Annotated in this window: 41 protein-coding genes and 5 pseudogenes (1 of these 46 running past the window's edge); 28 read left to right on the plus strand and 18 right to left on the minus strand. The window is 55.9% G+C overall.

Going from position 1 to position 57,671, the window contains the following annotated elements; genetic code table 11:
• A partial coding sequence (locus JJQ51_RS00005) for a hypothetical protein (protein ID WP_269244057.1) occupies positions 1–241 on the plus strand: 241 nt, incomplete at its 5' end.
• A gap of 35 nt (positions 242–276) precedes the next feature.
• Here JJQ51_RS00005 and bamA read toward each other — a convergent pair.
• Positions 277–2,607, minus strand: a complete 2,331-nt coding sequence (gene bamA, locus JJQ51_RS00010; protein ID WP_269244058.1) for an outer membrane protein assembly factor BamA — start codon at positions 2,605–2,607, stop codon at positions 277–279.
• Positions 2,608–3,163: 556 nt separating this feature from the next.
• On the opposite strand from bamA, the gene JJQ51_RS00015 reads away from it, so the two are divergent.
• Both JJQ51_RS00015 and JJQ51_RS00020 read left to right on the plus strand, forming a co-directional pair.
• A complete protein-coding gene (locus JJQ51_RS00015) occupies positions 3,164–5,356 on the plus strand; it encodes a TonB-dependent hemoglobin/transferrin/lactoferrin family receptor (RefSeq protein WP_269244059.1) in 2,193 nt (730 codons plus the stop codon).
• Positions 5,357–6,109: 753 nt separating this feature from the next.
• Entirely contained in the window at positions 6,110–7,333 is a 1,224-nt protein-coding gene (locus tag JJQ51_RS00020) for a patatin-like phospholipase family protein (protein ID WP_269244060.1), read from the plus strand.
• A gap of 873 nt (positions 7,334–8,206) precedes the next feature.
• Here the strand turns inward: JJQ51_RS00020 and JJQ51_RS00025 are convergent.
• Positions 8,207–9,295, minus strand: coding sequence for a porin (locus tag JJQ51_RS00025; RefSeq protein WP_269244061.1), 1,089 nt, complete (start codon positions 9,293–9,295; stop codon positions 8,207–8,209).
• Between the two features lie 1,330 nt (positions 9,296–10,625).
• Here JJQ51_RS00025 and JJQ51_RS32870 point away from each other — a divergent pair.
• Positions 10,626–10,742, plus strand: a complete 117-nt coding sequence (locus JJQ51_RS32870; RefSeq protein WP_442967279.1) for a BA14K family protein — start codon at positions 10,626–10,628, stop codon at positions 10,740–10,742.
• Positions 10,743–11,066: 324 nt separating this feature from the next.
• Here JJQ51_RS32870 and JJQ51_RS00030 read toward each other — a convergent pair whose 3' ends face one another.
• From JJQ51_RS00030 to JJQ51_RS00040, 3 genes are read right to left on the minus strand one after another with little or no spacing between them, the layout of a single operon-like run.
• A complete protein-coding gene (locus JJQ51_RS00030) occupies positions 11,067–12,494 on the minus strand; it encodes an efflux transporter outer membrane subunit (protein ID WP_331275818.1) in 1,428 nt (475 codons plus the stop codon).
• 29 nt (positions 12,495–12,523) lie between these two features.
• The gene (locus tag JJQ51_RS00035) at positions 12,524–13,738 is read right to left on the minus strand and encodes a HAMP domain-containing sensor histidine kinase (protein WP_269244062.1); all 1,215 of its coding nucleotides are present in this window, start codon (positions 13,736–13,738) and stop codon (positions 12,524–12,526) included.
• A gap of 38 nt (positions 13,739–13,776) precedes the next feature.
• Positions 13,777–14,472 carry a response regulator transcription factor gene (locus JJQ51_RS00040; RefSeq protein ID WP_269244063.1) on the minus strand — a complete coding sequence of 232 codons (696 nt, stop codon included), beginning with the start codon at positions 14,470–14,472 and terminating at the stop codon, positions 13,777–13,779.
• Between the two features lie 234 nt (positions 14,473–14,706).
• On the opposite strand from JJQ51_RS00040, the gene JJQ51_RS00045 reads away from it, so the two are divergent.
• From JJQ51_RS00045 to JJQ51_RS00055, 3 genes are all read left to right on the plus strand, one after another.
• Complete coding sequence (locus JJQ51_RS00045; protein ID WP_269244064.1) at positions 14,707–15,843, plus strand: efflux RND transporter periplasmic adaptor subunit; 1,137 nt, start codon at positions 14,707–14,709, stop codon at positions 15,841–15,843.
• A complete protein-coding gene (locus tag JJQ51_RS00050) occupies positions 15,840–18,965 on the plus strand; it encodes an efflux RND transporter permease subunit (protein WP_269244065.1) in 3,126 nt (1,041 codons plus the stop codon). The genes JJQ51_RS00045 and JJQ51_RS00050 overlap by 4 nt, the downstream gene beginning before the upstream one ends.
• 432 nt (positions 18,966–19,397) lie before the next feature.
• On the plus strand, positions 19,398–19,712 hold the full coding sequence (locus tag JJQ51_RS00055) for an ArsR/SmtB family transcription factor (RefSeq protein WP_269244066.1): 315 nt from the start codon (positions 19,398–19,400) through the stop codon (positions 19,710–19,712).
• Positions 19,713–19,866: 154 nt separating this feature from the next.
• On the opposite strand, the gene JJQ51_RS00060 is transcribed toward JJQ51_RS00055, so the two are convergent.
• From JJQ51_RS00060 to JJQ51_RS00070, 3 genes are read right to left on the minus strand one after another with little or no spacing between them, the layout of a single operon-like run.
• Complete coding sequence (locus JJQ51_RS00060; protein ID WP_269244067.1) at positions 19,867–21,402, minus strand: efflux transporter outer membrane subunit; 1,536 nt, start codon at positions 21,400–21,402, stop codon at positions 19,867–19,869.
• Between the two features lie 10 nt (positions 21,403–21,412).
• Entirely contained in the window at positions 21,413–24,562 is a 3,150-nt protein-coding gene (locus tag JJQ51_RS00065) for an efflux RND transporter permease subunit (protein WP_269244068.1), read from the minus strand.
• 9 nt (positions 24,563–24,571) lie between these two features.
• On the minus strand, positions 24,572–25,807 hold the full coding sequence (locus tag JJQ51_RS00070) for an efflux RND transporter periplasmic adaptor subunit (RefSeq protein ID WP_269244343.1): 1,236 nt from the start codon (positions 25,805–25,807) through the stop codon (positions 24,572–24,574).
• A 169-nt stretch (positions 25,808–25,976) separates the two neighbouring features.
• On the opposite strand from JJQ51_RS00070, the gene JJQ51_RS00075 reads away from it, so the two are divergent.
• The 3 genes from JJQ51_RS00075 (at position 25,977) to JJQ51_RS00085 (ending at position 28,720) form a co-directional block, all read left to right on the plus strand.
• Positions 25,977–26,672 carry a TetR/AcrR family transcriptional regulator gene (locus tag JJQ51_RS00075; RefSeq protein ID WP_269244344.1) on the plus strand — a complete coding sequence of 232 codons (696 nt, stop codon included), beginning with the start codon at positions 25,977–25,979 and terminating at the stop codon, positions 26,670–26,672.
• 86 nt (positions 26,673–26,758) lie between these two features.
• The gene (locus JJQ51_RS00080; RefSeq protein ID WP_269244069.1) at positions 26,759–27,466 is read left to right on the plus strand and encodes a TetR/AcrR family transcriptional regulator; all 708 of its coding nucleotides are present in this window, start codon (positions 26,759–26,761) and stop codon (positions 27,464–27,466) included.
• A 345-nt stretch (positions 27,467–27,811) separates the two neighbouring features.
• Positions 27,812–28,720 carry a proline dehydrogenase family protein gene (locus JJQ51_RS00085; protein ID WP_269244070.1) on the plus strand — a complete coding sequence of 303 codons (909 nt, stop codon included), beginning with the start codon at positions 27,812–27,814 and terminating at the stop codon, positions 28,718–28,720.
• A gap of 267 nt (positions 28,721–28,987) precedes the next feature.
• Here JJQ51_RS00085 and JJQ51_RS00090 read toward each other — a convergent pair.
• Together JJQ51_RS00090 and JJQ51_RS00095 are read right to left on the minus strand one after the other, a co-directional pair.
• Positions 28,988–29,622, minus strand: a pseudogene (locus JJQ51_RS00090) (NAD(P)-binding domain-containing protein).
• A 9-nt stretch (positions 29,623–29,631) separates the two neighbouring features.
• Positions 29,632–29,724: pseudogene (locus tag JJQ51_RS00095) on the minus strand (GntR family transcriptional regulator); the annotation flags it as partial.
• Between the two features lie 163 nt (positions 29,725–29,887).
• Between JJQ51_RS00095 and JJQ51_RS00100 the strand changes: the two are divergent.
• A pseudogene (locus JJQ51_RS00100) lies at positions 29,888–30,197 on the plus strand (ATP-binding protein); the annotation flags it as partial.
• Here the strand turns inward: JJQ51_RS00100 and JJQ51_RS00105 are convergent.
• Positions 30,198–30,620, minus strand: a pseudogene (locus JJQ51_RS00105) (IS110 family transposase); the annotation flags it as partial.
• Positions 30,621–30,713: 93 nt separating this feature from the next.
• Here JJQ51_RS00105 and JJQ51_RS00110 point away from each other — a divergent pair.
• The 5 genes from JJQ51_RS00110 (at position 30,714) to JJQ51_RS00130 (ending at position 36,085) form a co-directional block, all read left to right on the plus strand.
• On the plus strand, positions 30,714–31,091 hold the full coding sequence (locus JJQ51_RS00110; RefSeq protein ID WP_269244345.1) for an integrase core domain-containing protein: 378 nt from the start codon (positions 30,714–30,716) through the stop codon (positions 31,089–31,091).
• A gap of 470 nt (positions 31,092–31,561) precedes the next feature.
• Positions 31,562–32,479, plus strand: a complete 918-nt coding sequence (locus tag JJQ51_RS00115) for an N-acetylneuraminate lyase (RefSeq protein ID WP_269244071.1) — start codon at positions 31,562–31,564, stop codon at positions 32,477–32,479.
• 67 nt (positions 32,480–32,546) lie between these two features.
• Complete coding sequence (locus JJQ51_RS00120; protein WP_269244072.1) at positions 32,547–33,404, plus strand: class II fructose-bisphosphate aldolase; 858 nt, start codon at positions 32,547–32,549, stop codon at positions 33,402–33,404.
• 14 nt (positions 33,405–33,418) lie between these two features.
• Positions 33,419–34,570, plus strand: a complete 1,152-nt coding sequence (locus JJQ51_RS00125; protein WP_269244073.1) for a mandelate racemase/muconate lactonizing enzyme family protein — start codon at positions 33,419–33,421, stop codon at positions 34,568–34,570.
• Positions 34,571–34,630: 60 nt separating this feature from the next.
• A complete protein-coding gene (locus JJQ51_RS00130; protein WP_269244074.1) occupies positions 34,631–36,085 on the plus strand; it encodes an aldehyde dehydrogenase family protein in 1,455 nt (484 codons plus the stop codon).
• A gap of 345 nt (positions 36,086–36,430) precedes the next feature.
• Here JJQ51_RS00130 and JJQ51_RS00135 read toward each other — a convergent pair whose 3' ends face one another.
• Positions 36,431–37,498, minus strand: a complete 1,068-nt coding sequence (locus JJQ51_RS00135; protein ID WP_269244075.1) for a LacI family DNA-binding transcriptional regulator — start codon at positions 37,496–37,498, stop codon at positions 36,431–36,433.
• 348 nt (positions 37,499–37,846) lie between these two features.
• On the opposite strand from JJQ51_RS00135, the gene JJQ51_RS00140 reads away from it, so the two are divergent.
• The 11 genes from JJQ51_RS00140 to JJQ51_RS00190 all read left to right on the plus strand — a co-directional run bounded on the left by JJQ51_RS00140 (position 37,847) and on the right by JJQ51_RS00190 (position 49,645).
• The gene (locus JJQ51_RS00140; RefSeq protein ID WP_269244076.1) at positions 37,847–39,109 is read left to right on the plus strand and encodes an ABC transporter substrate-binding protein; all 1,263 of its coding nucleotides are present in this window, start codon (positions 37,847–37,849) and stop codon (positions 39,107–39,109) included.
• Positions 39,110–39,187: 78 nt separating this feature from the next.
• Entirely contained in the window at positions 39,188–40,036 is an 849-nt protein-coding gene (locus tag JJQ51_RS00145; RefSeq protein WP_269244077.1) for an SDR family NAD(P)-dependent oxidoreductase, read from the plus strand.
• Positions 40,036–40,977, plus strand: coding sequence for a carbohydrate ABC transporter permease (locus JJQ51_RS00150; RefSeq protein WP_331275819.1), 942 nt, complete (start codon positions 40,036–40,038; stop codon positions 40,975–40,977). The genes JJQ51_RS00145 and JJQ51_RS00150 overlap by 1 nt, the downstream gene beginning before the upstream one ends.
• Positions 40,974–41,885, plus strand: coding sequence for a carbohydrate ABC transporter permease (locus JJQ51_RS00155; RefSeq protein WP_269244078.1), 912 nt, complete (start codon positions 40,974–40,976; stop codon positions 41,883–41,885). Before JJQ51_RS00150 ends, JJQ51_RS00155 begins: the two co-directional genes overlap by 4 nt.
• A gap of 3 nt (positions 41,886–41,888) precedes the next feature.
• On the plus strand, positions 41,889–42,974 hold the full coding sequence (locus JJQ51_RS00160) for an ABC transporter ATP-binding protein (RefSeq protein ID WP_269244079.1): 1,086 nt from the start codon (positions 41,889–41,891) through the stop codon (positions 42,972–42,974).
• Positions 42,975–43,038: 64 nt separating this feature from the next.
• Positions 43,039–43,851: an SDR family NAD(P)-dependent oxidoreductase gene (locus tag JJQ51_RS00165; protein ID WP_269244080.1), complete on the plus strand. Its 813-nt coding sequence runs from the start codon at positions 43,039–43,041 to the stop codon at positions 43,849–43,851.
• A gap of 11 nt (positions 43,852–43,862) precedes the next feature.
• Positions 43,863–44,906, plus strand: coding sequence for an NAD(P)-dependent alcohol dehydrogenase (locus tag JJQ51_RS00170; protein ID WP_269244081.1), 1,044 nt, complete (start codon positions 43,863–43,865; stop codon positions 44,904–44,906).
• A 54-nt stretch (positions 44,907–44,960) separates the two neighbouring features.
• Positions 44,961–45,914 (plus strand): carbohydrate kinase family protein, encoded by a 954-nt coding sequence (locus tag JJQ51_RS00175; protein WP_269244082.1) that lies wholly within the window; start codon positions 44,961–44,963, stop codon positions 45,912–45,914.
• A gap of 4 nt (positions 45,915–45,918) precedes the next feature.
• The gene (locus tag JJQ51_RS00180) at positions 45,919–47,439 is read left to right on the plus strand and encodes an FGGY-family carbohydrate kinase (protein WP_269244083.1); all 1,521 of its coding nucleotides are present in this window, start codon (positions 45,919–45,921) and stop codon (positions 47,437–47,439) included.
• 159 nt (positions 47,440–47,598) lie between these two features.
• The gene (locus tag JJQ51_RS00185; protein ID WP_269244084.1) at positions 47,599–49,218 is read left to right on the plus strand and encodes a GMC family oxidoreductase; all 1,620 of its coding nucleotides are present in this window, start codon (positions 47,599–47,601) and stop codon (positions 49,216–49,218) included.
• Positions 49,193–49,645 carry a hypothetical protein gene (locus JJQ51_RS00190; protein WP_269244085.1) on the plus strand — a complete coding sequence of 151 codons (453 nt, stop codon included), beginning with the start codon at positions 49,193–49,195 and terminating at the stop codon, positions 49,643–49,645. The genes JJQ51_RS00185 and JJQ51_RS00190 overlap by 26 nt, the downstream gene beginning before the upstream one ends.
• Positions 49,646–49,690: 45 nt before the next feature.
• Here the strand turns inward: JJQ51_RS00190 and JJQ51_RS00195 are convergent.
• Positions 49,691–49,931, minus strand: a pseudogene (locus JJQ51_RS00195) (IS66 family transposase); the annotation flags it as partial.
• Between the two features lie 96 nt (positions 49,932–50,027).
• Positions 50,028–51,197 (minus strand): fumarylacetoacetate hydrolase family protein, encoded by a 1,170-nt coding sequence (locus JJQ51_RS00200; RefSeq protein WP_269244086.1) that lies wholly within the window; start codon positions 51,195–51,197, stop codon positions 50,028–50,030.
• Positions 51,198–51,332: 135 nt separating this feature from the next.
• Between JJQ51_RS00200 and JJQ51_RS00205 the strand changes: the two genes are divergently transcribed.
• Positions 51,333–52,868, plus strand: coding sequence for a UxaA family hydrolase (locus tag JJQ51_RS00205; RefSeq protein WP_269244087.1), 1,536 nt, complete (start codon positions 51,333–51,335; stop codon positions 52,866–52,868).
• 244 nt (positions 52,869–53,112) lie between these two features.
• On the opposite strand, the gene JJQ51_RS00210 is transcribed toward JJQ51_RS00205, so the two are convergent.
• The 4 genes from JJQ51_RS00210 to JJQ51_RS00225 form a co-directional block, all read right to left on the minus strand.
• Positions 53,113–54,621, minus strand: a complete 1,509-nt coding sequence (locus JJQ51_RS00210) for an FGGY-family carbohydrate kinase (protein ID WP_331275820.1) — start codon at positions 54,619–54,621, stop codon at positions 53,113–53,115.
• 166 nt (positions 54,622–54,787) lie between these two features.
• Positions 54,788–55,972, minus strand: a complete 1,185-nt coding sequence (locus JJQ51_RS00215) for a Gfo/Idh/MocA family protein (protein ID WP_269244088.1) — start codon at positions 55,970–55,972, stop codon at positions 54,788–54,790.
• 53 nt (positions 55,973–56,025) lie between these two features.
• Entirely contained in the window at positions 56,026–56,877 is an 852-nt protein-coding gene (locus JJQ51_RS00220) for a sugar phosphate isomerase/epimerase family protein (RefSeq protein ID WP_269244089.1), read from the minus strand.
• Positions 56,878–56,976: 99 nt separating this feature from the next.
• On the minus strand, positions 56,977–57,671 hold the 3' portion of the coding sequence (locus JJQ51_RS00225) for a sugar-binding protein (RefSeq protein WP_269244090.1). It continues 310 nt past the right edge of the window; 695 of the gene's 1,005 nt are visible here — the last part of the coding sequence; the start codon falls outside the window, past its right edge — the gene reads right to left on this strand; its stop codon occupies positions 56,977–56,979.

Raw genomic sequence — 57,671 nt, forward strand, 5'->3', positions numbered from 1 at the left:
TGGCATTATTATTATTGGCCTGGGCGTAAGCGACGACCGGACTCAAAATATATGCACACGCGGCCGTGCCCGTAACGAGGGCAGCCACATACTTTCTGATACTCTTGCGGTTGCCTGCCGCCACTTAATCGTCCTCCTGATGAAGCAGGATCAGCGATGCTCTGAAAAGCAAGGTGATAACAAAAGGCGCCGCGTCGCGTACCAAGCCGCTCCATTATCGGCGTTCGATGTTGCCGAATAAGAAGCGCTGCGCCGGCCGCGTACGGCTTAACCATGTTAAAATTGCGTCCCGATACCGAAGCGGAAGTTCTCCACCTTGTCGTAATCCTGCTTGAGGAATGGTACCGCATAGCTGACATTGATCACCCCGAAGGGCGACGCCCAGGTCAGGCCGACGCCGGCGGAGGCTCGAAGCGCAGAGCCATCCTTGAGAACATCTCCGTAGAGATTGGCCGAATTGCCATAAAGTGTACCAGCATCCACAAAGACGGAGCTGCGCAGTCCGATATCTTGGGGAACACCGGGTGTTGGCATGCTTGCCTCCGCTGACGCGGTGAAGTATTTTGTCCCGCCGAGCGCATCTCCATCGGAGGTTCTTGGACCTATGCCCGAATTCTGAAAGCCTCTGATCTCGCTTCCTCCGAGCGTGAACTGGTCGAAGATGTTGAGGTCCTGACCTGTCGTCGAGACCATATAGCCGGCGCCAAGTGTAAACGAACCGATAATATCCTGAGCATCTGAAAGAGTGTGATAATAACGCGCCTTGCCGCTGATTTTATAGAAGTTAGAATCGCCCCCGAGGCCCGCGAGTTCGTTCGTGAGTTTTGCGATGACGCCATCACGCGGCAAATTCTGATCATCGAGGGTATTATAGGTAAAGGTCTGTGAAACAGTCGACTGGATCCATGGACCATTGTTGATGAGGTTTCTATAGGGCGCTGAGAGGTTATCCTCCCAATCATCTTCTCCCGTATAGGTTATCTGCTTGAGGTTATAGCGAAAGGTCGTCGCCAGGGATTCCGTAATCGGGGCGGTGACGCGCAGCGAGATACCTTCTTCGCCATAGTCGTAATAGTCGCTACTGCTGCTATTCTTGCTTTTGAATATGTCGAACCCTGCCGCTAGGCGGTAGCCAAGAAAATAAGGTTCCGTGAACGAAAGATTGTAGGTTTGGCTCCCGCTCGTACCCGCGCCGGCAGCGATCTTGATATATTGGCCACGGCCGAGAAAGTTCTTCTCTTCCACAGACGCCTCAAGGAGAAGACCACCATCGTTGCCAACGGCATAACCTCCGCCAATTCCGAACGAGCCAGTCGGCTGATCTTCGACATCAACAACGACAATGACCCGATCGGGCGCGCTGCCAGGACTTGTCGCAATTTTCACCGAGCTGAAGTAGCCAAGCGCGTCGAGTCGACGTTTGGCGCGCGTTAGCGTTGCTTCATTAAAGGCGTCGCCCTCATTGAGATCGAATTCACGCCGAATGACATAGTCTCTCGTTCGCGAGTTACCGCGGATATCGATGCGTTCCACATAGGCGCGCTTTCCCTGATCGACCAGATATTCAACCGCCACCGATCGGTCCTCCGGGTTGCGATTGCCGCGAGGTGTCACCTGCACGAAGGGATAACCAGCTTCTTCGACGCGTTTTGAAATAGCGTCGAGCGATTTTTGGATATTCTGGGCATTATAGGTGTCGCCTTTACGCGTAAGGACGAGGCCTTCCAGTTCGCCGGCCTTAATACCCTCTACCGTCGATGTCAGAGAAACATCGCCGTACTTATATTTTACGCCTTCGTCGACGATGAAATTCACCGCATAGCTATTGCTTGTGCTGTCGAATGTCGCGTCACTCGAAACGATTCGAAAGTCGACGAAGCCGTGGTCGTAATAGAATTTGCGCAGCGCGTCTTCGTCGGCAGCTTTCTTTGCATCGCTATAGAGATCCTTTCGTGTCAGGAATGACAATAAACCAGACTTCTTGGTACTGATAACGGCTGCAAGGCGCCCACTGCTGAAAGCATGATTTCCGGAAAATTCAATCTTGCTTATCTTCGTTCTATTTCCTTCATTGACGACGAAGGCAAGATTTACTCTGTTCTTTGATACGTTGAAAACTTTTGTTGTCACCTCGACATCGTTTCGACCGATGGAAACATAGGCATCCTTAATGGAGCGTATATCCGCCTGAACCTGAACCTCGTTGTAAGGGCCAGCAACATGTGATGAGATAATCCCGGAAAGCTTGTCGTCCTTTATCTTCTTGTTTCCATTAAATACAATTGCATTTATCAGCAGATTTTCCTTGACCGATATGACGAGCGTTTGGCCGCTGACTGAAATCTTTACGTCGGAAAAATAGCCTGTTGCATACAGTTGCTTGGTCGATTTATCGATATCCGTGTCTGTGAATGCTTTTCTGGCTGATATTGTTATATTATCGGTTATCGCGGTGGATCCAACACGCTCGGCGCCTATCACGCGTATGCTGTTGACGACCGCGGCATGAACCGGCGTGGTCATGAGAGCAACGGAGGCTGAAAGCGTGAGGATTGTAGTGAGTGACTTTGGGACGGCGGCTTTTGATTGCGGAGATTTCGAACTCATCAACACCTTTACCTTGGGCTCGTAAATAAAGCCTAATACGTTGGCTTCGAAAAATGCCGGCCCACGGCATGGGTCTTAGACGATCATCTTTGATTACCGATGTCTGGATGTTGCTAGCTCGTGATAGTTATGTGGATTCTTGTTTCCAAAAAAAGCATGTAGCTAAGAGCACGGTTTCATACGCCAGTCGGCGTTCCGACGGATGCGCTGCGTAACCGCCCGGATGCGCAGCCGAACGCAATCTCGCCTAAACGGAATCCGTGGGAGTGGCAAAGGCGATGTCTTCGAGCATCTTCCTCATCCTCATTGACGAAATCTCCTACGAGCAGCGCTGCATCTTATCCAGGGATAGCCCAATAAGCAGCGGTCTGGTCTTGCAGACGCGCTCGGTATTCTATTCGTTATATATCTTGACTATCAAAATCATGTTTTATAAGTGAGGTAATTGAGACGTTTGTGGGGACGGCTTTGCTGAAACATTTGCACCTAGCCAGCCCCTTGGAAGCTTGCGCACCAACCAGCCAGCCCGGTGACCTCATTTAAAAGGAAGAGGCTAATGATGTCCTGGCGGTTCCGCTTGGCTCTTTTCGCATGCACGGCTTTGGGTGTTCTTAATTCCAATGCATTAGCTTTAGCGCAACAAGCCGAAGCTACGACGGTAACAAGCTCTACCGATAAGACCGAAGACGATGACAGCACACAGCTGCAGAAGATCGTTATCAAAGGCAATCGAATACAACGGGGATCAATATCCGATTCGCCGCTCGTCAGCCGCACTCCGGCTGCCACCCTGCTGAAAAAGCAGGTTGAAGATCTCAAGGACTTTGGCAACACGATCGATTCCGGTATCACCTACGACAATGCTTCCAAGAGCGTGAATATTCGCGGCCTGGAGGACGATCGCGTCCTGACGCTCATGGATGGCATTCCGGTCCCATATTTTTTCGATAGCATCTATAGCTATGGCGGCGGGGCCGATACGTATGATTTCACCTCCTTGTCGTCGGTTGACGTGCTGAAGAGTGCCGATTCCAGCCGGGCGGGATCAGGAGCGCTTGGCGGGGCATTGTTGCTGCACTCGCTTGAACCTGAAGACCTTATCGAGCCAGGTGAGACATATGGAGGAATGGTCAAGCTCGGATTTGACGGTTCCGATCACTCGATCAGCGCCTCAGGTGCTATCGCCGCCAACGTCGACCACACCTCTATCCTGTTTCAATCCTCCTATAAATATGGGCATGAAACGGAAACAAATGGAGAGGTGGGAGGCACCGGGAGCAGCAGAACAATAGCCGATCCCAAGGATTACAATCAGCGAAATTTGTTATTCAAGGTCCGGCAAGAGCTGGAGGGCGGAAATACGATCGGCTTAACGGCAGAGCATTATGGTTACAACTCCACCAAGAACTATTTATCTTATTCCGGATACGGCACGACATATAGCAGCTACGACTACAAGCTGGACAAGTCGCGAGATCGTCTATCCATCGACTACAAATATGAAGCCGATTCTGACCGCGACTGGATCAATAGCGGCTTTGCAACGCTTTATTGGCAACGCAGCAGCCGCACCGAAGGGACGCAAGGCTACCGGTTGACGTCGCCCAAGGGCGAGTATGACCGATTAATGCATAGCGACGAGAAGGACTACGGCTATACGACCTGGGCAAATTCGAACTTTGACACGGGGGCGCTCCATCACAAGCTGACATTCGGCAGCGATTTCCAGCTCGCCCAAAGCAGTTACTATCTTTCGGGTGTGGATTCCTGCTCGACGGATTATGTTTCGTCCTGCAGCTATTATCACACCAACGAGAGCTACGCGCCCGACGTCAACTCCTACAAATTCGGCGCCTATGTAGAGGATAAGATTACCCTCGGCGACAGCCCATTTTCCTTTACTCCCGGCCTCCGATTCGACTGGTATAAGCAGGATCCCCAAGAAACCGCCAGTTACTCAGGTGACATGCCGGACGGCCAGTCCGGCAATCACCTGTCACCCAAATTGAGAGCCGCTTGGCAAGCAACGCCTGATACGGAGGTCTATCTACAGTTCGTCACTGCCTATAAGTCGCCGAATGCTTATCAGCTTTATGTGGACTACGACAATTCACCGCTTTATCGTTACATTGGTAACCCGGATCTGAAACCCGAGACCAGCTGGGGTTTTGAGGGCGGCGTCAATTTCGGCGACGAGGATTTCGGCGCTCATCTCAATGCTTTCAGCACGCGTTACAAGAACTTCATTGACACGACCCTTGTATCAACCTCTGGTTATTCTTACGGCAGCTATGAATTCGTCAACGTTGACAACGTTCGCATCTCAGGCATTTCTCTTTCCGGACAGAAGAAATTCGATAGCGGCATAAACCTGCATGGCTCCGTCTCGTATGCGCGCGGTACCAATCTCGATACCGACGAGCTTCTGTCCTCCGTCCCTCCGGTAAAAGCAATCGTCGGTGTTGGTTATGAGAAAGACAGCTGGGGAACTGATTTGACCCTCGTGGCGGCGGGAGCCGTTTCGCAGAAGTCGAGCGCCTCTTCAAAGCCTGGCGGCTATGCTATCCTCAATCTGACTGGATGGTGGCAGCCCGCCGAGCTGAAAGGCATGACGGTTCAGGCCGGCATATATAATCTCCTGAACAAGACCTATTACGACGCGCTTGAGGTCAAGGATGTCACCAATCTCACGGAGTTGTATTCGGAATCCGGCCGTTACATAAAGATCGCTGTCTCCCAGAAATTCTGACGGCCCTTTTCCTTCGGCGGCGCGGGCCTGTGTCGGGCCGCCCTGCTGGGGCTAGCCGCTCAGTTTGACAGATCGATTGATTGCGATCAGAAGGACGTCAGGTGTCTCGCTTCCATGTCATGGCTGCAAGCCGGTGAATTGCCGCCAAACTCGCTCCAACGATAAAGAGCCAGCGCAAGCGCTTGATGAGCGCCTCCACAGGCGACCCACTCCGGCATATATCGTGTCGGCTGCCGCGCCAGTATCCGCATGATCCGGCCGAACCCGATTTTACCTATCTTAACGCAAACTTAGCATCGCTTTACATTCTGAAAACATATTGTCGGTGGGATAACCGGGTTATCTCAAGGTCCAGAATTTTATGAAAGCTCTTGCGAAGAAACTTAGCCGAAGCGATGTGAAAACACGCTTCTTGTGGTTGCCTCAATCTGTCGACGCGCGCCGGATACTCCCGGCTCTGGACGAGCTTGCCGCAAATCCCCGGATTGAGATCGAGCTTCTTGACGAGAACGGCAAGCCCTGGCGGTTCCGATATGGTGCCTATACCAGGACAGTTATCGGAGAGATAACGCACAGGTTCTACCTGCGAGATCAGGGAGGATTTCTCTTTTCGAAACGGGCGAGGGTGGGAAGTTACCTGGAATTGCGGCTGGATGCCGGCGGAAGGCTGCGCGTGAGCTACTCCAGGGTGTTGTCATTTGCGTGCCAAGACAGAGGGCCCTGGCGTTTGGACATAGGCGACGTCCTCCAGCAATGACGCTTGTTTGCCTGCGGTCCCTGGCAATGCACCGATCAGTCCTGTCTCGTTTCAGCGAGCGCTTCAAAGCCGTTATCGCTCGCGCTGTCCGCAACGGGACCTGTCTCTCGCTGGCGCTGATGGTCGGACTTGTCGGCTGCGTCGCGGACAGGCCGACCTATAGTGAGAGGCAGGCCTTAGACGCGCAGATCCCCGGTTTTGAGAGCGTCAGGCTCCGACTCGACGGCGGTTTGGCCTCGTTCGTCAAGTCAGGTTTCGCAGCAACCTCCGCGCGGGCTCCGGTGATGCTGTCCATATCTGGCGGCGGTGCTGGAGGCGCCTTTAGCGTCGGTGCGTTGGAGGGCTGGACGACTACGGGGACACGGCCCTCCTTTGATGTCGTTACCGGTGTGAGCACCGGTGCTTTCATTGCACCTTTCGCATTCCTTGGACCCAAGTACGACGCATTGCTCCGTCATCTATACACGAGCGGCGAGGCCGAAAATCTCGCCAAGGCGAAATTTCTTCCCGTCGGCCTGCTCGGACAGAGCCTGCTTGAGCAACGTCCCGTGCGCTCGATGATAGAGCGTTATATTACACCCGGATTGATGCAGGAGATCGCGGTCGAACACAAAAAGGGACGACGGCTATTTGTCCTCACGACAAACCTCGACACCCAGCAAGCGATACTCTGGAATATGGGAGCGATCGCCTCAAAAGGTACACCTGAAGCACTCTCTTTGTTTCGCGATGTTCTCCTTGCATCTGCGAGCATACCTGGCGTTTTTCCGGCAGTAAAAATCGCCTCGAAAAGTGGGGCTAGATCAATTGAAGAATTGCATTCAGATGGAGCAAGCTCTTCGCAATTCCTAACCGTGCCGGAGGCCGCGTTCGTATCCAAGCTGACGGCGCCAGTCGATATACATCGATCCAGAATTTATGTGTTGGTGAACAACACGCTGATCCCTGAGTTTGCGATGACGAGGGACAAAACTCTCCCGGTGATCGCGCGCGCCTACAGCATCCTGGTCAAGTCTCAAACGAAGAATGGTCTTTATGCCGCCTATGAATTTGCAAGGCTGCACAGAATAGAATTTCATGTGGCGGCAATTGATAGACCTGTTCCGTACAAGGCAACGGATCCGTTTAACACGGAGTATATGCGCACGGTCTATCGCATAGGCTATCAAAACGCCGTTTCGGGTCGCCTCTGGAAGGATGTGCCCGATTTCAACGAATGAGCCGCGCCGAGGCCATTGTCGCAATGCTCGCCCGGAGAAGCATGATAACGGACTGAGGTGGAGTTTCTGCCGAGAGTCGGCGCAATTATCGGAGACGGCGGGACAACGTGACGGCCTATCCATGCCGATACGATAGTGTCTTTGAAGGCGAAGGACGCGTTTGCCGCGTCGTCGCTACCGTTTTCCATGCAGCTGCGCTGGAGCAGGCGGTGGAAGCACAAATTTCCCGGCAAGGTGCGTATGCCGGGCGGTGCTGGACAATGCCACCTGCGGATATCGATGGCAGGCCACTGCGAGACCTGCGGCGTGCCAGGTTTGGGCCGACAGCACAGGTTCGACGTTCGAGCCTAATCTCTCAAATATACATCGCAACGGCGGAATGCTGAGTGAGAGAAATGCTCAATCGCATGAACCCGGCTTGTCGACTGTTTGCCACGAAAGGCCCAGGCGACCGGTCGCGACCATGCATGGTCGCCATTCCAGCGGCTGCGCCTGCGATCGGCCGCCACAGGCATAAACTCTCGATGCGGAGCCTTCGAAGCAACTCGGAAAGCTTAACGGGCTTCTGGCGTCAAATCTCGTTCTTCGAAATGGATGTTCAACCCGGTCCGGCGATCGCTGTCGCCTCACATTCGCCCCCTAGGTCGCGGAGCCTGCTCGCAAATGGATCGCCTAACCCCTGCCTATGCACGCCATTAGATCGGTTGCGCCACCCTGGCGCTCCGGCACACTCGTCGAACCAAGAAACGACCAGAGTCGCAGACGGATCCGGCCATCCCCAAAGCAGTTGCCCGTGCAATAGCAATACAAAGAAGGCCCGGAGGGAAACCGGGCCTTCTCCCTTCTCTGATCGGAGGTCAACTTTAGATCAGATTAGAAGGATCGCTGGAATCGCAGAATGCCGCTCCACTGATCCTTGTTGACCGAATCCCAGCTGGTGTAGGAGAGTTCCGGCTCGATGAGCAGATTCTTCACCGGGTTGAACTTGAGGTTCGTGGTCGCTGCGAAGATCTTCGAGTCGGTGTAGGCAAGCTGGAGGTTCCACTTCAGCTTTTCGTTGATCGGAACGCCAACGCCGCCCCAAACAGCCCAGTCGCCCCAGCCGCAAAGATAGCCCTTGCCCGATGGGCAAGCGGATTCATCGAGGTTGGATCCGGCATATTTGTTCAACTTGCTGCCATCGGTATTGTAACCACCCATCAAGAAGGCGGAGAATACACCAAAGTCTGCATCGACTCGTGCCTTGACGGCGCCCTCTTCAACGATCGAATCGTAGCCGCCCACGACCTTGAACGACCAGGCACCCGACTTGAAGCCAGCGCCGGCGACGACATCCGGCGCGTAGTGATTGGACTCAGACGTAACCCAGGCGCCGCCATAGCTGCTGGAATCACTCGACGAGTTCGAGTCTTCCAGCGAGATAACCGCGCTGAAGCCGTTGCCTGCGTCGTATTTGTAGGTCAGCTGATTGAGTTCATAAGGGCCGTCATAGACGACGTCGTCGTTGATCACGTCACCCGCATAGCCGATGAAGGAGTTATATTGAGAGTCCTCCTTGCCGACCGTGAAGCCACCGAGGCTGATGCTTGCATGCAGCAACTTTGTTGTCGTCGAACCACCATCGTTCCAGTCCCAGCGCAGCTCGCTATTGGTTGTGAGGGGGCCATATTCCGTATCTGTCGCGGTCTGCAGCTGCAGTTCGGCACGAGTATGCCACAGCGTACCCGTCTTGCTGCTGGGATTGTACGCACTGTGCCATTCACCTTCGGTGCGAACCTTGCCGCCTAGCTTAAGGCAAGTTTCGGTTCCTGGAATAAAGAAATATCCGGGTCCGAAGGCATCGCATATCTTCACGTATTCTGCCGGCTCCGGTTCCGCCGCGACGACGGCATCTGCAGCATTGGCGCTCGAAACAGCTGCAAGCATGGCAGCCGAGCTAAGCAACAGGCTTCTAATAGTCATTTTTTCTCCAAATCATGATGCCAGATGAGAAGAGAATTGCGCCTTGCTTTGCGCGACTTCTCATTAGGCGGTCCCTACCAGTGGAAGCTCCGTGAGCTACCGCGAAGGAAACTACCGATGTAATCCACACCAGAAAGCACGCATTTCAAAAAATACTCGAACGTCAGCTGCATCGAATATCGGCGTTGCATAAATGCCTCAGCTGGAAATGGAAAATTACCAATATCTCTATGAAGTTATGGAGCAGCAACATATCGAAATCTATGTCGTCCTTCCGCCACACATGATTCGTCATTGATGGTCAGCGGTAGCTATAGCTGATAGGTAATTTGGGTACCGGAAATCGGTAGATGCATATATGTTCCGTGGCATTCACGAGAACACTTCTGCCGCATAAAGGTGAAGCGGCACTAACTTCCTGCTCAGTAACCGTGAACTTTGTGTGCATTGAGCGCTAGCGAATGAGATCGCCTTACTGCACCTACAGAATAAGACAACCGATTTTCCGGCGGCGCGCCTGCTGATGTTCGATCGCGCTTCTGCGGGAAATAGTGGAGCCGAATGTAGGGATAGATATAACATCCGGCTCCATGCCTCTCGAATTGTGGGGGACGAGAAGCGATGCGATTTATATCAAGTAAGATGGCAAAAATTTGGACTTTATATATATCTACGTATCAAATCATTGAAAATAATGTCAAATTATCAGAGATAAGATAGCGAGAGATTCATATAGCCGTTGCGGATAGGCGTTGCAGAAAATCTCAAGTATTTGTTGTAATGAATATATTTTTCAAATGATACTGTCGTCAATCGTCTTCGGATTGAGGTATTTGCATTTCTCATACACGTTCGTTGACGAAACTCAATAAACTATCATCGTCGACAGCGGCATATGAACACAAATCAAATGTAAATCGTCAGCTTCGAAACGGCGCATGCGCGATATCAATAGGATCAGTTATCACGCGGAACTCCTACGCCATGCTGCTATCCGCATTCGAGCATCAATAGATAAGTGAGGTGAATGATGAATAGGCTAATTCTGAATTTTTGCTTAGCAACGGCATTGTTTTCGACTGGTGCATCCGCGCAGGAATTGGGCGTGCCATCCTACGGCACCGGCGGTGCGGATCTCGTATTCGTTCAGGCCCCGCCTCCAGGCGACGATGCTCCATTGTGGAATGGATATCATGGCGTAAGAACGCACCGGCCGGGCTATCGCTTTCATGATGGCTACTGGTTTCCGCTCGCGGCGTTCACCGTCGGAGCAATCGCGGGAGCGGCCATAGCAAATGATGACGATGCACCGCCGCCAGCGCCCGAGGAAATGAGCCAACGGCATTATTCCTGGTGTGCAAACCGTTATCGTTCCTATGATCCCGATACGGACACATATCTGACGAATGGTGCAGGCCGGCGTCACTGCATTTCCCCTTACGACTAGTCGTGTTGGAAGGCCGATGTCATCGACATCGGCCTCATTGATCCGTATCAAGGGGAATGCTTTTTTGCCGCATCGCTGCCTGCATGTGCCGGCGACCAACAGATATCATATGGTCGAAATCGCGGGTACCAGTTGCCATGTTCTATGGATGATAGCTTTACGCGAAGTCGTCGAGCTTTATCCCAATGCCTATTCTGGCGACCAATCCGACCGTAGATATGTCGTTAGCAGGCTGACCTCGGTCACAATCATTTATTGCAGCGATACATTGCTTCATGCGAGTGAAATCGGAACGATTGGATTTCTTGCGCGGCGGCTGCGACGCTATCCCTTAGGTCTTCCCGAAGACGATGTTGCCTTCATTGCTGAAGTTACGGAAGCATCATGCCGTCGTGCGGGAGGTGCCGCCTTGCAGAGCTCGATATAGTGCAGTGCCTGATCTCGAATGGCTTGCGCTCTCGACTGTTGAGCTTCCAGGTAGTCGCGCTCCGCGTCCAGAATGTTGAAGACTGCCCCGGCACCCAGGTCGAAGCTGACCCTGCCCAGTCGCAATGCTTCTTTCGATGTCGCGGCTAGTTTTTCCTGCGCGGCGATGTTCCTGCCGTCTCTGTTGTAGGCGGCAAGTGCCTTTTCGACTGCCGCGATGCCGTTCAGAACGGCTGCTTGCCAAGCTGCCTCGGCCTGCTGCAGCTGAGCCTTTGCCGAAGCGAGGTTAGCCTTATTTTTCCCTCCGTCGAAAATAGGCATGGTGAAGTTAGCGGCAATTTGCCAGATGTTGACATGACCACTATGGACGACGGCCGTGGGTGTGACATAGCCGCTCAGCTCCAGCGATGGGTAGAGGGCGGCCTTCGCAATCCCGACACCTTCGGCAGCGGCGATGAAGTTGCTTTCAGCCCGCCTCACATCCGGCCTGTTGCGGATGACGTCTGTCGGAATGCCTATTCCGATCTTGTATCGTGGTCGTGGTTGATGAGTTTTGGTCGAGAGCTCAGCATGCAGGTCTTGCTCCGAGGCCCCGGTCAAACTCCCAAGAGTGGCAATGGAATCGTCGAGCTGGACCTCAAGCGATGGCAGTTCGGCGTCGGCTTTGGCAACAAGCTGCTCGGCTTGCACGATTTGCAGCTGGCTAGTCTGTCCTGCGTCGCGGCTGTCGCGCATCATGGCGAGATTGCGGCTTCTGTTTTCGACGGTCAGCCGCACGAGCGCTATTTGTTCCTGGTAGTAGCGCACGTCGACATAAGTCGATCCGATTGACGAAAGCACATTGAGCGTCGTTTCATCCACGTCCGATATGGCAGCGTCAAAGCGCGCCTGCGCTGCGCGTTTTTGGGCGCGCTTTCCTCCGAAGAGATCCATAGTCCAGCTTCCGGAGGCTGTGCCGTAACTGCCGGATGTCGTACCCAGTCCATATTTGTCGCCGCGCGCGCTGCCGACTCCCCCCGAAATGGCCGGCAACAAATCCGCCGAGGCGAGATCGACATTGGCGCGAGCCTGTTCAAGGCGCGCTGCGGCCTGTACGATTTCAGGGTTCTTCGCCTTGCCCAGATCCATGAGCTTGTTGAGTTCCGGATCACCGAAGGCCTGCCACCACTCTTCGTTGACGTGTGCCGGATTGTCAGCCCGCGCTGCGCCGAGGAACGCCTTTGGCATGTCGGCTACCGGTGGACTAATGGGGGCATCGACACAGCTGGAGAGGGTTCCGATCGCGGCGAAGATCATAGGAGTGCGAAAGACACGAGGGTGTCGCATAGGTCAGACTTTCGTAATAGCTATAACAGTCAAACAGGTAGGCTCATTCGGACGAGCAGGCCGCCTTCCGCCGGAAGCTCGGCATGCACCTGGCCGCCATGGCATGCGAAAGCATGTCTTGCTATCGCCAGGCCGAGGCCAAAACCAACCGTGTCGGCCGGAGGATTGTGTCCTCGTCGGAATGGCTGAAAGATCGTATCGAGAATGTCGCGTGGAATACCCGGGCCGTAGTCTTTCACGATGATGAAGAAGAACCGGTCTTGCCTCTCGGTGCGCATGAGAATCTGCGAATTCGAAGGCGAGTGTTTGGCGGCATTCCGCACGACATTCTCGATCGCTCTGTAGATCAGTTCTCCATTGACAGAGGTCACAAACGAGTCGACGCCCTCGTAGACCAAGGAGATCTTGCGCGAGGCGCTTTCGAAGGCGCAATCGTCGGAGATTTCGTGAAGCAGATCGACCAAATCGAGGGTCTGCCGTTCAAGTGGCTCCGCCTCCACCGCCGTGAGCCTGGCAAGGGTTAGGATTTCGTCGATGAGATTGTCCATCCTCGCGACTTCGCGTTCAATGCGTTCGCTCATCACGGGGAGCCGATCGGGATTTTTGTTCAGAAGGCCGAGTGCGGCCTGGAGTCTGGACAAAGGTGATCGAAGCTCGTGGGAGACATCATGAAACAGGCGCCGCTGAACGTCCCGAAATTCCTCGAGGCGTGCGGCGGTGACGTTGAAGTCATGGGCCAGCGCTGCGATCTCGTCTCTCTTCAGATCGATGCTGCTGCCGATTCTTACCTCAAATTGACCTTGTGCCAGCGCGTGCAGCCCCGCCCTTACCTGTTCCACGGGTCGTGTGAGATAGTGTGCCAGCCAGTAGGCCGCAAAGGCCGCCGCAAACATGGCCGAGGCCCACGGAACGAGGTTCAGCATGTTCTTGGAGAGGAACCCAAGGCTTTGCACCTCAGCGCTCAGCTGAAAACAACGGCCTGTACTGACTACTCGCCTTTCATATTTGTTTTCGGGTCTTACGGCGCACTCGAGGGGCCTGCCAATGTCTGCCAATTTCAGCTGGACCGGCGAGGATGCGTGAGTGGTGGCCAAAAGGAATTGTTTCGACGCCTCTACGCCGGTTGTTGCAAGCAGGTTTGCGGCCGTATCGAGCGCAAACGCCGTTCGTTGATCGCGGAGCTCTTCTGTTTGAGGCGCCAGCCCAAATATGTGGCCGATCGCAAATAGAAGCACGATCGACATAGCCATGGTGAACCAGACGATCGCAAAAATCCGCCATATCAACTTCCGCATGAGACGTCCCGAACCAGTTGATATCCCTGGCCGCGTATAGACTGGATCCAGGATGCACCATCACTGCGGGCACCCAGTTTTTGCCGTACGCTGCTGATATGGACGTCGATGCGGCGATCGAAGGGCGTTAGGGGTCGATCAAACGCGCGCCGCGAGATTTCCTGCTTTGAAACCAGCTGCCCGGCGTTACGCGCCAGCACCTCCAATATGTTGAATTCTGCGCTGGTGAGTTCCAGCGGCTTGCCCTGCCATCGGACGGTTCGGCTCGCGGGATCCAAAATAAGGTCGCCCGTCTGAAGCGCGCTTTCATCACTCCGTCGTTTTCCGGTGCGTCTAAAGATCGCTCGAATGCGAGCAACCAATTCACCAGGCGAGCATGGCTTTGCGACATAATCATCAGCGCCGAGATTAAGGCCGGAAATCCGATCAATATCATCCCCCTTGGCTGTCAGCATCAAAACAGGTATGTCGCTTAGCTGGCGAATACGCTGCAGAGCGTCTATCCCGTTCATGCGTTGCATCATTATATCGAGAATGATGATGTCCACTGATCGATCGACGGCGCTCGCGATGCCTAGCCGAGCATCCTCCGAGGTTTCAACCTCGAATCCTTCATCCAGAAGATATTCACTTAGAAGGGTCGTCAGCTCAGTATCGTCATCAATCAACAGTACCTTTGCCATGGAGGGCTCCACCCGAATTACGTTGACAGCAATACACCCTGGAGCACCGAGCGAAATAAGTTTTACACAACTTTACACTCTCTTAACACCACTTAACGCCGCATCTGCTATCGGAAGACAATCAGCTAACCCTTGTGGAGTTCGATATTGGTCGAACCAACGGGGGGCCTACCAGCGTTGACCGTCAACGATCCCGGAGGAAGCTGCACGTTTTCAGGTAAGGTAATCCGTTCAATGACCATGTCCCGCAAGATCCCTTCCGCAAATGCGCGTTGCTGGCGTAATTTGAAACACCTGACTTGCGCCGCTTTATTTGCCGGTACGTGGATACTTGCATTTGGAGATAGTGACGTTGCTGCAGAAGAACAAAAGCAATTACAGGGCACTCCGGCATTAACCGTCGCTGCGGTTCAGCCCTCGGTCGAGGACTGGTCGCAGACAATCCCGGCAAGCGGGTGGCTGAAGCCCTGGCACGAGGCAGTAATAGAATCCGAAACGAGCGGCCTGCGCATAACGGAAGTGTTGGCCGACGTCGGATCCATCGTCAAGAAGGGCGATCCCCTTGTTCGCCTGAATCAGGAGACGGTACTTGCAGATCTGCGCAAGGAAGAGGCTGCGGTTGCTACAAAGCAGGCGGACCTTGCAAAGGCGAAGGCGGATGCGGATCGTGCCCGGCAGATCGGAGGTTCCGGCGCGCTTTCTGACCAGAAAAGGGTTGAGTACCTGACCACCGAGCAGACCGCCAAGGCGGACCTTGAGTCCGAAGAGGCCGCCCTCGAGAGTGAGCGTATTAAACTCGGGCAGACAACCATTGCCGCGGTTGACGACGGCATAATCACATCGCGCTCTGCTTCGCTCGGTGCGGTCGTGTCGACGGGCACCGAATTGTTCCGCCTTCTACGCCAGCAGCGAATAGAGTGGCAGGCCGAGGTAGCGGCTCAATATCTTCCGCAGATCGCGCAAGGACAGGACGCCGAGATCATAGGGCCTGACGGATTGGCGCTTCATGGTGTCGTAAGGCTTGTTGCCCCGACCATCAGCAGCGATACCGGACGTTCGGTTGTCTATGTGGAGTTACCGAAGGAGCCACCTCCGCGCAATGGGCTCTACGTCTCCGGGCTCATCAATGTTGGCAGGAAGAAGGCTGTGACGGTCCCTGAGACCACATTGGTGTTCAGGGACGGTATCAATTATGTCTTCAGCATCGACCAGGAAGATCGGGTTCACCGCCAGCGTGTGGACGTGGGCCGCCGCAGACAGGACCGTGTGGAGATTGTTACCGGTCTCAGGGGTGACGAGAGTCTTGTGCGGTCTGGTGGCGCCTTCCTCTCAGAAGGTACGCTGGTGAAAGTCGAAGGGGCTGCCGAATGAACGTCTCGGCCTGGTCCATCCGCAATCCCGTACCTGCGATACTGCTGTTTGCCTTGCTGACGGTCTGCGGGTTGCTCGCGTTTTCAAAACTCCAGGTCCAGAATTTTCCGGACATGGATCTGCCTACCATCAAGATTTCAGCGTCGCTTGAAGGTGCCGCGCCAACACAGCTTGAAACCGAGGTTGCGCGCAAAATTGAGGACAAGCTCGCTTCGCTGAATCTCCTCGATCACATCACGACAACGATAACCGATGGATCGGTATCGATCAGCGTCTCGTTCAAGCTCGAGAAAAACAGCGAAGCGGCGCTCAACGAGGTACGGAATGCTGTCGATAGCGCCAAGAGCGATCTTCCGTCCGAAATGGCATCGCCGACCGTTTCCAAGGTTACGGTACAGTCTTCGGTGCTTGCCACCTATGCGGTCCGCTCAAAGAAGCTGACCGAGACAGAGCTTTCATGGTTCGTCGACAACGACATGACCAAGGCGCTGTTGTCAGTCGGCGGGGTAGGGGAGGTGGATCGCATAGGTGGCGTCGATCGTGAAGTCCACGTTGATCTCAATCCGGATGTCATGACATCTCTGGGCATTACGGCGTCCGATATTTCCTCGCGCGTGAAATCCGTCCAGTCGGATAAATCGGGGGGGCGGGGCGATGTCGGTTCGGCAAGACAAACAATCCGCACCCTCGGCGCCGTTCCTTCTATTGAGGACCTATCAAAGCTCGCAATTCCGCTATCGAGCGGCAAAAGTGTGCGTCTTGACGAAATAGGAACGGTTGCGGACAGCTTTGCGGATCGCTCTTCGCTTGCCTATCTTGATGGGGACCGCGTGATTGCCGTGGAGATCAAGCGCTCGAACGGCTTTTCCGATACGACCGTTGCAAATGACATCAAGAAGAAAATGGCGGAATTTGCCGCCGCGCATCCCGAGGTCGGGATCGATGAGGCCTATACCACGGTCAAACCCGTCATAGAGAATTATGACGGTTCCATGCATATGCTATACGAAGGCGCGATCCTTGCTATCGTCGTCGTCTGGGCGTTCCTCAGGGACTTTCGCGCCACATGCCTGTCCGCCATCGCACTTCCGCTTTCCATCATTCCGACGTTCCTCGTAGTACATCTTGCCGGATATAGCCTCAATACGATCACTCTCCTGGCGCTGTCGCTTGTTGTTGGCATCCTGGTCGACGATGCGATCGTTGAGGTCGAGAATATCGCCAGGCATCTGCAAATGGGCAAACGACCCATGGAGGCCGCCCTCGAGGCAGCTGATGAGATAGGTCTTGCAGTCATTGCAACGACCTTTACGCTGGTTGCCGTGTTTCTGCCCACTGCCTTCATGGGCGGCATTCCGGGCCTGATCTTTCGGCAGTTCGGAATTACAGCGTCCGTTGCGGTGCTTGCATCACTGCTTGTCGCGCGTTTTTTGACACCCATGATGGCGGCTTACCTCATGAAACCCCATCATGCGGAAACGCAAGACGGCTTGATCATGCGTGGGTATATCGCGACGGTGAAGACCTGCCTTAATCATCGCAAGCTGACTTTGCTCGTGACCGGCGTTCTGCTCCTTCTCTCGCTATCGACCATCCCGTTCATGAGAACAGGATTTTTTCCGGCCTCCGATGACGCGCAGACGCAAGTCAAACTGACACTCCAGCCTGGCAGTACGCTCACCCAGACGGATGCAGTATCACGCCGCGCAAGCGACATCATTTCCAAATTGCCAGATGTTACTCGTGTATTCAGCGCGGTTGGCTCGTCTTCAAGTGGCAGTGGATTGGACTCTTCAACGACGACGGACGTGACAAAGGCGACACTCGTCGTCGATCTCAAGGACATCAGTGAGCGCACCCGAAAGCAGTCCGCAATTGAGGATGACATCCGACATGCACTTTCCGCAATAGCTGGCGTGCGGGTCGAAGTCGGCACCGGCGGAAATGGCACGAAGCTGGAGCTGACGCTCGCAAGCGACGACCCAGATGTTCTCGAACAGGCAGCGAGCGCGCTCGAAGGACAGCTAAGAACAATCAAAGGAATCGGTGCGGTCACGTCGAGTGCTTCGCTGCAGGCGCCCGAGATCCAAATCAAGCCGGATTTTGCCAAGGCCGCCGCTCTGGGTATCACGTCCGCTTCGATTGCCGAGGCAGTGCGTGTTTCAACGAACGGAGACTATTCGAGCGAGCTGGCGAAACTGAATCTGCCGCAGAGGCAGATTGCTATCCGCGTCCGATTTTCCCCTCATTCCCGTGGCAATATCGATGCCATATCACGGCTGCAACTGGCCGGCGCAAACGGCAAGGTCTCACTGGGAAGCATCGCGGCGATCACAATCGGCGGGAACCCCGCCGAAATCGATCGTCTGGATCGCGCGCGAAACGTGACCCTTTCGGTCGAACTCAACGGACGGACGCTTGGGGAGGTGAACAAGGAGGCGCAGGCCCTTCCCGCGCTTCAGCATCTGCCGCAAGGCGTTTACCAGGTAGAGCAGGGCGAGCTGCAGCGCAGCTCGGAGTTGTTTGACAGTTTCGGTACAGCCATGGGCATCGGAGTCTTCTGTATTTATGCTGTCCTGGTCCTGCTCTTCCACGATTTCTTCCAACCCGTAACCATCTTGATGGCGCTCCCGCTTGCGCTCGGCGGAGCGCTGCTTCCCCTCGTTGTTACCGGGACGAGCTTTTCCATGCCGGCCATCATCGGATTGATATTGCTCATGGGTGTGGTGTCCAAGAACTCCATTCTCCTCGTTGAATATGCTATTATGTCGCGACGACAGGGCATGTCGCGCTTCGACGCACTGGTCGACGCTTGCCACAAGCGGGCGCGACCGATCGTTATGACGACTATCGCAATGGGTGCCGGCATGGTTCCGGTAGCGTTGAGCCTGAGCGGCGGTGACGCCAGTTTTCGTCAACCAATGGCGATTGTGGTAATTGGCGGCTTGCTCACCTCGACGTTCCTGAGCCTGCTCGTCATACCAACGATCTTCACTTTTGTTGATGATTTTCTGAGCCTGTTGAAGCATGTCTTGCGCCTTGATCCCAGAGACATTCCATCTGCGCGGAACGGCATGAGTACCCGTTTGAAAAATGCAGAACGCCGCGGCACGATGCATTAGGAATGGAGGGCCTGTCTTCGTCCTCGTCATCGTAAATCGGACCTTCGGCAGGAGAAACTAGCCGTCTCCACGGCTTTGCGAATTCACCGTGTCAATCAAGCCATTTGAGGAAGAGCAACCTATAGAATTGCGCACAAGGCCACGCCGAAAAATTCAACCGGATCAAGGCTGGAAGTTAAGTTAGCGCTCCGCATTTCAATAGATGCTGCGGGAGAGGTTGATGTCGCATCGTCCCGGTCTTGCTTATCATTGAATGAGCGGGAACGAGCAAATGGGCTCGAATATACACGAGGCTTCCGCGAGAGTTCTCATCAGAAACATTGTTTGCATTTCATTATATTAATACACATATTGAAACATAGCGCTCAAGATGTCGTCATCATTAATCTGTAGTTGTGCCTGACGTTGGCGAATCAGGTGCGGGTGAGCGGCATGCTGGACAGTTTATCTGACGAGTATGATCGCGAAGAACTTGCGGCCTTTATATTTCTCCTCGCCAATGCAAAACGTCTGGCGATCTTGGAAATCCTCATCCAGGGTGAAATATCTGTGACGGAGTTGGCGAAGAGACTCGATATCAGCCAGTCTTCGCTGTCGCAGCATTTGCTTCCTTTGCGCCTTCATAAGATCGTCAATATTCGACGCGACGCCCAGTTTGTTTACTATCGATGTGACTCGCATCAAGTTCGATATCTTCTGGACACGATTCACGACATCTGGCCAGAAATCAGCAAGCTTAAAAGATAATTGGATTATTGACGGAGGCTGCAGAAAGATTTCAACCGGCGGAATGAAGAAAGCAAACTGCCGGTTTCTTGTCTGAATGTTATGAAAAGCAAGCTGCTCTTAACAGACCTGCCGCTACGATGTTATCGTCGACATCTTTTGCGTTCTCTATGAATCACTTCTTTGCAAGATGCGGCCCCCCGTAGGTATCAGCCACCGCTGGCGTCGATGTGTCAATGGGGCCATCCCACCCTCCGCCAAGCGCCTTGTTTAGCGAGATATAGTCGGATGCAATGTTGGCAGTGCTCTGTATCAGCGAGCTTTCCGCGCTATATAGCGAACGTTCCGCATCTAGAACATTGAGATAATCGACAGCCCCCGCCGCGTTGAGTTCATGAGACAGAATGGTTGCCTTGCGATAGGAAGCAGCCGAAGAGGCAAGTTTGCCGTTCTTTAATCGTTCCTGTGTTAAAGATACGATCGCATCCTCTACATCTTGCATAGCCGTCAGAACGGCCGATTGGTAGGCGATGTAATATTGGTCACGCTCTGCCTTGGCAATATCGACGGCTGCCTTTAACTGGCCTCCTTTGAAAAGGGGAATGGTAACCGAAGGCCCAAACGACCAGCCGATACTGGACTTCTTGCCGAGATCGGCAATGCTGGTCGCGGTTGACGATATGCTGCCGGTCAGTGAAATCGAGGGGTAGCGATCGGCCTCCGCCTCGCCAATCTTGGCCGTATATTGGGCAAGTTGTCGCTCTGCGCTGCGAACGTCGGGGCGCGAGACCAGGATATCAGCCGGAATACCCGTAGCTACCTCGATCTTCGGGCGCGGAATAGGAGCGGACTTCTTGAGGCGTTCTTCGAGCTCCGCTGGAGGTTTTCCAAGGAGTACGGAAAGCTTGTGAACCGCTTCCATATACGAAATCTCGTAAGTATGGATGTCCGATTCAGTACTGCTGGCTTCGCCGTCCGCCTTCGCAGCATCGATGGCGGTTGCCGTGCCCGCTTTGAATTCCGCTTGGGTGAGGGTCGCGGTTTTCCGTTGAGATACCGCTGTTCGCTGTGCAAGATTGCGCAGAGCCTGATATTCACGCGCCTGAACATAATAGGAAGCTACATCGCCCACTAATGTGACAAGGGTGTCGCGCAGATCCTCCTCGGCCGCATCGACGCCATATTTGGCGGCCTCGGCGGCGCGTTTGTTGCCGCCAAAAATATCGAGCTCCCAGCTTGCATCGAAGCCAGGCTGATATTGGCTATAGATGGTCGCAGGAGTGCCGTCGGACGCCGCAGAGCGATTTCTCGTCGCCGAAGCAGTGGCCTCCACCGTTGGGAGCAACGTGCCTGTCTGCTTGCGGTAAGTCGCACGTGCTTCTCGGATCTTAGCTTTGGCAGTGGCCACGTCGAGATTGCCCTGCACCGCCTCCTCGATCAGGTCGTTCAGCATCGGATCGCGAAGCTGCTTCCACCATTGCGAAAGCTGCGGTGGCTTTGTCTTCTTTTGCGTCTTGCCACTCCAATGTGCGGGCATTGCGAGTTCGGGTTTTTGATAATCGGGGCCGACAACACAACCGCTCAGCAGCGAAGTACCAAGAATAGCACAGGCGGCAACGGCCGTACGCTGGCGAATATTACGGAAGGACGGAAAATGTCTTTCGGTTTCTCGGATCATATTAGTGCTTTCGCTAAAACGTAAAAGTTGCATCTGGGCTGTGTCACTCTTGCGCTCCCGGCATCAGTTCCGAAGATCGCGGTTCGGCTGTCGTCTCCATCTTGCCCTTAAAGACGCGGCGGACGGAGACGAAGAGCAGCGGGATGAAGAAGATGCCGAGCACGGTTGCCGAGATCATGCCGCCCATGACGCCGATGCCGATCGAGTTCTGGCTACCGGAACCGGCCCCATTGGCGACCGCCAGCGGCAGCACGCCGAGGATGAAAGCGAGCGAGGTCATCAGGATCGGTCGCAGGCGCTGGCGGGATGCCTCCAGCGTTGCGTCGATCAGGCTCTTGCCCTGATTCTGCTGTTCGATGGCGAATTCGACGATCAGGATGGCGTTCTTTGCCGCCAGGCCGATGGTCGTTAGCAGACCGACCTTGAAGTAGACGTCGTTCGATTGGCCGAAGATAGTTGCTGCCAGCAACGCACCAAAAATGCCGATCGGCACCGACAGCATGACGGCAAGCGGGATCGACCAGCTCTCGTAGAGGGCGGCAAGCGCCAGGAAGACGACCAGGATCGAGATCGCGTAGAGCTGGGTTGCCTGGTTGCCGGAGAGCTTTTCCTGAGCAGACAGGCTGGTCCATTCGTGGCTGAAGCCGGGTGGCAGGGTCGTCATGATCTTGTCGATCTCGTTCATGGCGTCGCCCGAGGAGACACCAGGCGCCGCCGCACCCTGGATTTCGACGGCGGAAGCACCATTATAGCGCTCCAGGCGGGGCGAACCGTAGGTCCACTTTCCCGAGGCGAAGGCCGAGAACGGCACCATGTCGCCATCGGAGTTTTTCACGTACCAACGCTCAAGATCTTCCGGCTGCATGCGGAAATCCTTGTCGGCCTGGACATAGACCTTCTTGACACGGCCGCGGTCGATGAAGTCGTTGACATAATCGCCGCCCCAGGCGGTCGACAGCGTCGAATTGATATCGGAGAGGCTGATATTCAGTGCCACCGCTTTCTCGGCGTCGATATCTATCGAATATTGCGGCGTATCCTCCTGGCCGTTCGGTCGTGTGCCGCTCAGTTTGTCACTCTTTGCCGCGGCTTCAAGCAACTGGTTGCGCGCGGCGGTCAGAGCATCGTGACCGGCGCCGTTGATATCCTTGATGTAAAAATCGAAGCCGCTATTGTTGCCAAAGCCGGGGATTGCCGGAGGCGACAAGGCAAAGACAGTTCCGTCCTTGATTTTGGAAAAAGCGGCCATAGCTCGGCCGGCAATCGCCTGAGCCTTCGACTGCGGCGTCTTGCGCTGGTCGAAGTCCTTTAGCTTGACAAATGCCAAGCCAATATTCTGGCCTTGCCCGCCAAAGCCGAACCCAACGACGCCCATTACGCCTTGAACATAATCCTTTTCGTCGTTGAGATAGTGATCGGTAACCTGTCTTAGAACCTTCTCTGTGCGATCCGCAGTTGCCCCGGAAGGCAGTGTGATGCTTGTAATGAGCGTGCCCTGGTCTTCGTCCGGAAGGAAGGAGCTCGGCAGGCGGTTGAAGAGATAGGCGATTGCACCGCCGATCAGAACGAATACCAGCAGGAAGACGATGCTCAGGCGGATCATGCCGTGCACGCCGCGCTGATAACCTCTCGTTCCCCGCTCAAAATTGCGGTTGAACCAGCCGAACATGCCCTTTTCCTTCGCACCATGTTTGGGCTGCCTGAGAATGGTGGCGCACAGGGCCGGCGTGAGGATAAGAGCGACGATGACGGACAGCACCATCGCCGAGACGATCGTCACCGAGAACTGCCGGTAGATGATACCGACCGAACCGGAGAAGAAGGCCATCGGGATGAACACGGCCGACAAGACCGTGGCGATGCCGATCAGCGCGCCGGTGATTTCCTGCATCGACTTGATCGTCGCCTCGCGCGGCGACAACCCCTCTTCCTCCATCACGCGCTCGACGTTTTCGACGACGACGATGGCGTCGTCGACCAGAAGGCCGATCGCCAGCACCATGCCGAACATGGTCAATGTGTTGATGGAATAGCCGAACATCGCCAGTACGCCGAAGGTGCCGAGCAGGACGACCGGGACGGCGAGCGTCGGGATCAGCGTGGCGCGCAGGTTCTGCAGGAAGACGAACATGACGATGAAGACGAGCACGATGGCTTCGAACAGCGTCTTGACCACGTCCTCGATCGACAGCTTCACGAAGGGCGTCGTGTCGTAGGGATAGACGACCTCGACATTCGGTGGCAGGGTTTGCTTGAGGCCGGCAATCGTAGACTCGACGGCCTCGGCCGTGCTGATTGCGTTGGCGCCGGAGGCGAGCTTAATCGCAAGACCGGCAGCAGGGCGGCCATTGTAGATACTCGAGCTGGTATAACTCTCGGCGCCAAGCTCCACCTTGGCGACATCGTTGATGCGCACCAGCGAGCCGTCGGACTGGCTTTTCAGGATGATGTTTTCGAACTGTTCCGGCGTTTGCAGGCGGCTCTTTGCGGTGACCGTCGCATTGAGTTGCTGGCCCTTGCGCTGCGGCAAGGCACCCAACTGGCCGGCCGAAACCTGCGTATTTTGGGCTTCGATCGCGCTCGTCACGTCGCTCACCGTCAGATAGTATTTGGCAAGCTTGTCGGGATCGACCCAGATACGCATCGCATAGCCGGAGCCGAACAGCTGCGTATCTCCCACGCCGGAAACGCGCTTGAGAGTGTCGTTGAGCGTGCTGTTGACATAGTCGGCAAGGTCGTTGGAATTGAGCTTGCCGTCCGTCGACACGAAGGCAGCGACCATCAAAAAGTTTGAGGTCGATTTGGTAACGGTGATGCCACTGGATTGAACTGAGCTAGGTAGTTGTGATTCAACCAGTTGCAGCTTGTTCTGCACCTGCATCTGCGCGACGTCAGGATCGGCCTTGTTGGTGAAGGTCAACGAGATCGAGGCCTGACCCGTCGAGGTCGAGGTCGATGTCATGTAGTCGAGATTGTCGATGCCGGTCATGCCCTGCTCGATGACCTTGGTCACCGAGTTTTCGACGGTTGCGGCGTCAGCCCCGGAATAGGTGGCGCTGATGCTGACTGTCGTCGGGGCGATCTGCGGATATTGCGAAATCGACAGCGTGAAGATCGAAAGTGTGCCCGCCAGCATGATGACGATAGCGATCACCCAGGCGAAGATCGGCCTGTCGATGAAAAAACGAGACATCGTCTAACCTCACTTCTGGGCGCCGGAGGCGGCTTTGGTATCGGTCTTTTCCAACCGGGCTTGTTCCGCCGATTTGTTGTCGGATGCGGCTTGCTCGATGTCTCCGGTGGCATAGTCAATCGTTACCGGAGTAACCTTGACTTCCTGACCGTCACGAACACGCTGGACGCCTTCGACGATGACGCGATCGCCGTCATTGATCCCGTCGCTCACAAGCCAGCTGTTGCCGACACTTCTTTGCACTTGCAGCACACGCTGCTGCACTTTGCCGTCGGCCGTTACGAACATCGCAGTCGGTTCGCCCTTGGTGTTGCGGGTCACGGCTCGTTGCGGAACGAGATAGCTGTTGGGAGCAACGCCTTCTTCGATCGTGGCGCGCACATACATGCCCGGCAACAGCAACCTGTCGGGATTGGGAAACTGCGCGCGAACACTGAATGTGCCGACGGTTTCGGAGACAGAGGCGCTTGCAAACTGCAATGTCCCCGTCTGATTGTACGTCGACCCGTCCTCCAGGATGAGACGTACGGTGATATTGTCGCCGCTTGTCTTCAACCGACCTTCGGCGACCGCGCGACGGAACTTCAAAAGGTTGGTGCTGGATTGCGTAACGTCAACTTTGATTGGGTCGAGCTGGCGGATGGTCGTCAAGGTCGTCGTTTGGCCGGATGTAACAAGGGCGCCAGCGGTTACTTCAGAAGCATCAACGCGACCGGAAATCGGCGCCCTAACTTTCGTGTAATCGAGATTGATGCGAGCTGAATCTAGAGCGGCCTTGGCGGATGCGACTTCCGCTTTGGCTTGTGCAAGTGTCGAAATGGCATCGTCGAGATCTTGCTTGCTCACTGCATTTTGCGAGGTCAAACCTTGGTAGCGATCCACCTTTGCCTGGGCGTTTGGAATTGCCCCTTCCGCCTTTTGGAGCGCGGCCACTTCCGAATCGTAAGTTGCTTGGTAGGAGGCCGGATCGATTTCGTATAGAACGTCGCCAGCCGAAACTTCGCTGCCCTCCTTGAAGTTGCGCGTGCGAATGATGCCGCCGACCTGTGGCCGAACCTCGGCAACCAAGTTTGCCGACGTGCGACCGGGCAGCTCCGCAGTGATGGCGACCGACTTTGGGTGCAGTGTCATGGCACTCACATCAGGCTTGACAGCCGTGGTGTCTCGAGGGGCCGAGTTCTCCTGACTACAGGCGGTAAGGGCCAGAAGTGCGACGCCCAGAGGAAGGAGCTTTCGCAAGGCCATGCTCGGGTCGGGGTTCGCGGGAGAATTGCGAAAAAGACGAAAAACATTCGGAAGCGGTTGCACGTTCATGCCGTCCTGAGTATTATTGGTACGATTCGTACCGTAAATAGAATGGCAATTGATTGTTGTCAATTGGGTACGGGTGCGGAAACCGGGGAGTTGGGTGGTGATGGGCAATGACCCACAAATTGGCAAGGATGCAGAAACGTCGGTGCGCAAACGAGGCAGGCCGAGGGTCGCCTCCGATGACGAGCGGCGAGGAAAGATCGCGGCGGTCGCGCGGCAGACGTTTCTCGAGCTTGGCTATGGCCCAACCACGATCGACTTGCTCGCCAAACGTTGCGGAATATCAAAACAAACCTTTTATCGTTTGTTTTCAAACAAAAGTGAGATCTTGATCGCAATGATCGAGGCCCACAACAAGACGATGCTCAATCTTCCGAGGGATCCAAACGAGGCGCTTTCTCTGGAGGAGACCTTGATTGAGATTTTTAGGACAGACGTCGATGAAAAGCTTGGAAAAGAACGCGACGACTTTACTTTCTTCTTCTTCAGCGAAGCCTATCAATATCCCGAGATCCTTACTTTGCTTCGAACCTACGGTGCAGAGCGATCGAGACGCGATTTGGCCGGTTGGCTGGAAAGCCGCCAGGTTCGCGGAGATTTAGAAATTGAAGATTCCCTGCGGGCAGCGGGCATGCTGATGGGGATGGTATTTGGGCCTATGTCAAATCCCGCCTACAAAGTTGGAGAGCCGGTCACAATGGAGATGCGAAACAAACACGTGCAAACGTGTGTTGAGATCTTTCTGCATGGTGTTGCCGTGCAGAAGCATTCGGCATGGGCCAGGCTTTCCCAGTTATGAGCGGCCTCGTATGAAGATGCACGCTCGAGAATCAGCCTGTGGTAACGTTGGCTACTATTATCTTCTAGCAATTGAGGATCTGCACCTTGGTCGTACTCGCGCCGCAGCGTAACGCCCGCCGCGGGCGCCCCAAAATTCTATCCGACGACCAAAGGCGCCGCCAAATCTTGAAGGCTGCCTATGCTATTTTTATGGAAGTAGGGTACTCATCGACTTCCATCGATGCGGTCGTGCGAAAATGTCGAATTTCAAAGCAGACCTTCTATCGTATCTTTGCCGATAAATCTGAGCTCTTCGTTGATCTGATAACCGACCATCGCCGGACGATGCTCGATTTGCCCCGGCCATCAGATGAGGACGTGGCTGCAGATATCGGCTTGGCCCGAATTTTCGGTGTCGATCTTGATGAGGCCGCCGATTTCGAACGGCACCGTTTCGTGCATCAGTTCTTGAAGGAAGCGCACAAAGAGCAGGAGGCGGTGGCTCTTTTGAGAAAATACGGCATTGACAAAGCCCAGGCCGATTTGTCTGATTGGTTGGCCGAGCAATGCCGAAAAGGTGTTCTTGAAATGAGCGACACGCTGCATGCCGCGGCCATTCTCATGGAAATGATATTCGGGCCTATGTCAAATCCTTATCTTGATCCTGAGCATCCCTCCATATATGAGCGAAGGAAGCACATCCGCATCTGTATAAATCTATTTCTCAACGGTGCGATCCCTTCATCGTCTTCCGTTCCTTTCCCAGCCAGAAAAATGCACCGGAAAACTCTAACCAAAACTGGTCCAGTTTGAAGGGTTCAGATTAAGGGGTGCGGGACGATTCTATCGGGAAGGCTCGCGCAAATATTTCTGGTGACCTACCACAATATTTTGGTTATGGCCGACAATAAGAAGCGCTGCGGCAACGGCTTCAGGCCGAAACACGACAATGTGAATCGGGTCTGTCCAACTTTGTAGATTCGAGATCGCTATTGTTGTCGCGACCAAGTGCCAATAGAGAGCAGGCTCTTTTCACGATGATGGGATAGAGGCTTCGGAATCGATGTCTCTTCCCGAAAAATTGATGATGTCTCTTGCGTTTAACGGCGAAATGGACAAGGTCGTCTCTAAAAGAAATCTTTTCCTCATAGGTAAGAAATGAGCGTCTTCAATAGAATGGCCGCGGCTGCCATTCCCCTGATCCCGCGTCCGGTCATCAAGCGGCTTTCACGCCGATTCATTGCGGGAGCCACTCTGGAAGATGCTATGGAGGTCGCTGCAGGACTAGATGCTCAAGGCTTCGGCGTGACGTTGGATGTCCTGGGGGAATCAGCGCAATCGAGCGCCGAGGCTGATCGCATGGCATCGGTCTATGGTGAAGCCCTGATGGCCATGGAGGCGAAAAAGCTCGATGTGGAGCTCTCGATCAAGCCATCCGCACTCGGCCTTCTCGCCGACGTGGACGAATGCGAGGCACGAATGCGGCGCGTGCTGACGGACGCAACCCAACGCGGCACCGTCGCCTGTCTGGATATGGAAGATCTTTCATGTACCCAGAAGGAGGTTGATCTTTTCCTTGCTCTCAAGCCTGATTTTCCGACACTGGCGATCGCGGTCCAGGCTTATTTGAAACGCAGCTATCTTGACCTCGACCGCTTGCTCGCCAAACACAGCAGGCTCAGGATTTGCAAAGGCATCTATGTGGAGGACGACATCCATCTGGTCGACCGCGCCAACAAAGATCGTTCCGCAATTAATCTACACTTCTCGGCTCACGTTGAGAGTTGCTTCAAAGCGGGAATTTTCGTGAGTGTCGCGACGCACGACGCCAACCTCATCGAAAAGGTAATGGAACTTGCGTGCCGCATGGGGATCGACAAGTCGGCTTTTGAATTCCAAATGCTCCTTGGCGTCTGCGAACCGCTTCGCGACAAGGTCCGCGACTTGGGCTTCAAGGTGCGTATCTACGTGCCCTTCGGTGACGATTGGTATGGCTACAGCACCCGACGTCTAAAGGAGAATCCACGGGTCGCCGGATATGTGACGAAAGCATTATTCATCGGATAATCCTCTGTCGACTGCGATTTATCTAAGGCATTCTAATCGGAGAAGCCAGCACTCGCCGAGGCGTGTATTCGCAAGGCGCCAGAGGTGATCAAAAACACGTGCACCGGACGACTTCACGCGCTAGTCAAACGCCCACTCAATAGTGAGGTCGTCTGTTTAGGTCTCAGCAAGGTAGCCCTGTGCGGGTGCACAGGAGATTTAGCAAATTTAGCCGACAAAGTAGCGTGGCGGATGTGAAGTCAAATCCACGCATAGCAAATGATGCTTTCAGATATTGGTGCCAAATCCCTCTATGCGAGCGAGCACCCGATCCAACGCCGCGACCAATGCGACACGGCCACCCGTCGTGTCAAAATCCGACAACACCGGCTCATTCAGACCACCCTTTGTGGCGAATTCCTTGCTGAGCAAATGAAATGAATGGATATTGGTCTCATTGGCCTGCTGCCAGAGCTTTCACACAGCGTTGCGTATAGGCTTGTCCCCTCGATCGAGGTAGCCCGTTCTTTTCCAGCCGATCGTTGTGAATTCCACGACACCGAAGAAGGTCGACATCATGGCGCTGGCCGCGGCAAGGAGGTCATACTCCTTTCGGGACTCGCATTGAACGGCCCTACCAAGAGTATCGAATAGCGCGGCGATTTCAGGGTCGGGAGGGTAGATGGCAGTCACTCCCCGGCAATCTGCGGACGAATGGCCGGGATTACGATGTCGCTCTGATCGACGACTGCCTGGTTGTCAGCCGCGACAATTAGCGTGTCGAACTTGGCGGCAAGCCTTGCGGCAATTTGCGCATTGAGAGGCGAGACATGGATATTGGAGGAGTGTGCCGGCTCGGCCAGGAGGCCCTCCACCATGGCTTCCGTGATCGTGCCCGTTCCGACAAAGCCGATTGCTTTCATTCCAGCCTTCTATTCTGCGGCTCGCGCGGATCCGAGCGGAACGTCGGTCGTGTAGTTCTCGCGCATGAAGTTGTTCTGGAATTGTCGGGTGTGAGCGACCGCCGCGCATGTGGTGTCCTGTCCCGGCTGCCCCACTTGCCGATAGCGCCGCCCCGTCCTTGGCGCGGCGGTGGGGCTTGTCCAGTCCGACTTCGCCTTCAGCTCCTCGAGGCATTTCATCCAGCCATTGTCTGCCCATTTGCTACAGAGCTTGATCCGATAATCCAGCGGATCTGCTTTCGCCGCCGACCAGCGCAACATCGTTCTCGTCGGCGGCACGGCAACCGGCAACCCACCCGGCGATAGCTATTGCCCGTGTGCTCATCCGCAAAGGAACGAGTGGTCGTTTCTTCAAGGTGATCGATCTGGTCAATCGGTTGGAGACGGAAACTCGCGTTTGAAACCAGAGTCGGACAGTCGATTACCTCAATCGCCTCGACTTTATCATCTTAGACGAACGCGGCTACCTACCGTTCGCCCAGGCCGTAGGTCAGCTTCTATTCCTCCTGATCAGCGGACTCTGCGAACGCACCTCATACGCGTGGCTCGCCGCGCTTGAACGCGAGCAATGTGCGCGTCAGAGCCTCTCCATCGATCTTGTCGGTCTTGGCCCGCCGACGTCGACGGGAGGTCGCGATCGAAGCTGCGTCAACAACGTAACTCTCGATGCCGTGAGCCTCTAGCACGCGGTGAATCCAGAAGCCGTCCAAGCCGGCCTCTTGGATCGTCACGATGGGAAATAACTTCCCTGTTCTCAACCGCGCCTTCTGTTGTAGCTGCTCAAACCGATCCAGTAGCTCGGCTACATTGCCTCCGGCCACCACATGCTTCGACATCTTCTCGCCGCTGCCCGGCGACAACGAAGTGACCAACCAGGTCGATCGGCTCAGTTCCAATGACACAAAAATTGCGCCAAGATCAGTGCGGACAGCGGTCGGATGAATGGATGCAGGTTCCATAAACTGCTCCTCCTGAGCGAGTGTTTTGATGCAGCCTCACTCTGCCAGAGCGTCGGCCGCTGTTCACTCCTCATGGGATCTAAAGCCGAGGATATGCATCACCAGCACTTGGCCTATCTTAATGCGCGGGCAGAGAGCTTTATGAAGACCTTGAAAGTGGAAGATATCTACCCCGCCGGCTATGTGACCTTCGCGAACGTGGCCGACCGCTTGCCTAAGTTCACCGACGAAATCTACAATGCTAGGCGGTTACACTCAGCCCTCGGCTACAGGTCACCAGCAGAATTTGAAACCCAACTTGCCCAACAAACGGCTTACTTTGAAGTGCCTCGTGGGTCCAGCCAAGGGGTTCACACCAATCCTGGGCTAACTCTCAGCGCAAACATTCGTTACTTTGAAAGGCCCAGCAACTGTGTTTTTGCGCAGTTCGCCACGCCGGACAAATCATTGAAATCACAAATGCCGATTTGACTTCCGAATTATGTCCTGGCCCATTGATCGATTTGGCACTTTTGGGCCCTCTGTGGGTGCCTCCAATGGGGTCTTGGCTAGAATGGCTAGGTGCTAGGCGGAAGGTAAGCCCATGTTTGTTCATATTCATATTTGCGGTTACTGCTTTGGCGTTTTGTTTAGCGCTCAATTTAACCGTTGACACCACCATCAGCTTTGTTTAGCGTTAAAAACATGCGGCGGGTACGTCTGGCAGTGAGAAATCCGACGCACTAGGGAGGCTATCATTTTACAAAACGGCACCCTCGATCGTACCGTTATCGGTGCGTCGGGCGCAGCAAAAAGCGATTTCTGGCTCGGGCAGGGCGTCTGCCGCGAGCGCAGAGCGTTGCTGAGTGACTACGTCGTGTCGATTGATGCCTTCCCACCAGTCCGGAGACGAGCACTCCGGGAAATGACCCGACAAAGGGTTGATAGTGGAGAACCGCATAATGGATGTGTCCCAAAACGCGACCCGGAAGAGCCATTCAGCCGCAATGCAGCTTGAGCGTTTGCACGCGGCGTTAATGACACCGTACACGAAAGATGGCGAGATATCGTATAGTTGTCTCAGGCGGCTTATGTCCCACGTGAGGATGATGGGCATTGATGGGTTCTATGTCGGTGGGTCGACGGGCGAGGGGCTTCTTCAATCGGTCGATGAGCGTATGGCAGTCTTTGAAACGGTCGCGGAAGAGGCCGGTACAGGTGCGAAGATAGGCCATGTTGGCGCAGTCGCCACGCGAGATGCGCAGGCAATGGTGAAGAGGTGTGCAGCCCTCGGTTACGATGCAGTCTCCGCAATCCCCCCAATCTACTTCCCGCATCGCAAGGATGCGATCTTTGGCTACTACGAAGAAATCCTCGACGCATCCCAAGGCACTCCCCTCATTATCTACAACATTCCGGCGATGAGCGGAGTTTCATTCACCCTCGACGACCTGGCGCGCTTGCTGAGCCTGCCTGGCGTCATCGGGATCAAGCAAACCAGTATCGACATGTACCAGATGGAACAACTACGCAGGGCATTCCCAAACGCTCTTCTTCTGAACGGTTTCGACGAAATGCTGATGGCTGGCCTGGTTTCCGGTGCGAACGGTGGCGTCGGTAGCACCTATAACGTGATGGGCGGTCGTTACCTCAAAATGGTTGAGAAGCTGAAAGCCAACGACGTCGCCGGTGCTGCAAGTATTCAGTCGGCATGCAACGAGGTTATCGATGAGCTGGTGCGGGTCAGCGTGTTTCCAGGCGTAAAGTATCTGCTCTACCGGCTTGGTGTGATCGATACCCCGGTCTGCCGAAAGCCACTTTCGACCCTTTCTTCTTCGACGTGTGGTCGGCTCGATGAGATCGCCACCGGCCTGAAATAGACGCGAATTCTGTATCCCGGTGCGCTCCAGAAGCTGCCGACCAACCGATAACTCACGAGGATGAGATATGAAACTTGTACCAATGAAGAAGCTCATGGATGCGGCGTACGAAGGCAAGTACGCGGTTCCCGCATTCAACTGTGCGAGCCTCGAAATGATCCAGTGCGTGCTTCAGACAGCAGCCAAGCTGCGTTCACCGGTGATCCTGGGCATCCACCCCGTTGAAGTGGCCTACTTCGGCAATGCCTCGGTACCCGTCGCCATCGCCAAGTCGGTTGGTGCGGACCTCGACATCGAAGTGGCTATCCACCTCGACCACGGCGACTCTGAAAAGTCCGTCATGGGTGCCATCCGCGGTGGCTTCTCAAGCGTCATGTATGACGGCTCCCATCTGCCGATCGAACAGAACGTCGAAAATTCCCGCCGTATCGTCGAAATCGCACATGCTGTCGGTGTGACCGTGGAAGGAGAAATTGGCACGATCGGCAATACCGACGAATTCGGCAACAAGCTTGAAAACGCTCATCTGTCCGATCCGGATTGGGCCGAGCGTCTCGCAAACACCGGGATTGACTGCCTTGCCGTCGCGATCGGCAACGCGCATGGCTTCTATGCCGAAGAGCCGCGGCTGCGTTTCGATCTCGTCGAAGAAATTCGCCAGCGCATCAAGATTCCGATGGTTCTCCACGGTGGGACGGGCATTCCGTACGACCAGGTTCAGCGCGCGATCAAAATGGGCGTCGCCAAGATGAACGTCGGCACTGCGCTTCGCTACGCCTTCGTCAAGGCTGCAAAAGACACTTGCGACACGGAGCCGACCAAGGACCTGCCGCTCATGACCGTTGGAACCGCCGGCATCGCTGCGGGTGCGGAAGTCGTTCAGCAATACATGGAGATGACCATGTCCGCTGGCCGCCTTCGTTGATTGGAGAACTCGTTGTGAACGTAAGAACCGAAAAATTCGAAGTGGAGCGGCATGTGAAGAGCCATAAGATTCAGGACATTGAAGTCCATCTCGTTTCGACCCAGGCCCCCTCCGGCCTCGCCGACGCAACGCGCAAGGTCGAGACTGTTGGCATGACGGTCGTTCGGGTCAAGACGGATCAAGGCCTTGAGGGCATCGGCGTGACCTACCATGAGGTTGGCGGCGAAGCGATCCGCGCGCTGATCAAGAAAGACATGGCTCCCCGCCTCAAGGGACGTGATCCCTTCGACACCGAAGTCATCTGGCGCGAGTTTTTCGGCATCTTCCGCGGCGTCGGCCGCAAGGGCCTGATGTTCTGCGCGTTATCGGCGATCGACTTCGCACTCTGGGACCTTAAGGGCAAAATCCTCGATATGCCGCTGCACCGTCTATTCGGTGGTGGTCGCTCCCGCATCCCGGTCTACGCAAGTGGCGGTTGGGCTACCTACGACGACGATCAGCTCGTCGAGGAAATGAGGGACATGGTCCGTCAGGGCTACAAGATGGTCAAGTTCAAGATCGGCTACGACAACGGTCGTAACCCCAGTCGGGACGTCGAGCGTGTCCGCAAGGTCCGCGAAGCTCTCGGCCCGGATATCGGCCTAATGATCGACGCCAACAACTGCTGGGATGCAGCAACCGCAATCCAGTTCGCCAACCGCGTTCGCGAATATAATCCGATGCTCCTGGAAGAACCGGTTTTCGCTGACGACATTCCCGGCTTGGCCCGATTCAAGCGCGGAACGGATGTCCCGCTGGGAACCGGAGAGCACGAATACACGAAGTGGGGCGTTCGCGACCTGCTGATCGCTGATGCGGCAGACATCGTTCAGGTGGACGGTGCACGCGCCGGCGGCTACACGGAGATGATGAAGTGTGCGGCGCTTTGCGAGGCATGGAATGTCAAGTTCGCACCGCACGCGATGGAGCACATCCACATCCCGATCGCCAGCACCGTCGCTATCGTACCGTTCCTCGAGCGCCTGCGTTTGTTCGAACCGATCACCCACTCAGTCTATCTGAACGCCCAAGTTCCGACGGATGGTTATCTCGACGTCATCGAAGCACCGGGTCACGGCCTCCAACTGAACATGGACTTTATCCGCACCAACGACGAACGCGATTGAGATCGCATTCGATTTCTAGAGATGTTTCCGCCTGAGGTGCGGAATTGAGGAGAACCTGAAATGCAAATGATCCTTGGACACGGCTTGGCCGACGCCAGCAATCGGCAGACCAGCCCGATCATCAATCCGGCCAGCGGTGAGACCGTGGACAGTGTGCCGGAAGCAACCGTCGAAGACGTGCAGCGCGCGATTGCAGTTGCCGTGGAGGCGCAGAAGGATTGGGCAGCTCGCACAACTCGCGAACGCACCGATCTCATCCGCAAGGCTGCGGGTATTATCCGCAGCCGTCGTCTGGAACTTGGCAAGCTTCTTTCGCTGGAATCCGGCAAACCCTACATGGCCGAAGCCGTCTGGGAATTCGATTCCGTTGCCTACATCCTGGAAGCAAGCTGTGAAGTTGCCAAGCACCACTACGGTGCCGTTATGCCGTCTTCCACCGAGTCCGGCTATGATGAAGATCTGCAGTTCACACTGCACATCCCTCGCGGAGTTATCGCGGCCATCGTGCCGTTCAATTTCCCGCCGGCCATCTGGTCGTTTAAGGTCGGCGGCGCGCTCGCCGCGGGCAACGTTATCATCGTCAAGGCACCGCACCAAAACCCGCTCGCGGTGATCGAATGCCATAAAATCCTCATCGAAGCTGGCATTCCGGCTGCGGTCGCACAATGCCTGACGGGCGACGGTCCTCGTGTTGGTGGCACGCTGGTTGGCGACCCGCGCATTGACATGATCAATTTCACGGGAAGCACCCATACGGGCAAGCTCATCGCAAAGACGGCCGCCGAGCACCTGACCCCTTACTATTTCGAGCTAGGCGGCAACGATGGCCTCATCATCTGCGATGATGCGGATATGGATCTGGCCGTTTCCGAAGCTGGCGACAAGTCGAGAAACTCCGGCCAGGCATGCAGCGCGGCCAAGCGATTCATCGTCCACAACTCGGTAAAAAAGCGGTTCATGGAGCGCCTTATCGACGAGAAGCTGTCGAAGCTCGTTCTCGGCGATCCGATGGACCCGACGACCACGATGGGTCCGGTCATCGACAAGAGGGCAGCCGACAACATCGAGCGTCAGGTGAATAAAACGGCAGATCAGGGCGGCAAGGTGGTATTCGGCGGCAAGCGCCGCAACTCGTATGCTTTCTACGAGCCAACCGTTATCGCTGACGTTACTCCGGACATGGACATCGCCCGAGACATGGAAGTCTTTGGTCCCGTATGGCCAATCATCGGCTTCGATACCCTCGATGAAGCAATCAAGATTCATAACAACACAAGCTATGGCCTTGGCGGCGGCATCATCACCCCGGACACCCGCAAGGCTCTCCAGGCGGCCAGCAAAATGGTGACCGGCCATGTCGCGATCAATGCCTCCGGCGGCTTCCGCGCAGCCGAACTGCCATTCGGTGGCGGCAAAAAGGGCAGCGGCAACAGCCGCGAGAGCATGTCCGAAGTGATGCGCGAAGTTACGCACCAAAAGTCGATCATTCTTCGGAACGTCTTCAAGCAGGATTGATGGAATGCGTCGCTGTCTGACCCCGCGGTCACACCTGCGATTCTTTGATTGCGACGCCGGCGAAGGGCTGCCCATTTCTCCTACGGGCAGCCCTTTTCTCTTTCCGATTGGGTTTAGTAGCACCGCGGACTTTCGAGCGCCGTCATGAGAAGCGCTCGAACCTGTGGCAGCCGCAGGTGCATTGGTAGAGGCGGCGTCGATTAGTAATGCCTCTGTCAATCTCCGCCGATTAAAGGCGATAGCCTGGCTGGCGACGCCCTGCGCTAACAAGAGCCAGATTAGCTCCCCCATTTGCTTCATGAACCTAAGATTGGCCCGCCGAGGTCTAATCATCGGCGCCACAGCTTACGGCGCTTTCGCCACAGAGCCTCTTGTTACCATCCGGTAGGGGAACACGACATCTTGATTGACATGTCCGTCGCGGTTGGTTTTCCAGCGGCGAACTGCATCAGCCAGAAGTTCGACGGCACGCTCGGTCATCTCCAAGGCATCCTGATGGATGGTCGTTAAACCCGGCCATGCTTGCTCTGCGACAGGAGAGTCGTCGTATCCCACGACAGAAAGCTGATCGGGAACATTGATCCCGCGGTTGTGGGCGACAGCCAGTACGCTTGCTGCCAACGTGTCGTTCGCCGCAAAGATGGCAGTCAGCCCAGGCTCTTGGGCGAGCAGACGTTCCGCCGCTTTCACACCTTCCTGGAAGTTGAAGACGGTCGGGACAACCCATTCAGGGCGAGGCTCAAGTCCGTGTTCGGTGAGTGCGTCCTTGTAGCCCTGAAGACGGGCCATGCTGCCGCTTTGGCTTTCCGGACCTGCGAGGTGCCCGATCTTGCGGTGACCAAGTTCGACAAGCATGGAGACGAGTTCGAGGCTTGCTTTGCGCTCGTCTGCGCGGACTGAGGCCATTCCCTGGATCGGGAACCCGGGAGCAATCGCAACTGCGGGCACATCCAGTGCTTTCTTCTTGAACGTCGAACCAACGAATTCAGCGATCGGTGAAGGAAGGAGGAAGCCATCGATACCCGTCTCCTCCATCCGGAGCATTGTGTTCCGGAGGGCTTTGGGATCGTCAAGCTTTGCGAGTTCGACGGAAACATCGACCTGCAAGCGTGAAGCGGCTTTCATGGTTCCTACGATCACAGATGCAATGAATGGGTTCGTGACGCCTGTGTAGATGAGGCCAACGTGCGGTCTGGCGACGCCAGCAAGCTGCTGAGCCGCCCGGTTTGGCGTATACCCAAGCTCCTGGATTTTCGATTGCACGTATGCTCGGAGTTCGGTACCAACATTGGCACGGTCGTGGATGACGTTCGATACCGTCATCATCGAGACACCAGCGGCGTCGGCCACTTCTTTGATCGTTACTTTCTGCGATCCTCTGCCGCGCCGGCGTGTGGTATCTTGATTGTCCATTCTCTATCTCCGAAGCCTTTATTTCTGGGGTTGGGCGGTTGCTACGAAGCAACGGACATCTAGCACGCACTTTGGCGCAAGTACTCGTCCGCAATATAAAACCAGCGCTGTCCCATTCACATCCTTAGTTGGCTGATATCTAACGTCAGCCGATTGCAATCTGAAGGAAACCCTTGGATTCCCCAGGCTCCCACGGTCTTGGATTGAATCATTGCCTGATCGAATTGTGGTTGACAACAGTTAGTTTAGCGCTAATCTAGTTTAGCGCTACAAATTTAGAAGCGATGGGGGAAAAGCCCAATTCGATCGCCGGGCAGGAGTGCTATCGAGTTCTGAGGAGGACAATCTATGAAGGGTTCCGTGTCTGCGGTCGCTCTAGCGACCGCAATGTTCATGTACGCCGGTTATGCGATGGCCGATGGCCCGCAGGCTGAAGTTATGCATTGGTGGGTCTCTGCTGGGGAATCCGCTGCCGTAAAGGAAATTGCAAAGGCATACACTGCGCAAGGCGGCGTCTGGAAAGACAACGCGATCGCAGGCGGCGAGGTGGCAATAGCCAATATTGTCTCTCGTATCACTGGTGGCAATCCGCCGACTGCTGCGCAGATGCCTCTTGGAAAGCAGCTCGACGACCTGGTCGCGCAGGGCCTCCTTTCGCCGATCGACGATGCGGCAAAGGAAACCGGATTCTACGACAACATTCCGGAGACCTTCCAGAAGGCTATGACCTTCCCCGACGGCCATATGTACGCTCTGCCGATCAACGACCACGGCCACAACTGGCTCTGGTACAACAAGAAGGTCCTCGCTGACGCCGGCGCAAAAGAGCCGGTAACTTGGGACGACTTTTTCGCCGCGTTGGACGCAATCAAAGCCAAGGGCAATGCAACTCCGATCGCCGTCGGCGCTCAGCCATGGCAGCTTGGTCAAACGTTCCTCTCGGTATTGCTAACGAAGGAAGGCCCGGGTCTCTTCAACAAGGTATTCGCCGATCTCGATCTCGACGCGGTGAAGTCGCCGGAATTCAAGGATGCTGTGGCCACCTTCCTCAAGCTCCGTGACTACTCGGATAACGGCGCTGCCAACCGCGAATGGAACGTCGCCGCGAACATGGTGATCACAGGCAAGGCCGGCTTCCAGTTCATGGGCGACTGGGCGAAGGGCGAATTCCTGGCTGCAGGCCAGAAACCTGATGTTGACTTCGGTTGCCAAATTCTCGGCAACGGTGACGGCAAGCAGTACTTCAACGTGTCGTCCGATGCGATCATCTTCCCGGTCAATAAGGCCGCCGATCAGGCGAAGGCTCAGACCATGCTCGAGCGCATCATGATGAGCAAGGACGTCCAGGTTGCCTTCAACTCCAAGAAGGGTTCAGTTCCGGCCCGTCTTGATGTCGACGCGAGCAAGCTGGATGCCTGCGCAGCAAAAGGCATCAAGATCCTGCAAGACCCGGCCCAGCGCATCCCGAGCCTGGACTTCCTAGTTTCGCCCGACACCATCGGTGCTGAGCGTGACCTGGCTGCCCAGGCTTGGGCCGATCCGAAATACACGCCAGACCAGTTCGTCGAGTCTCTCACAAAGATCATCGAAGCCGAAAAGACCATGCGCTGATGTGGTGATGGTTCGCCGGCCCAAGCCGGCGGACCACCCAGACTCTGATTTGCAGGCATCAACATGTGGGAGGAACACATGAACATTCAATTGAAGCAAGGTCGTGTTGGCACTGATATCGCTGGCACCGTAACGGAACGCCTCAGCCTCAAAGGCCGGGTGGCGATGGTAACGGGTGGGTCGCGCGGCATTGGCAAGGCATTTGCTATCGGTCTCGCCGAAGCCGGGGCCGACGTCGTCGTTCTTTCGAAGAGCACCAAGGAAGAGGGTGAGGCAGTGGCCGCCCAGCTTCGTGAGATCGGTGCCAAGGGTTCTTTTGCAATGCTAGCGGACGTGACAAACCGATCGGCTCTGGACGCCGCGGTGGATGAAACCGCGAAGCGTCTCGGCAAAGTCGACATCATGGTCGCCAACGCCGGAATCGGTATCGACGTAAATGCCGAAGACATGACCGAAGAGCAGTGGGATCGTCTTATGGACGTGAACCTCAAGGGTGTCTTCTTTGCAGCCCAAGCCGCTGCGCGACATATGATCCCACGCAAGTCCGGCAACATCATCGTCACATCGTCCCTTTCCGCTTACGTTGCCAATGGCAATCCGCAGGCTTGCTACAACACATCGAAGGCTGGCGTGAACATGCTCGTTCGCTGCTTAGCGTACGAATGGGCGCGCCACAATATTCGCGTCAACGCGATCGCTCCGGGCTTCATCATGACTGATATCCTCGGTCCATATCTCAACGAGTTCCCGGACGAAGCCTATGGCTACATGATCAAGCCGGCGGCGATGAACCGCATTGGGACGCCTGACGAACTGGCGGGTGCCGCCGTGTTCCTCGCGTCCGATGCTTCGAGCTACATGACCGGCCAATGCATGGTCATCGACGGAGGGTATTCCCTAACGCCTCTCGAAAATCGGCTAATCTGATGGCTGTCCTCGAGAACACGGCCAGGGTTGCCACCACCAAGAAAGCCACCACCAGACGAAAGGCCGCATCGAAATGGGGAAGCTATGTGGGCTTCCTCCCTGCGCTGCTGATCGTTCTCTTCGTCTACATCTTTTCCATGGGGTGGACTGTCTGGATTTCGTTCACGAAGTCGAAGATGCTTCCGGTCAACGAATTCGTCGGAATGGCCCAGTATCAACGGCTCTTCGGCGACGAGCGCTGGCAGATATCGGTGGTTAACCTGGGACTATTCTGCTGCCTCTTCATTGGAGCTAGCTTGTTCCTTGGCTTGCTCATGGCGATCGCGCTCGATCAGCGCGTTCGCTTCGAAAACAGTCTGAGGACAATCTACCTCTATCCTCAGGGGATGTCGTTCATCGTCACAGGTCTCATCTGGCAATGGATTCTCAATCCGCAGATGGGTCTCCAGCAATTTTTCCACGATCTAGGTTTGACCTGGGTGACTATCGATTGGCTGACACGGTCCGACAGGGCGATCTACGTCGTCGCCCTAGCTGGCGTATGGCAGGCGTCTGGTCTGGTAATGGCCATCATGCTGGCTGGCCTGCGCGGCGTCGATGAAGACCTCGGCAAAGCAGCCAAGGTGGACGGTATCAGCCCGTTCCGCTTCTACGTGCACATCGTAATTCCGCTGCTCAAGCCGATGTTCGCAACGGCGGTCGTTCTGCTTGCAGTCGGTGGCGTCAAAGTCTACGACCTGGTCGTGGCGCTGACGAACGGCGGCCCGGGCATTTCGAGCGAAGTCCCGGCAAAGTACGTGATGGAGTTCCTGTTCCGCCGAGCAAACATCGGTCTCGCGTCGGCCGCGGCCTCTGTGATGCTCATTACGGTGATCGCGGTCGTCGTGCCTTACGTCTACCTCGAGCACTTCCGGAAACAGAAGGGGAGGACCCCGGCATGACAACGGATGTAAAGCACACACAACGGCATAATCCTATTGCGAGCGGGCGCAAACCCAAGCAGATTACGGCAGGTCGCGTCGGCCTCTACGCCTTCATCATCACCACGGCTCTCTTCTTTCTGCTGCCGCTCATCGTAATGATCATTACGTCTTTGAAGACGATGGACCAAATCCGCCAGGGCGGCCTGTTTAATCTCCCAAGCCCGCTGACTTTCGACGCATGGGTGAGGGCTTGGACGAGCGCCTGTACTGGTTTGACCTGTAATGGCGTCAAAGTTGGGTTCTGGAACTCGATCCGCATTCTGGTGCCAAGCACCGTTCTATCGATCGGTATCGCCGCCTGGACCGGCTATATGCTTTCCTTCTGGCGAGTTCGTGGTGCGGCCGTCTTGTTCACGATCTTGATGGTAGGCGCATTCATTCCCTTCCAGGTCTTCATATATCCCCTCGTTCGTGTCTTTTCGTCGGTGGGCATCTTCGGAACGGTCACAGGCATCGTCATCGTGCACACTGCGTTCGGACTGCCGATGCTGAGCTTGCTCTTCCGGAATTTCTTCGTGGGCTTACCAATCGACCTCTTTAAGGCGTCTCGTGTCGATGGTGCGAGCATCTGGCAGATTTTTCGACACATCATGCTGCCCATGGCGACCCCGATGGTGATTGTTGCCGTCATCCTCCAGGTGACCGGCATCTGGAACGACTTTATTCTCGGTGTCGTCTTTGCCGGCCCAAACAACCAGCCGATGACCGTTCAGTTGAACAATATCGTCAACTCGGTGTCCGGGGAGAAGGAATACAATGTGAATATGGCTGCGACGATGATCACGGCTCTCGTTCCGTTGGCCGTCTACTTCCTATCCGGGCGCTGGTTCGTCCGCGGGATCGCGGCTGGCGCAGTGAAAGGATAAGCCATGGGTGTGGTCAAAGCGAATAATGTTTCAGTCGCTTTCGGAGCCGTCAAGGTTATCGAAAACCTCAACCTCGACATCAAGGAAGGCGAATTCGTCGTTCTTCTCGGTTCTTCGGGTTGCGGCAAGTCGACGCTGCTGAACTGCATCGCAGGACTTCAGGAGATCGCGGATGGCGAAATCTGGATCGGCGACGACAACGTGACTTGGGCAGAGCCCAAGGATCGCGGCGTGGGCATGGTCTTCCAATCTTATGCTCTCTATCCGCGGATGACGGTGCACGAGAACCTGAGCTTCGGACTTCGCATGGCCAAGATGCCAAAGGCGGAGATCGAGAAGCGCGTCGCAAGGGCCGTCAGCATCCTGCAGATCGAGAAGCTGCTCGATCGACGACCCGCTGAACTATCGGGTGGTCAGCGTCAGCGCGTCGCGATCGGTCGCGCCCTAGTGCGCGATGTCGATGTATTCCTGTTTGACGAGCCGCTCTCCAACCTTGACGCGAAGCTCCGCACTGAACTACGCGTCGAGATCAAGAAGCTTCACCAGCAGCTCGGCTCCACGATGATTTACGTCACCCACGACCAGATCGAAGCGATGACACTCGCCGATCGGATCGCGGTAATGAACAAGGGGATCATCCAGCAGTTTGCGCCTCCCAAGCAGGTTTATACCCGTCCAGCCAATCGGTTCGTCGCCGGGTTTGTCGGTTCGCCTTCTATGAATTTCATCAAGGCAACAGTGACCGACGCTGCCGGGCAAGATGCGAAGACCTTTGACGGCCGGTCGATCTCGCTGAGGGGTTATGATGGTGGCGATCGGTTGGCATCGGGCAAGCAGATCGAAATCGGCGTGCGCCCAGAACAGTGGATCGTCGCTGATCCGACCGTCAACGACAAGGCACTGGAAGCCCGGGTGACCGTGGTTGAAAACACAGGCGCGGAGAGCCTTATCTGGGCAAAAATCGGAGACGAAACCGTCTCTGTCAAAGTCGCGGACGACACGGGATACTTCGAAGGGCAGACGCTACAGCTTTCCTTCAACCCGGCGTTCGTATCAGTATTCGACACCTCGTCAGGCGAAAGAATTTAACAGCCGGTCGAGTCAAAGGCGAAGGACAGGAGTGCCCCTCGCCGCATTCATAGGGAGCTAGTTTATGTCCATCAAAAGGGTCGCGGTCATTACAGGAGCGACGGATGGTATGGGGCGGGTGGTTGCACCTCACCTCGCTGAGGCCGGATATCACGTGGTAATCCACGGCCGCAGCGCGGAGCGCGGAGTGGAAGTCGTCGACAAGATCAAGAAGGCGGGCGGTTCGGCAGAATTCATGGCTGCGAACCTGGCATCTCTCGCCGACATCCGGCGTTTCGCCGCGGAGCTGAAAGCCAAGTTTCCCAAAATTCATCTTTTCATCAACAACGCCGGCATCGGCACAGGTCCGGAAGATGCTCCGCGAGAGCTCAGCGATGATGGTCTGGAGCGCAGGTTTGCGGTGAATTACTTGTCGGTCTATCTGCTGACTAGGCTCGTGCAGGACAGTGTGATAGCAGCGGCTCCATCGCGCATCGTCAACGTGGCGTCAGACGGCCAGCAGGCCATAGATTTTGCCGACGTCCAGCTGGAGCGTGATTACTCGGGCGAAGCTGCATACTGCCGCAGCAAGGTAGCAGAGATCATGTTCACGCTCGATCTCGCGGAAGAACTCAAGAACAAGGGCGTCACCGTCAACACCATGCACCCGAGTTCGTTCATGGACACCACCATGGTCCGCCAGATGAAACACGCTGTTGTCGAGAGTATCGACGTTGGCGCAGGTCATCTGATTGATCTCGCTCTCAATCCTAAATTCGACGGCGTCACTGGCCGTTACCTGAACCGCGGCGTCGATATGCCTGCCAACGTGCAGTGCTACGACGCTGGCGCGCGCAAGAAGCTTCGCGATCTTTCTGTTGAACTCACTGGCATCTGAACGGACATACCATGATCATCAATCACGCAGCCTACGTACTCGAAAATCGCAAAATGACTTTCGGCGAAGCCAAGATGCCGGAAGTCGGTATCCACGACGCCCTGATCAAGATGAAGTATTGCGGCGTTTGCGGTTCCGACGTTCACTTCTACGAACACGGCGAGCCGGAATTTCCGGATGTCTATCCGTTCATCCTTGGCCACGAGGGTGCAGGCGAAGTCATCAAGGTTGGTAGCGCCGTCAAGTGCCTCAAGGTCGGTGACCGCGTGGCGATCGAACCCGGCATTCCCTGCCGCACCTGCGAATGGTGCTCAGGCGGACGATATAACCTTTGCCCGAACGTCGTCTTCCCGTCGGCTCCCCGCGAGCCAGGCATCCTGCGCGAGTATGTCTGCCATCCTGCCGATCTCTGCTTCAAGCTGCCGGATAACATGTCCTACGAAGAAGGCGCTCTGATCGAGCCTCTCGCTGTGGCCATGACCGCAGTCCGTGAAGCCGGCGCACGCATCGGCCAGTCTGCCGTCATCCTCGGCGGTGGCTGCATCGGTCTCGTGACATTGCTTGCCCTTCGCGCGATGGGCCTTTCGAACATCACCGTGGTCGATCTCTTTGATATCCGCCTGAACAAGGCCAAGGAACTCGGAGCGCGAAATGTGGTCAACGCCCGTGAGAATGATCCCATCGCTGAAGTGATCCGCCTACATGATGGTCTTGGACCCGATCTTGTGTTCGAAACCGCCGGAAGCACTGTCGCCGCGTCACAGACCATCAAAATGTGCAAGCGGGGCGGGACAATCATGATCGTGGGCAATGTAACCGGGGAGACCAAAATCGATTTCCAGTTGATGACCAACAAAGAACTGACGATCAAGTCGAACTTCCGCTACAGCAACATCTACCCGACAACGATCGACGCCGTTGCTTCAGGCAAGATCGATGTGAAGAGCATCATCTCCCGCTACTATAAACTTAGCGAAGCTCCTCAGGCCTTCGAGGACTGCATCAACGAAAAGTCGACGATGGTGAAAGCTGTCATCAAGTTTGAAGACGCCTGATCTCATCATTGGTCGTTCCTGATCTCTGTCGGGAACGACCGTAAGGAGCATAACATGAACGCACCGGACATTCTGTGCGCAGGTATGATTGTCGTGGACGTTATCGTTGACGGGCTCGAGGCGATGCCTCGTTCCGGCGAGACGGGCCGCGTTTCAAGCGTGACCTTGGCTACAGGCGGCGACGCGATAAACGAGGCCTTCGCGATCGCCAAGCTTGGGAACAACGTCGGCCTTATGGGGCTAATTGGGCAGGATAGCCAGGGCCAGTTTATCAAGGACCGCTGCTCCCACTACGGCATTTCGACGGAAGGGTTGTACGCTGACACCGACCGCTCCACGACGACATCCATCGTCTTGCTCGACAAGTCTGGCGAACGAAGCTTTCTGTCGGAGCGGAACGCATCAATTGGAGCCTACGGGCCGGAACACGTCAATCTCGACCTTATCCGGCCCGGCCTTAAGGCACTTTCTATCGGAAGCATATTCACCTCCAAGCCCTTTGATACCAAGGCGCTTGGGCCGCTGCTCAAAAAGGCAAAATCCGTTGGCGCGATTACGATCGCGGACATGGTGATGGACCAGCAAGGCTACGGTCTGGATGGAATAGCGGAGGCGTGGCAATATCTGGACTATGTCGTCCCAAGTGAGCTGGAGGCCCAGATATTCGTCGGATCGACCGATCCACATACGATTGCTGCCGATTTCCGGAAGCGAGGCGTTAAGAACGTCATTCTAAAGCGTGGTTCTCGAGGGGTAGTCGGTTTCGCGGATGGCGAGGACGTCTCTTGTCCGGCTTTCGACGTTCCAGTCGTCGATACTACAGGAGCCGGCGACAACTTCGTTGGCGGCTTGGTTCACTGCCTCGTAAGAAACCTTCCGTTAGCCGAAACGCTGCGGTTCGCCTCAGCGGTTGCCGCCCTGTCAGTCCAGGCAGTTGGAGCTGGCGCTGGCTTGAAAAACCTCGCCCAGGTCGAACGGTTTCTCATTGAGCAACGCGTGCAGGCGTGACGTTGTGCAACACGGATTCCTCATCGGGCTGGATATCGGAACGCAAAGCACCCGCGCATTGCTCCTCGAACCCGACGGACGCACGTTGGCGTGCGTCCGTCGGACCACTCCAACTCGCCGGATCGACGACCATAGCGCCGAATACGATCCCGACGCTCTCTGGTCGTGTGTCCTAGAGACATTAAGGGAGCTAGCGTCTCACGTTCCAAGAGGGGGAAGAGTTGCGGGAATTTCCTGCGCGAGCATTGGAGAGTCCTGCGTGCTCGTCGGAGCGGATGGTGAAGCTCTCGCACCAGCCCTGGCGTGGTTTGATCGCAGAACGGAAATCGACGGCGAGTTGGTCGCAGCCCGAATTGGGGTCGATCGGCTGTTCGAGATTACAGGGTACCAACCAGATCACACGCTCTCTCTTTGCAAACTTCTTTGGCATCGGCGAACGCACCCAGATGTCTTTGCGCACGTTAAAAGGGTCTTGCCGATTTCACCGTGGATCCTCTTTAAGCTATCTGGTGTCGCCGCGATCGACCCCTCGTTGGCGTCGCGAACCCTTTGCCTAGATGTCCAAACAGGATGCTGGGCTGGTGAATTACTGAATGAGTTTGACTTCGATCATGATATTTTTCCGCCGATACTCGCCAGCGGGACTCCTTTAGGGCCATTGTTGCCACAAATTCAGACTGAGATAGGCTTGGCGGGTTCACCTATTATCTCGGTTGGAGCTCAAGACCACATCAGCGGTGGGTTCGCTACAGGTGTAGGACGACCCGGGATGTTCTTAGATAGCCTCGGTACCTCCGAAGCCCTTCTGGTAACGGCGAAGACGCCGCCGCTTTCCACGAAGCATAGATATCTCGGCTTCGTGCAAACCAGCGCATGCGTCGATGACAATTTCTATCTAATTGGGTCCGGCCTGAACCGCAGTGGTGGCGCAATCGAGTGGGCGTGTCGCACAATTGGCGCTGGTGTTTCGCGTGACGCCCTCCTTGGCGAGGCAATGGCGGAACCTCCTGGAAGCGGAGGAGTGCTATTCGTGCCCAATCTAGCGGGCAGCACGGCTCCTAACCCAGACAGCAACGCAACGGGCGCATTTGTTGGGCTAACGGATGCCACGCGGCGCGGCACAATGTTTCGAGCGGTTCTGGAGGGAGTCGCCATGGAGGCGCGCATGGTGTCGGACGCCCTCTTTTCCTTGCCCGGTGTCGGAAAGCCCGACGAACTGCGTGTGATTGGCGGAGGAATACGCAATTCCCTTTTCCTCCAAATCAAAGCGAGTGTGCTCGGCCGTTCACTTGTCGTGTGCGAAGAGCCTGAGATGACGGCAGTCGGAGCGGCTTTGCTTGGAGGTATCGGAGCAGGGCTTTGGCCGACCTTCCAGGATGCCCTATCTACTGTGAAATTATCGACGTTCGAAGTCTTGCCAAATGCCGAATGGACGAAGGTTTATGATGAACTTTATTCGCTGGTTTATTCAGGCCTTCATTTAGCGCTTGGCGCTGTAAATCGAGGTACTGCCGCGTTTCGATAGATGTCGTCGAGCAAGTGACCATCGAAGGATCGCGCTAGACTTTCCAATCGCTGGAGCGACAATTTCGTTACCGATCGAGCCCAAGAGATTGGATTCGGCACAATTGCGGGCGGGTCGCCAACCGTCAGCCCACGCTTTCTCTGAGAAGGATTAACCGCGATGAACGCTGCTGGCATGGAAGAAAGTGACGTCACGATCGTTGGCGCAGGACCGAGCGGCGCGATCACGGCACAGACTCTTGCGAAGGCCGGAATGTCGGTGGTCTGTCTTGAGCAGGGCGAGTATCCCGACTACACCTCGATCAAGTTCGATGAACCCGGGTTCGAACTCCGAAAGGACATGGGGTTCGGCTTCAACCCGAACCGGCGGCAGATGCCATCCGACTATCCGATCAACGTCGATGATTCGGACATAAACCCATTGATGTGGAACGGCGTCGGCGGTGGCACCGTCATCTACGCCGGAGCTTGGAACCGCTTTCAGCCAAGCAACTTCAAGGTCAAGACGCTCGACGGCGTTGGAGCCGACTGGCCGCTGACCTATGACGACCTCGCTCCCTTCTACGAGCGCGTCGAGTTGCAGATGGCTGTATCGGGGGTTGGAGGCGATCCTGCCTATCCGCATTTTGACCCTCCGTTGCCTCCCTTGCCATTGGGAGCTATTGAGCGGCGGCTGTTTAACGCGCACGAGCGTCTAGGGTGGCACATTTGGCCGGGCACTAACGCGATTGCGACGGTCAAGCACGCTAGTCTACAACCTTGTGTACGCCGCGGCGCCTGCTCGGCGCCTGCGTGTTTCGACGGTGCAAAGGCCTCGGTCGACCGAACGCATTGGCCGACGAATGTCAAGCTAGGTGTCAAGCTGGTGCAGCGTGCGCGCGTCATCCGGGTTGAGACCGATGCAAGGGGGCTTGCCACCGGCGTAACATATGTCGACCGCGATACAGGCAAGATCCGCATGCAGAAGAGCAAGATCGTGGTCATTTGCGCCAACGGCATCGGCACGCCGCGCATCCTTCTCAATTCGGCCATGTCGAGATTTCCCTCCGGCTTGGCCAACAGCTCGGATCTTGTTGGCCGCAACCTCATGCTCCATCCCTTCACCACGGTGACAGGACTGTTCGACGAGGTAATGGACAGCTGGCAAGGAACAGCCGCTCAGCGGGCCTACTCACTGGAATTTGCCGAGACAGGTCCCCATCGGGGTTTCATGCGTGGCGCGAAACTCATGCTTATGCCGACAGGCTCTCCCCTCGGAGCTATCAACGCTCACCCCTGGGGGGCAGAAACCGAGTGGGGGATCGAGTTTCATAGGACTGTTTACAAACGCTTCGGCCGCTCGGCCATCTGGGACATTATTGCCGAGGATCTACCGTTCGAGCACAACCGGGTGACGCTCGATCCCGAATTGAAAGATGCTGATGGAATTCCTGCGCCAAAGGTGACCTACCGTTACGACGATGGCATGTACAAGCTGCAGAAGTTCATGCAGGAACAGGCAATCACTTCGATGCGCGAGGCCGGCGCTTACGAGACGATGGCCGCGCCGCCTTTGCGCGAAACCGGTTGGCATATCCTAGGCACCGTGCGCATGGGCGACGACCCCGAGACCTCCGTGGTCGATAGCTTTGGGCGTTCTCACGACGTGCCAAACCTGTTCGTGATTGACGGTAGCGTCATGCCGACATCGGCCGCCGTCAATCCAACGGCCACGGTGGCTGCCCTGGCCCTGCGCAATGCCGAAGCCATTGTGAATGGCCGTCGTAATCAGAAATTCTGAGGGGAGTGATGCCATGCCTTTGACTTATGATGACGTCCGGCGGCAGTTCGACTGGCTCTGCGATGCCATGATCCCCGGTGATCCGGCGTTGGGTTTTCCTTCCGCCCGTGAAGTCGGTGTTCAGGAGAAGTTGTTGCCGATGGTGTTGAAGACCCGATCGGATCTGGCGCCTGCCGTTCTTTCTATAGCGGCGCATTTTCCCTCCGAGCGCCCCGCCGATCCGCTTGCCTTGGTGCGCGCCCTCACCCCCGAGGATCGCGCGCTACTCGGTAGATTCGTTGCCGGGGCATACTTTGCCAGCAGCAGCGTTATGGCCAAGCTTGGATATCCCGGCTTTCAGGCGCTTCATATCGAACCTGACTACGACGAGATCATAGCAGCGATAGAACCGATCATTGCCCGTGGGCCCTGTTATCGGACAATGTGAGGACCGGGCAACGCTGTGGGGTGGTTCTTTCTTCCTGAGAAAGGTGCCGCTTTCGGTATAGCGCGTCAGATAGTCCCACTGGCTGAGAGTATGGGACACGGCGTCGCCGAGCTTGCTGTCCGGCAAGATCGAGCCAATTCTTGAGGGCGTTGACAAAACGTCGCCTGGAATGGGCTATACATCCTACATGGGTAGCGCCCCCGAGCGAGCGCCGGGAGCCATCACTCATCGATATGCCATGGTAATTGCCGAGAAAGGCCAGCGGATATCCGCGAATTCGGTCCGGACTGAGTTGTGCGGAAACATAGAGTACGGCGAAAGGATCCATTTGTTGGCTCGCGACAGAATTTCGCGAGCCCATATTGATAAAGTTTGCGGCCAATCAGACTCGCGAGGCGAGTCCACGGTCTGCAAGGTTGCGAAGTAATGCCCGTGTCCCAAAGGTCCACTCCGGGCACTTGTCGGTGCGGCTGACCCGATTAGTCAGATGGCCGAGCAGCGGGGTCCCAATTTCGACGATATCGCCAATCTCATGCGTGAAGCCCTGACCGGCACCTCGGCGGTCTTTAACGGGGGCAAACATCGTTCCGAGGAAGAGAACGACACCATCCGGGTACTGGTGATTTCGATTGCGGAGTTGGGAGACTAAATCCTCCGGCTTGCGGCTTATGCCCTCCATGGCGCTTTCACCAGTCATCTCGAATCCATCGTCGCCTGTTACACGGAGCATCACTCGGATCGTGCGTAATTCCTCAAGTGTAAAGGTGTCATGGAACAGTCGTATGAACGGCCCCACGGCACACGAGGCATTGTTATCCTTCGCCTTGCCGAGGAGCAGCGCGGATCGGCCTTCCACGTCGCGCAGGTTCACGTCATTGCCGAGCGTTGCCCCCAGGATTTGCCCGTCTGAACGCACGATCAGGACCACCTCTGGCTCGGGGTTATTCCATTCCGAGATCGGATGGATGCCGACATCGTCGCCACATCCAACCGAAGACATGGGTTGAGCCTTCGTGAAGATCTCCGCGTCTGGGCCGATGCCAACCTCAAGGTACTGTGACCACAAGCCCATGTTCTGAAGCAGTTCTTTGACCTGCCGCGCCTTCTGGGAACCTGCGACCACACCCCGCAGGCTGTCCCCGATGACAGGAGCAAGACGGTCACGGACCTCCTGCGCACGGCCGCTATCACCTTTGGCCTGCTCTTCGATCACGCGTTCAAGCATGCTGTCGGCGAAAGTGACGCCAGCGGCCTTTACAGCCTGCAGGTCGATTGGAGCAAGCAATCGACCGCCGTTTCCAGCGAGAATATCATCCAAAGAGCCGAGATCGGGAAGATCGGAAACAGACGCCAGTTGCTTTGCGATCCCGTCGATTTCGAACAATCCCGAAACGGTGACCGCCAATTCCGTCAAATCCAGTAGGCGTCTGTCCCGAACCAGCACCGGACAGGGGCCACCAGCCTTTTCCGACCAAATTCGGCCGACCAGAATCGCAGACGCGGGGTCTTCCGGCAGCAAGTTCGCAGACGTTAGCACATTGTTCGAACCCATAATTCCTCCTGGATAACGTTGGGATTGAGGTGATCGCTCTAGGCCCAAAGCAACCTCGCCGAGCCGAAAGCCTCTTGACATTAGCGTCGCTCAAAGCTTTCTGTTGTTTGCACGCAATATACAGAAAGCTTCCCGATGTCTACAGATTCGAATGCTGCCGCGATCCTGCTCAATCCCGCCGATGACGTGGCAGTGGCGCGTCGAAGAATAGGCGTGGGGGAAACAACAGGTGTTTCCGGCGTCATCGCGAAACAGCTTGTGCCACGTGGACATAAAGTCGCCCTGCGCGAACTTGCTATCGGGACAGAGCTTCGGAAATTTGGACAGGTAATCGGCGTCGCGACCCAAACGATCCAGCCTGGGGAGCATGTGCATCTCCATAACCTGGCAATGGCCGATGCGCATGCCGCCCATCAATTCTCGACCGAGACGGAGGAGTTGGGAATGGTTGCTCCGTCTGACCGCAGGACATTTGTGGGATATGATCGGGGAGCCGGGGGTGTAGGCACTCGTAATTACATCGGTGTGCTGACGACGGTGAATTGTTCGGCGACCGTTTCGCGCTATATCGCGGACCATTTCAATCGGATGGGAGGTCTCGATGGGTACGATAGCGTAGATGGAGTCGTTGCTCTGACCCACGGTCTCGGCTGTGCCATCAGCAACAAGTCCGAGGGCTATCGGTATCTGACGAGAGTTATCCAGGGATATGCCCGTCACCCCAACTTCGGCGGCATACTGATGATCGGCCTCGGCTGCGAGACCAATCAAATCCAGCCCATACTCGAACATTACAAGTTGGAGGAGGGGGACCGCTTCCGGACCCTCAGCATCCAGCAGATGGGTGGAACCCGAAAAACTATCGACGCGGCATGCGAGATGATCCGCGAAATGCTCCCTGGGGTGAACCAAGCGGTCCGTACTCAACAGCCGCTGTCGAAACTCAAGGTGGCGCTCGAATGCGGTGGATCGGATGGCTATTCGGGTATCACCGCAAACCCGGCGCTGGGGCATGCTTCGGATCTGGTCGTCCGACATGGTGGCACCACCTGTCTGGCCGAGACGCCGGAAATCTATGGTGCTGAACACCTGCTCACCCGTCGCGCCGTCCGGCCGGAAATCGCCCAGAAGCTGATAGACCGCATAGATTGGTGGCGCGAGTACACCGCTCGAAACGGTGCAGAGCTTAACAACAATCCGAGCTATGGAAACAAACAGGGGGGCTTGACGACCATCCTCGAAAAATCGCTTGGCGCGGTTGCGAAGGGCGGTTCAATGCCGCTCAAGGCCGTCTATGAGTACGCGGAGATCATCGAAGAAACGGGGTTCGTGTTCATGGACACGCCTGGCTATGATCCGGTCGCCGTGACAGGGCAGGTTGCTGGGGGATGCAACGTTGTCTGTTTTACAACGGGCCGCGGCTCCGTGTCTGGATGGAAGCCTGCACCGACAATCAAGATTGCCACCAACACGGAAATGTACGAGCACATGCGCGAGGACATGGATATCGATACTGGCGGTATCGCTACAGGAACAGAGACGATCGAGGCCGCCGGCGAGAAACTCTTTGAGCATATTCTCGCCGTGGCCTCTGGCCAGAAGACGGTAAGTGAAGTCTACGACTACGGCGATAACGAATTCGTCCCCTGGCAGGTGGGCGCGATCACCTGATCGAAAGCGCAGCTTCATTGCACGCAGGTTCGATCACCAACTACTCAGCAAATTGCGAGTGCCACCAGATGGACAAGCGCGCTACAATTCCACAAATGGGCATAGGCATGTGGAAGAGGGAGGACCTCAATTGGGTTCATCTTCGTGAATTGTGTTCTGAGTGACAAAATCGGAGAGCGTGTCAGTGGGCCGACGACCCGGATGTGGCTTCGTCTCATCGCCAGATCGTTTGCGCTCGGCTCACTCATCGGGTCGCTTCGAAGTGTATATTTGGTTTTGCCATAGCCATCGTTTGCCTTGCCTTTCGGTCTGCGTCCTGCAAGGCTAGAAATACTTCGTACCGGGCGTCATGAACTCGGCGAAGAAGTCCTCGACCGGGTTTCCTGATCTCCGCCATCCTCGTCATCGCCTGCATTGCGCTCGAAATTCCGTCAAACTTGTTCGACGCTGCCGCCCCCAGGATGGCTGCTCCGAGGAGAACTGGCTCCGGGCACGTTGGAATGGCGACATCGATGCCGGTCGCGTCGGCAAGAATTTGCCTGACCAGGTTGCTCCGCGCGGCGCCGCCGCTTACCACGATTTGTGAAATTCCGACCCCTTGTGCGTTCATTGCATCAACTATCTGGCGTGCGCCATAGGCAACGCCGGCAATGCCCGCGAGATACAGCTCGCATAGGCTATCCATGCTGTCGGCGAGTGTTAGGCCCGATATGGTCGCTCGTGCGTGTGGGTCAGCATGCGGGGCGCGGTTGCCCAGGAATTCGGGTACAACGTGAATGTCCGTCGGAAACCCGTCCACATCGGCAAAACGCTTCTCGCACTCCTGTTCCAGGTAACCCAATAGCGGCAACGCTTCGAGTTGCGCCATTTTCTGCGCCACTGGAAAATGAGGATGGCAATGAACAAGGTAATCAATTGCAGCGCCTGCCGCCGACTGGCCACCCTCGAGCAGCCATAGTTCGGGGAGCATCGCACCGTAATACGGTCCCCAAACTCCCGGTACCGCCAGTTCCTTCGTCGTGCTCGCCATAGCACATGCCGATGTCCCGAAGACGTACGCCATCTGACTGCCATAGGCTGCCCCGACACCGAGTGAGCCGATGCCTCCAGCATGCGCATCGATTGCCCCCGCACCGACTGGCGTGGATGGTCGGAGACCAAGATTTGCGGCAGCTTCCTCCGTCAGACCAGATCCGACGGAGGTTCCTGGCGCGACAGCGGTCTTACCAATGCGTTCAAAGCCATCGGTGACGAGCTCTTCCAGTCCGATTTTTCTGAAGTAGTCGGAATCCCATCGTTTCTCGTGCGCCAGATAGGTCCACTTGCAGGTGACAGTACAGAGTGACCGATCGGTCGATCCCGTTGCTCGAAACGTCAACCAGTCGGTCAGATCGACGAAGTGGCCCGCACGTCGGTATGTCTCGGGCAGCTTTTCCTTCATCCATAGCAACTTCGGAGTTTGCATTTTTGGCGATATGATGCCGCCTATGTACGACAGCACACGGTGTCTTGTCTGGTTGATGCGCTCGGCTTGCTCGATTGCTCGATGATCCATCCAAACGATGACATTCCGGCTATCATCTCCGGTTGGACTTACGGATATCGGAGAACCCTCGGCATCAATAGCCACAAGCGAACACGTCGCGTCGAAGCTCAATCCAGCGATGTCGTTAGGGTCGGTCTGGGCCCCCGCCATGACGTGACGGATAGCTTGGACAACCGCTGACCAGATATCATCAGAGCTCTGCTCCACGATATCGCTGCCGATCCGCCAGGTCTGGATTGGGTATTGCGCGATGCGAGCAGCACCCCGGTGTCCGTGACGAGGCCAGCACGCGCGCTTCCGGTACCAACGTCAATACCAATAAAAACAGCCATGACGATGCTCGTGTTCGTTTGGACTAACCAGTTAGGCTCGACTAAAAGTCCTGGCGTCGTAGGTTGGACGCTTGCAGCGGAGTAAGGGCCTCAGGTCGTTCAGCCCGATGGGAAATCTGGACCTCGCGTTCGAGGTCGGCCGACTGAAGAATGCCCAGCATCACAGCGAGTGTGTGGAGCGAGAACTCGCCCGAGCAACGGTGCGGTCGATCGTTCGCTATGGCGTTGGCCATCTCCGCCAATCCCAGAGAGCGGTAGTTGGCGATCGTGGGGTGGCCGAACGGATAGTTGATCGCACCGAATGGAAGCGAGGTCGTGTCAATCGGATTCCAGTCCGGTCGCTGCCCAGCCGCGGCGAGCGCATCGGCATCGTGGGAGTTGAGGGGCAAGGTGGTGTCGGAGAGCTCGACATCACCGCCGAACGTGTCGGGATCGGGAACACGAAGGGATGCCTCAGTTCCATGCAATTCGATCGGGCGCATTCCGTTACGCCAGATATCCCAACTGGCGATCAACGTGATTGTCGCGCCACTCTCGAATTTCAGAATAGCGTTGATGGTCGTGAACGTCTCGACCTTGAACGTCTTGCCCTTGTTGGGACCTTCTGCACCGTAGCGGCGTTCGGCCGGACTGATCTGACCGGTCGCATAGACCGAGGCAACTGGACCAAGCAAGTTACACAGCGACGAAATGTAATATGGACCGATATCCAGGACCGGCCCACCGCCAGCCTGGTAGAAAAACGCTGGGTTCGGGTGCCAGTGCTCCATTCCCTTGGACATGATCGCGGCGACACCAGTTAGGATTTTCCCTGCCGAGCCTTCGTCAATTGCTTTGCGGGCAGTCTGCTGTCCCGCACCGAGAATGGTGTCTGGAGCACAGCCGATGCGCAGCCCCTTCTCCGACGCGCGTCGAACCAGGTCGATCCCGTCTTCGAGGGAGGTCGCGAGCGGCTTTTCAACATAGACATGCTTGCCCGCATCGAGCACCGCGCGGCTGACCGCTGCGTGAGCACTGGGGATGGACAGGTTGAGAATGATATCGATGTCGTCGGAGGCTAGGAGCTTGTCGACGGACCTTTCTTCGATGCCGAACTTCCTGGCGATACGGTTGGACGCCTCCGGTAAGAGGTCAGCACAAGCGACGATGTCAATGTCGCGGAAGAGTCTGCTGTTAGCGGCGTAAATGTCGGAAATGTTGCCGCAGCCGATGATACCAACTCTCATTGGGGTTCCTCATTGAAAACGAAATTGAATGCGATTTAGATAAGGCTTAGGTGTTATCGTGACTTCAGATAACCCGGGGGCGCGGCATTGCTGACGAATGCCAGTCGATCGACCGCTTGCTCAGGTTTGAGGGCGTGCAGAATGATCGAACCCTGGTAGCCGCTCTCCTGCATCTTCTTCAGATAGTAAGGGTAATCCAGCCTCCCCAACCCCGCAGGAACATGTCCGGCTTCGCCATCGCGGTCCAAGTCCTTGGCATGCGCGAGGACGATATCCGCGCCGAGAAGCTCAAAGGCTTCGTCAAGCTTTTCGCGCATGCGTGGCAATTCGCCCTTCTGGAAAATATTCGCTCCGTCCATGATGATCTTGAGACTGGGCGAACCGACCTCATCGAGCAGGCGGCGAGCCTTGCGAACGGTGTTGATTGAATTTCCAACCTCCGTTTCTACGCCAAGGAAAATGCCGTGGTCTTCAGCAGTCCTAACGGCTTGCCGGGTGGTGACGAGAAGGTCCTGCCACGCTTCGGGACTGTCGCTGGCCTCATGCCTTCTCCACATATCGTCTGGGTCCCGCGATCCCGTGCAAAGCGTGACGACGCGCGTGCCGAGTTTGGGAGCGAGTGCAATCAGCCGATCGAGAGCTTGGGCGCCTTTGGCCCGTTTCACCGGATCGGGATCAATCATGTTATAGGTGCCGGATAGGGCCGAAAGCACGAGCCGATTGGCGGCAAAGCCGTCTTTGATGGCGGCGATTTGAGTGTCGGTTAGGTTCTCCGGAAACGTGTCGCCGACCGCGTTCACGAGATCGAGCTGCACTCCAGTTGCGCCAGCCGCTGCCATTGCGTTCAGGTTAGCCTCCAAGGTAGAGGACGGAAATTCTGGGGAAAGTAGGCCGAGTGTCGCCATGGTCGCATCCAATGCTTTTGAAAGACTTCGGGTTCGGAAATCACGGCCAGCTGGCCGTGATTTAAGGCGAGCCGCTGCTTTGCGCGGGGCAGGGAGGTATTACTTGCCGCAGGTATCGGCCTGCTCTGGCGTGCAGGTCACGAAGCCCGTGTCGATCGACGGCGGAACAGTTTTGCCGGCCTTGATGTCATGGAGCGCCATCAGCGCCTTGTAGCCGATCTGGTAGGGGTTCTGACCGACATTGACGCTGCTCAGGCCAGCTTTCAGCAACGGCATCTGCGGCGGCTCGGCATCGCCGAACGAAATGACCAACTCGCGGGAGTCGATCCGCTGCTTAACTCGATTCATCGCCCGCTTGTAGGCGTCAGGCGCATATTGTGCCCAGCCGCCGACGGCAATCAGCGCGTCGAGATCGGGATGAGCAATGACGAGATCGTTTAGCTGCTGGGCGGCCATGGTAATGTCGTCGTCGTTGTAAAGGGGGCATCCCGACGGCTCGGTCCAGCCATTTTGGCCATCAAGCTTGGCGATCGGCTTGGATCGGACCGAGCCCGCCAAGGTATCGCGCACACCTTGAACGCGCGTATCGAGGTTGATCGATCCAGGTGTTCCAGATTGGATGCAGACGGTGCCACCCTTGGGCTTCATTTCAATGACCTTCTTTGCCAAGGTAACACCGAAATTGTAATTGTCGGTGCCGACGAACGAGGTGCGTAGACCCTGATTTTCTTCAGGCAGATCGCTGTCGAACGTGATTACAGGGATGTCAGAGTCCTTGGCCTTCTTAATGAAGC

Origin of the sequence: Rhizobium sp. AG207R, from assembly GCF_027109195.1 — a bacterium.
GTDB classification, from domain to species: Bacteria; Pseudomonadota; Alphaproteobacteria; order Rhizobiales; family Rhizobiaceae; genus Rhizobium; species Rhizobium dioscoreae.

Bases quoted from the DNA above. Each gene is read 5' to 3' on its own strand.
- JJQ51_RS00085 (WP_269244070.1), top strand. From the start codon at position 27,812: ATGAGCGTCTTCAATAGAATGGCCGCGGCTGCCATTCCCCTGATCCCG.
- JJQ51_RS00035 (WP_269244062.1), bottom strand. From the start codon at position 13,738: ATGTCGATCGTGCTTCTATTTGCGATCGGCCACATATTTGGGCTGGCG.
- JJQ51_RS00145 (WP_269244077.1), top strand. From the start codon at position 39,188: ATGAACATTCAATTGAAGCAAGGTCGTGTTGGCACTGATATCGCTGGC.
- JJQ51_RS00215 (WP_269244088.1), bottom strand. From the start codon at position 55,972: ATGAGAGTTGGTATCATCGGCTGCGGCAACATTTCCGACATTTACGCC.
- JJQ51_RS00070 (WP_269244343.1), bottom strand. From the start codon at position 25,807: ATGGCCTTGCGAAAGCTCCTTCCTCTGGGCGTCGCACTTCTGGCCCTT.
- JJQ51_RS00200 (WP_269244086.1), bottom strand. From the start codon at position 51,197: ATGGGTTCGAACAATGTGCTAACGTCTGCGAACTTGCTGCCGGAAGAC.
- JJQ51_RS00170 (WP_269244081.1), top strand. From the start codon at position 43,863: ATGATCATCAATCACGCAGCCTACGTACTCGAAAATCGCAAAATGACT.
- JJQ51_RS00030 (WP_331275818.1), bottom strand. From the start codon at position 12,494: ATGCGACACCCTCGTGTCTTTCGCACTCCTATGATCTTCGCCGCGATC.
- JJQ51_RS00055 (WP_269244066.1), top strand. From the start codon at position 19,398: ATGCTGGACAGTTTATCTGACGAGTATGATCGCGAAGAACTTGCGGCC.
- JJQ51_RS00120 (WP_269244072.1), top strand. From the start codon at position 32,547: ATGAAACTTGTACCAATGAAGAAGCTCATGGATGCGGCGTACGAAGGC.
- JJQ51_RS00020 (WP_269244060.1), top strand. From the start codon at position 6,110: ATGACGCTTGTTTGCCTGCGGTCCCTGGCAATGCACCGATCAGTCCTG.
- JJQ51_RS00015 (WP_269244059.1), top strand. From the start codon at position 3,164: ATGATGTCCTGGCGGTTCCGCTTGGCTCTTTTCGCATGCACGGCTTTG.
- JJQ51_RS00205 (WP_269244087.1), top strand. From the start codon at position 51,333: ATGTCTACAGATTCGAATGCTGCCGCGATCCTGCTCAATCCCGCCGAT.
- JJQ51_RS00165 (WP_269244080.1), top strand. From the start codon at position 43,039: ATGTCCATCAAAAGGGTCGCGGTCATTACAGGAGCGACGGATGGTATG.
- JJQ51_RS00110 (WP_269244345.1), top strand. From the start codon at position 30,714: ATGCATCACCAGCACTTGGCCTATCTTAATGCGCGGGCAGAGAGCTTT.
- JJQ51_RS00150 (WP_331275819.1), top strand. From the start codon at position 40,036: ATGGCTGTCCTCGAGAACACGGCCAGGGTTGCCACCACCAAGAAAGCC.
- JJQ51_RS00065 (WP_269244068.1), bottom strand. From the start codon at position 24,562: ATGTCTCGTTTTTTCATCGACAGGCCGATCTTCGCCTGGGTGATCGCT.
- JJQ51_RS00140 (WP_269244076.1), top strand. From the start codon at position 37,847: ATGAAGGGTTCCGTGTCTGCGGTCGCTCTAGCGACCGCAATGTTCATG.
- JJQ51_RS32870 (WP_442967279.1), top strand. From the start codon at position 10,626: ATGAGCCAACGGCATTATTCCTGGTGTGCAAACCGTTATCGTTCCTAT.
- JJQ51_RS00060 (WP_269244067.1), bottom strand. From the start codon at position 21,402: ATGCAACTTTTACGTTTTAGCGAAAGCACTAATATGATCCGAGAAACC.
- JJQ51_RS00045 (WP_269244064.1), top strand. From the start codon at position 14,707: ATGACCATGTCCCGCAAGATCCCTTCCGCAAATGCGCGTTGCTGGCGT.
- bamA (WP_269244058.1), bottom strand. From the start codon at position 2,607: ATGAGTTCGAAATCTCCGCAATCAAAAGCCGCCGTCCCAAAGTCACTC.
- JJQ51_RS00040 (WP_269244063.1), bottom strand. From the start codon at position 14,472: ATGGCAAAGGTACTGTTGATTGATGACGATACTGAGCTGACGACCCTT.
- JJQ51_RS00050 (WP_269244065.1), top strand. From the start codon at position 15,840: ATGAACGTCTCGGCCTGGTCCATCCGCAATCCCGTACCTGCGATACTG.
- JJQ51_RS00190 (WP_269244085.1), top strand. From the start codon at position 49,193: ATGGCCGTCGTAATCAGAAATTCTGAGGGGAGTGATGCCATGCCTTTG.
- JJQ51_RS00075 (WP_269244344.1), top strand. From the start codon at position 25,977: ATGGGCAATGACCCACAAATTGGCAAGGATGCAGAAACGTCGGTGCGC.
- JJQ51_RS00135 (WP_269244075.1), bottom strand. From the start codon at position 37,498: ATGGACAATCAAGATACCACACGCCGGCGCGGCAGAGGATCGCAGAAA.
- JJQ51_RS00130 (WP_269244074.1), top strand. From the start codon at position 34,631: ATGCAAATGATCCTTGGACACGGCTTGGCCGACGCCAGCAATCGGCAG.
- JJQ51_RS00115 (WP_269244071.1), top strand. From the start codon at position 31,562: ATGGATGTGTCCCAAAACGCGACCCGGAAGAGCCATTCAGCCGCAATG.
- JJQ51_RS00025 (WP_269244061.1), bottom strand. From the start codon at position 9,295: ATGACTATTAGAAGCCTGTTGCTTAGCTCGGCTGCCATGCTTGCAGCT.
- JJQ51_RS00175 (WP_269244082.1), top strand. From the start codon at position 44,961: ATGAACGCACCGGACATTCTGTGCGCAGGTATGATTGTCGTGGACGTT.
- JJQ51_RS00185 (WP_269244084.1), top strand. From the start codon at position 47,599: ATGAACGCTGCTGGCATGGAAGAAAGTGACGTCACGATCGTTGGCGCA.
- JJQ51_RS00160 (WP_269244079.1), top strand. From the start codon at position 41,889: ATGGGTGTGGTCAAAGCGAATAATGTTTCAGTCGCTTTCGGAGCCGTC.
- JJQ51_RS00155 (WP_269244078.1), top strand. From the start codon at position 40,974: ATGACAACGGATGTAAAGCACACACAACGGCATAATCCTATTGCGAGC.
- JJQ51_RS00220 (WP_269244089.1), bottom strand. From the start codon at position 56,877: ATGGCGACACTCGGCCTACTTTCCCCAGAATTTCCGTCCTCTACCTTG.